The sequence below is a fragment of the Streptomyces specialis genome (assembly GCF_001493375.1).
GTDB lineage: Bacteria > Actinomycetota > Actinomycetes > Streptomycetales > Streptomycetaceae > Streptomyces > Streptomyces specialis.
On sequence record NZ_LN929895.1, the window covers coordinates 221,587 to 266,679 of the forward strand.

38 protein-coding genes, 2 tRNA genes and 3 pseudogenes (1 of these 43 only partly in view) are annotated in these 45,093 nt (G+C 71.2%); 22 read left to right on the plus strand and 21 right to left on the minus strand.

Annotated elements, in window-relative coordinates:
* Positions 1 to 1,277, plus strand: the 3' portion of a protein-coding gene (locus BN2279_RS15790; protein ID WP_079032194.1) for an MFS transporter. 73 nt of this gene lie to the left of the window's left edge; 1,277 of the gene's 1,350 nt are visible here — the last part of the coding sequence; the start codon falls outside the window, past its left edge; its stop codon occupies positions 1,275 to 1,277.
* A gap of 51 nt (positions 1,278 to 1,328) precedes the next feature.
* On the opposite strand, the gene BN2279_RS15795 is transcribed toward BN2279_RS15790, so the two are convergent.
* Positions 1,329 to 2,822: a CCA tRNA nucleotidyltransferase gene (locus BN2279_RS15795; protein ID WP_059010085.1), complete on the minus strand. Its 1,494-nt coding sequence runs from the start codon at positions 2,820 to 2,822 to the stop codon at positions 1,329 to 1,331.
* Positions 2,823 to 2,948: 126 nt separating this feature from the next.
* On the opposite strand from BN2279_RS15795, the gene BN2279_RS15800 reads away from it, so the two are divergent.
* From BN2279_RS15800 to trxA, 7 genes and pseudogenes are all read left to right on the plus strand, one after another.
* On the plus strand, positions 2,949 to 5,300 hold the full coding sequence (locus tag BN2279_RS15800; RefSeq protein ID WP_234347883.1) for a DUF6049 family protein: 2,352 nt from the start codon (positions 2,949 to 2,951) through the stop codon (positions 5,298 to 5,300).
* Between the two features lie 51 nt (positions 5,301 to 5,351).
* Positions 5,352 to 7,524 (plus strand): annotated as a pseudogene (murJ, locus tag BN2279_RS15805) (murein biosynthesis integral membrane protein MurJ).
* A 174-nt stretch (positions 7,525 to 7,698) separates the two neighbouring features.
* Positions 7,699 to 9,411: a protein kinase family protein gene (locus BN2279_RS15810; RefSeq protein WP_059010087.1), complete on the plus strand. Its 1,713-nt coding sequence runs from the start codon at positions 7,699 to 7,701 to the stop codon at positions 9,409 to 9,411.
* Between the two features lie 47 nt (positions 9,412 to 9,458).
* Positions 9,459 to 10,148, plus strand: coding sequence for an RNA polymerase sigma factor SigM (gene sigM, locus BN2279_RS15815; RefSeq protein ID WP_059010089.1), 690 nt, complete (start codon positions 9,459 to 9,461; stop codon positions 10,146 to 10,148).
* Complete coding sequence (locus BN2279_RS15820) at positions 10,145 to 10,987, plus strand: anti-sigma factor (protein ID WP_059010090.1); 843 nt, start codon at positions 10,145 to 10,147, stop codon at positions 10,985 to 10,987. Before sigM ends, BN2279_RS15820 begins: the two co-directional genes overlap by 4 nt.
* Before the next feature lie 99 nt (positions 10,988 to 11,086).
* Complete coding sequence (gene trxB, locus BN2279_RS15825; protein ID WP_059010093.1) at positions 11,087 to 12,055, plus strand: thioredoxin-disulfide reductase; 969 nt, start codon at positions 11,087 to 11,089, stop codon at positions 12,053 to 12,055.
* A 79-nt stretch (positions 12,056 to 12,134) separates the two neighbouring features.
* Positions 12,135 to 12,464 carry a thioredoxin gene (gene trxA / locus BN2279_RS15830; RefSeq protein ID WP_059010095.1) on the plus strand — a complete coding sequence of 110 codons (330 nt, stop codon included), beginning with the start codon at positions 12,135 to 12,137 and terminating at the stop codon, positions 12,462 to 12,464.
* 100 nt (positions 12,465 to 12,564) lie between these two features.
* On the opposite strand, the gene BN2279_RS15835 is transcribed toward trxA, so the two are convergent.
* The 9 genes from BN2279_RS15835 to rpmH form a co-directional block, all read right to left on the minus strand.
* Positions 12,565 to 13,182, minus strand: coding sequence for a GNAT family N-acetyltransferase (locus tag BN2279_RS15835; RefSeq protein ID WP_059010097.1), 618 nt, complete (start codon positions 13,180 to 13,182; stop codon positions 12,565 to 12,567).
* Between the two features lie 43 nt (positions 13,183 to 13,225).
* Positions 13,226 to 14,371, minus strand: coding sequence for a ParB/RepB/Spo0J family partition protein (locus BN2279_RS15840; protein ID WP_059010100.1), 1,146 nt, complete (start codon positions 14,369 to 14,371; stop codon positions 13,226 to 13,228).
* Positions 14,368 to 15,435: a ParA family protein gene (locus BN2279_RS15845; protein ID WP_079032197.1), complete on the minus strand. Its 1,068-nt coding sequence runs from the start codon at positions 15,433 to 15,435 to the stop codon at positions 14,368 to 14,370. Before BN2279_RS15845 ends, BN2279_RS15840 begins: the two co-directional genes overlap by 4 nt.
* Before the next feature lie 324 nt (positions 15,436 to 15,759).
* A complete protein-coding gene (rsmG, locus tag BN2279_RS15850; protein ID WP_234347992.1) occupies positions 15,760 to 16,455 on the minus strand; it encodes a 16S rRNA (guanine(527)-N(7))-methyltransferase RsmG in 696 nt (231 codons plus the stop codon).
* A gap of 32 nt (positions 16,456 to 16,487) precedes the next feature.
* A complete protein-coding gene (locus BN2279_RS15855) occupies positions 16,488 to 17,000 on the minus strand; it encodes a Jag family protein (protein ID WP_059010102.1) in 513 nt (170 codons plus the stop codon).
* Between the two features lie 26 nt (positions 17,001 to 17,026).
* On the minus strand, positions 17,027 to 18,046 hold the full coding sequence (yidC, locus tag BN2279_RS15860; protein ID WP_059010887.1) for a membrane protein insertase YidC: 1,020 nt from the start codon (positions 18,044 to 18,046) through the stop codon (positions 17,027 to 17,029).
* 12 nt (positions 18,047 to 18,058) lie between these two features.
* Positions 18,059 to 18,373 (minus strand): membrane protein insertion efficiency factor YidD, encoded by a 315-nt coding sequence (gene yidD, locus BN2279_RS15865; protein ID WP_059010103.1) that lies wholly within the window; start codon positions 18,371 to 18,373, stop codon positions 18,059 to 18,061.
* Positions 18,370 to 18,738, minus strand: coding sequence for a ribonuclease P protein component (gene rnpA, locus BN2279_RS15870; RefSeq protein WP_059010104.1), 369 nt, complete (start codon positions 18,736 to 18,738; stop codon positions 18,370 to 18,372). Before rnpA ends, yidD begins: the two co-directional genes overlap by 4 nt.
* Before the next feature lie 22 nt (positions 18,739 to 18,760).
* Positions 18,761 to 18,898 (minus strand): 50S ribosomal protein L34, encoded by a 138-nt coding sequence (gene rpmH / locus BN2279_RS15875; protein WP_059010105.1) that lies wholly within the window; start codon positions 18,896 to 18,898, stop codon positions 18,761 to 18,763.
* 366 nt (positions 18,899 to 19,264) lie between these two features.
* Here rpmH and dnaA point away from each other — a divergent pair.
* The 11 genes and pseudogenes from dnaA to BN2279_RS29940 all read left to right on the plus strand — a co-directional run bounded on the left by dnaA (position 19,265) and on the right by BN2279_RS29940 (position 32,286).
* Positions 19,265 to 20,968: pseudogene (gene dnaA / locus BN2279_RS31505) on the plus strand (chromosomal replication initiator protein DnaA).
* Positions 20,969 to 21,841: 873 nt separating this feature from the next.
* A complete protein-coding gene (gene dnaN, locus BN2279_RS15885) occupies positions 21,842 to 22,972 on the plus strand; it encodes a DNA polymerase III subunit beta (protein ID WP_059010107.1) in 1,131 nt (376 codons plus the stop codon).
* A gap of 82 nt (positions 22,973 to 23,054) precedes the next feature.
* Complete coding sequence (gene gnd / locus BN2279_RS15890) at positions 23,055 to 23,939, plus strand: phosphogluconate dehydrogenase (NAD(+)-dependent, decarboxylating) (protein WP_059010109.1); 885 nt, start codon at positions 23,055 to 23,057, stop codon at positions 23,937 to 23,939.
* 88 nt (positions 23,940 to 24,027) lie between these two features.
* Entirely contained in the window at positions 24,028 to 25,179 is a 1,152-nt protein-coding gene (recF, locus tag BN2279_RS15895) for a DNA replication/repair protein RecF (RefSeq protein WP_059010111.1), read from the plus strand.
* Entirely contained in the window at positions 25,172 to 25,384 is a 213-nt protein-coding gene (locus BN2279_RS27785) for a hypothetical protein (RefSeq protein WP_407702254.1), read from the plus strand. The genes recF and BN2279_RS27785 overlap by 8 nt, the downstream gene beginning before the upstream one ends.
* A 101-nt stretch (positions 25,385 to 25,485) precedes the next feature.
* Positions 25,486 to 26,074: pseudogene (locus BN2279_RS30665) on the plus strand (DUF721 domain-containing protein).
* 273 nt (positions 26,075 to 26,347) lie between these two features.
* A complete protein-coding gene (gyrB, locus tag BN2279_RS15905) occupies positions 26,348 to 28,405 on the plus strand; it encodes a DNA topoisomerase (ATP-hydrolyzing) subunit B (RefSeq protein ID WP_059010113.1) in 2,058 nt (685 codons plus the stop codon).
* Positions 28,406 to 28,486: 81 nt separating this feature from the next.
* The gene (gene gyrA / locus BN2279_RS15910; protein ID WP_059010115.1) at positions 28,487 to 31,102 is read left to right on the plus strand and encodes a DNA gyrase subunit A; all 2,616 of its coding nucleotides are present in this window, start codon (positions 28,487 to 28,489) and stop codon (positions 31,100 to 31,102) included.
* 140 nt (positions 31,103 to 31,242) lie between these two features.
* Positions 31,243 to 31,797, plus strand: coding sequence for a DUF3566 domain-containing protein (locus tag BN2279_RS15915; protein WP_059010117.1), 555 nt, complete (start codon positions 31,243 to 31,245; stop codon positions 31,795 to 31,797).
* Positions 31,798 to 31,866: 69 nt separating this feature from the next.
* Positions 31,867 to 31,940 (plus strand) — tRNA-Ile (locus tag BN2279_RS15920).
* A 208-nt stretch (positions 31,941 to 32,148) separates the two neighbouring features.
* Positions 32,149 to 32,286, plus strand: a complete 138-nt coding sequence (locus tag BN2279_RS29940; RefSeq protein ID WP_199827751.1) for a DLW-39 family protein — start codon at positions 32,149 to 32,151, stop codon at positions 32,284 to 32,286.
* Between the two features lie 137 nt (positions 32,287 to 32,423).
* On the opposite strand, the gene BN2279_RS15925 is transcribed toward BN2279_RS29940, so the two are convergent.
* The gene (locus tag BN2279_RS15925) at positions 32,424 to 32,984 is read right to left on the minus strand and encodes a helix-turn-helix domain-containing protein (RefSeq protein ID WP_059010119.1); all 561 of its coding nucleotides are present in this window, start codon (positions 32,982 to 32,984) and stop codon (positions 32,424 to 32,426) included.
* 145 nt (positions 32,985 to 33,129) lie between these two features.
* Between BN2279_RS15925 and BN2279_RS15930 the strand changes: the two genes are divergently transcribed.
* Positions 33,130 to 33,202, plus strand: a tRNA-Ala gene (locus BN2279_RS15930).
* 23 nt (positions 33,203 to 33,225) lie between these two features.
* Here BN2279_RS15930 and BN2279_RS15935 read toward each other — a convergent pair.
* From BN2279_RS15935 to BN2279_RS15950, 5 genes are all read right to left on the minus strand, one after another.
* Positions 33,226 to 34,017, minus strand: a complete 792-nt coding sequence (locus BN2279_RS15935) for a class E sortase (protein WP_059010121.1) — start codon at positions 34,015 to 34,017, stop codon at positions 33,226 to 33,228.
* Positions 34,001 to 35,290 (minus strand): class E sortase, encoded by a 1,290-nt coding sequence (locus BN2279_RS15940; RefSeq protein WP_234347896.1) that lies wholly within the window; start codon positions 35,288 to 35,290, stop codon positions 34,001 to 34,003. The genes BN2279_RS15935 and BN2279_RS15940 overlap by 17 nt, the downstream gene beginning before the upstream one ends.
* Positions 35,287 to 35,925, minus strand: coding sequence for an aminodeoxychorismate/anthranilate synthase component II (locus BN2279_RS15945; RefSeq protein WP_059010123.1), 639 nt, complete (start codon positions 35,923 to 35,925; stop codon positions 35,287 to 35,289). The genes BN2279_RS15940 and BN2279_RS15945 overlap by 4 nt, the downstream gene beginning before the upstream one ends.
* Positions 35,922 to 36,098 (minus strand): hypothetical protein, encoded by a 177-nt coding sequence (locus BN2279_RS29945; RefSeq protein WP_199827734.1) that lies wholly within the window; start codon positions 36,096 to 36,098, stop codon positions 35,922 to 35,924. Before BN2279_RS29945 ends, BN2279_RS15945 begins: the two co-directional genes overlap by 4 nt.
* Before the next feature lie 85 nt (positions 36,099 to 36,183).
* Entirely contained in the window at positions 36,184 to 36,945 is a 762-nt protein-coding gene (locus BN2279_RS15950) for a DUF881 domain-containing protein (RefSeq protein ID WP_059010124.1), read from the minus strand.
* A gap of 110 nt (positions 36,946 to 37,055) precedes the next feature.
* Between BN2279_RS15950 and crgA the strand changes: the two genes are divergently transcribed.
* Positions 37,056 to 37,319 carry a cell division protein CrgA gene (crgA, locus tag BN2279_RS15955; protein ID WP_059010125.1) on the plus strand — a complete coding sequence of 88 codons (264 nt, stop codon included), beginning with the start codon at positions 37,056 to 37,058 and terminating at the stop codon, positions 37,317 to 37,319.
* 268 nt (positions 37,320 to 37,587) lie between these two features.
* Here crgA and BN2279_RS15960 read toward each other — a convergent pair whose 3' ends face one another.
* Both BN2279_RS15960 and BN2279_RS15965 read right to left on the minus strand, forming a co-directional pair.
* Complete coding sequence (locus BN2279_RS15960) at positions 37,588 to 38,469, minus strand: rhomboid family intramembrane serine protease (RefSeq protein ID WP_059010126.1); 882 nt, start codon at positions 38,467 to 38,469, stop codon at positions 37,588 to 37,590.
* Between the two features lie 70 nt (positions 38,470 to 38,539).
* Positions 38,540 to 39,073: a peptidylprolyl isomerase gene (locus BN2279_RS15965; RefSeq protein ID WP_059010128.1), complete on the minus strand. Its 534-nt coding sequence runs from the start codon at positions 39,071 to 39,073 to the stop codon at positions 38,540 to 38,542.
* Between the two features lie 205 nt (positions 39,074 to 39,278).
* Here BN2279_RS15965 and BN2279_RS15970 point away from each other — a divergent pair, with 205 nt between their 5' ends.
* Entirely contained in the window at positions 39,279 to 39,752 is a 474-nt protein-coding gene (locus BN2279_RS15970) for a DUF5324 family protein (protein ID WP_059010129.1), read from the plus strand.
* A gap of 46 nt (positions 39,753 to 39,798) precedes the next feature.
* Here the strand turns inward: BN2279_RS15970 and pknB are convergent, their stop codons facing one another.
* The 3 genes from pknB to BN2279_RS15985 all read right to left on the minus strand — a co-directional run bounded on the left by pknB (position 39,799) and on the right by BN2279_RS15985 (position 44,940).
* Complete coding sequence (gene pknB / locus BN2279_RS15975; protein ID WP_059010131.1) at positions 39,799 to 41,829, minus strand: Stk1 family PASTA domain-containing Ser/Thr kinase; 2,031 nt, start codon at positions 41,827 to 41,829, stop codon at positions 39,799 to 39,801.
* 232 nt (positions 41,830 to 42,061) lie between these two features.
* Positions 42,062 to 43,534, minus strand: coding sequence for a penicillin-binding transpeptidase domain-containing protein (locus BN2279_RS15980; RefSeq protein WP_059010136.1), 1,473 nt, complete (start codon positions 43,532 to 43,534; stop codon positions 42,062 to 42,064).
* Positions 43,531 to 44,940, minus strand: coding sequence for an FtsW/RodA/SpoVE family cell cycle protein (locus BN2279_RS15985; protein ID WP_059010139.1), 1,410 nt, complete (start codon positions 44,938 to 44,940; stop codon positions 43,531 to 43,533). Before BN2279_RS15985 ends, BN2279_RS15980 begins: the two co-directional genes overlap by 4 nt.
* Positions 44,941 to 45,093 lie beyond the last annotated feature (153 nt).

Sequence of the window (45,093 nt, forward strand, 5' to 3'; positions counted from 1 at the left end):
CCCTGCTGCGCCTCCCCGGTTTCCGGCACCTGCTGACCGTCCGGCTGCTGTCCCAGTTCGCCGACGGCGTCTTCCAGGTCGGGCTCGCCGCCTATGTGGTCTTCTCTCCCGAGCAACAGACCAGCGCGGCGGACATCGCCGCCGCGATGGCCGTTCTGCTCCTGCCGTACTCCCTCCTCGGCCCCTTCGCCGGGGTCCTGCTGGACCGCTGGCAGCGACGCCAAGTGCTGTTCCACGGCAACCTCATCCGGAGCGTGCTGGCGGCCGGCACCTGCGCGCTGGTGCTCTCCGGGGTGCCCGACTGGCTCTTCTACCTCTCCGCGCTGTCGGTCACCGCGGTCAACCGGTTCATCCTGTCCGGGCTCTCCGCCGGACTCCCCCACGTCGTGGACACCGAGCGGCTCGTCGTCGCCAACTCGCTCTCCCCCACGGCCGGCACGCTCGCCGCCACGGTCGGCGGCGGCATGGCCTTCGCGGTGCAGATGCTCGCCCGGAGCGAGGGCGTCGAGAACGCGCTGGCACTGCTGCTCGCCGCCGCCGTCTACGCCGCGGCGGGCCTGGCGGCGCTCCGCATGGCGCCCGGACGGCTCGGGCCGGACGAGGGCAGGCCACCGGAACGTCTGGGCGCCGCGCTCGCGGACACCGTGCGCGGACTGGCCGCCGGACTCCGGCACCTGGGCACACGGCCGGTGGCGGCCTGGACGCTGGGCGCGCCCGGCCTGATGCGCTTCTGCTACGGAGCGCTGCTGGTGACCGTGCTGATGCTCTGCCGCTACGCCTGGTCGGACAGTGGGAACGGCGGGGACAGCGAACCCGGCGGGGACGGGGACGGGGGGCTGGCCTGGCTGGGCGTGGCGATCGGCGTCTCCGGGGCCGGGTTCTTCCTCGCCGCGCTCCTCACCCCCTGGGCGGTGAGACGGCTGGGCCGTCTCGGCTGGTTCACCGCCTGCGCCGGGCTCGCGGCCGTGCTGGTACCGGCCTTGGGGCTGCCGTTCCGGCCGGTGCCCGGCATGCTCGCGGCGTTCGTGCTCGGGCTCGTCTCCCAGGGCGCGAAGATCGTGACCGACACGGTGGTGCAGTCGTCGGTGGAGGACACGTTCCGCGGCCGGGTGTTCTCCCTCTACGACATGATCTTCAACATCGCCTTCGTCGGCGCGGCCGGACTGTCCGCCCTGATGCTGCCACCGGACGGCCGTTCCGCCGCGCTGCTGCTGACCGTCTCCGCCCTCTACGCGGCCACCGCCGTCCTGACCTCCCGGCTGCACCGTTTCACGTGAAACGGACGAGTCGGACGGGCAGGACGGCAGCAGGGGGCAGGGGTCGCGTGATCAGGCCGGGGACTGGGCGGCCCACCACTCCTTGAGCGCGGTGATCGCGCCGTCCCGGCCCATCGGGCCGTTCTCCAGGCGGAGCTCCAGCAGGTGGCGGTAGGCGCTGCCGATCTCCGGACCCGGGCCGATGCCCAGGATCTCCATGATCTCGTTGCCATTGAGATCCGGCCGGATGGCGTCCAGCTCCTCCTGCTCCTTGAGCTGCTCGATCCGCTTCTCCAGGCTGTCGTACGCCTGCGAGAGGGCCAGCGCCTTCCGCTTGTTCCGGGTGGTGCAGTCCGAGCGGGTCAGCTTGTGCAGCCGGTCGAGCAGGGGGCCGGCGTCGCGCACGTAACGGCGCACCGCCGAGTCGGTCCACTCGCCCGTGCCGTAGCCGTGGAACCGCAGGTGCAGTTCGACGAGCCGGGCGACGTCCTTGATCATCTCGTTGGGGTACTTGAGCTTGGTCATGCGCTGCTTGACCATCTTGGCGCCCACCACCTCGTGGTGGTGGAACGAGACCCGGCCGTCCTTCTCGAAGCGCCGCGTCCTGGGCTTGCCGATGTCGTGCAGCAGGGCCGCCAGCCGCAGCACCAGGTCACGCTCCGGGCCCTCCAGGGCGATCGCCTGCTCCAGCACGGTCAGGCTGTGCTCGTAGACGTCCTTGTGCCGGTGGTGCTCGTCGCGCTCCAGGCGCAGCGCGGGCACCTCCGGCAGCACCCGTTCCGCCAGACCCGATTCCACGAGCAGCGTGAGGCCCTTGCGCGGGTGGTCGGCGAGAACGAGCTTGTTCAGCTCGTCCCGGACCCGCTCGGCGGAGACGATGTCGATCCGCTCGGCCATGTCCGTCATCGCGGCCCGCACGGGCTCGGCGACCGTGAAGTCGAGCTGGGCGGCGACCCGGGCCGCGCGCAGCATGCGCAACGGGTCGTCGGAGAACGACTCCTCGGGGGTGCCGGGCGTGCGCAGCACCCGCTCGGCGAGGTCGGTGAGCCCGTGGTGCGGGTCGATGAACTCCTTCTGCGGCAGGGCGACGGCCATGGCGTTGACCGTGAAGTCCCGCCGCAGCAGGTCCTCCTCCAGGGAGTCGCCGTAGGCCACCTCGGGCTTGCGGGAGGCCCGGTCGTAGTGCTCCGACCGGTAGGTGGTGATCTCCAGCAGGTAGTCCTTGTGGCCGCCGTCCACCGCCTCCGCCGGGGCGGTCTTCCGGCAGCCGACCGTGCCGAACGCGATCCCGACCTCCCAGACGGCGTCCGCCCACGGCCGCACGATGCGCAGGACGTCCTCGGGCCGCGCGTCGGTGGTGAAGTCCAGGTCGTTGCCCAGCCGCCCCAGCAGCGCGTCCCGGACCGAGCCGCCGACCAGGGCCAGGGAGAACCCGGCCCGCTGGAACCGGGCGGCGAGGTCGTCGGCGATGGGGGAGACCCGCAGCAGCTCGCTCACGGCCCGCCGCTGCACCTGGCCGAGGCCGGCCGCCTGGCGGGGCTCAGTGTCATTCCTGTCGTTCGGCACAACAGCACAGCGTACGGGGCGGCGCCGCCCCCGAGTGCCCCCGGTGCTCCCGTCCACGGCACTCCGACATGCCGATCATCGTTACCATGAGGGCGGGTTGTTGACTCCAGGGAACGGGGCTGGCGCGTGGCGGTGGCGGGCGGACGAAGGCGCGGCGGCCGGCGGCTGGCCTCACTGCTGGCCGCGGTGATCGCCGTTCCCCTGCTGACCGGTCTGGCGCCCGTGCCGGCGGCGAGTGCCGCCGCGCCCGCCGCGGAGGCCGCCACCGGTGACCGGACGGCGACCGTCTCCATCACCGATCTCGAACCGGCCGTGCCCGGCGAGGACGACACCCTCTCCATCCGCGGCACCATCACCAACGAGGGTGACTCCCCGATCGTCGGCAGTTCGGTCGCCGCCCGGCAGGCCGTCCCGCTGCGCAGCCGCGCGGCCATCGACGCGGCGGTGGACCGCACCGGCTTCGACCTCGGAGCCGACGGCCAGATAGTGCGAGGCCACGGTCAGGACATCGGGACGATCCAGCCCGGCATGTCGGCCACGTTCTCCCTCACCGTCCCGGTCTCCGCGCTGGCCCTCGGCGAATCCGGTGTCTACCAGCTCGGCGTCGGGCTGACCGGCCGGACGGAGGCCGAGAGCTGGGGGGACCAGGTCCTGGGCCTGGGCCGGACCGTGCTGCCCTGGCAGCCGGACGCCGGGGTGGACGCCCCGCAGACCCGGCTCACCGTGCTGTGGCCGCTGATCTCCACCACCCACCTCACCTCCCAGACGGACGGGGACGAGGAGCAGACCCCCGCCTTCCGCAACGACGACCTGCTCCACGAGATCTCCCCCGGCGGCCGGCTCCACCAGCTCGTCTCCCTTGGCGCCGACCTGCCCGTCACCTGGGTCATCGACCCCGACCTCCTCGCCTCCGTGGACGCCATGCGCGAGGACTACCTCGTCGAGACGGACGACGGTCTGGTCCCGGGCGACGGCCAGGACGAGGCCCTGGCCTGGCTGTCGATGCTCAAGCAGGCCGTGGAGGACGACGAGGTCATCGCCCTCCCGTTCGGGGACCCCGACATCGCCTCCCTCGCCCACCAGGGCCTGGACGTGCACGGCGCCCTCTCCCAGTTCGCCACCGCGAGCGCGACCGCGGGCCCCACCGTGGAGACCGTTCTCGTGGACTCGGAGCCCAGCACCGACTTCGCGTGGCCGGTGGACGGCGCCATCGACCCCTCCATCGTGTCGGTCGCCACCTCGGCGGGCGCCACCCACGTCATCACCCGCAGCGACAGCCTCCGCCCGGGCGAGGGCCTGTCGTACACCCCGACCGCCGCCCGCCCGCTCGGCGGCGGCACCACGGCGATCGTCGCGGACGCCGGGCTCTCGACCCTCTTCGAGGGCGACATGACCAGCACCGGCTCCGTCGCGCTGGCGCGGCAGCAGCTTCTGGCGCAGACACTCGCGATCACCCTGGAGGAGCCCGCCAACGAACGCAGCGTCGTCCTCGCCCCGCAGCGGATGCCCACCGCCGCCCAGGCGCAGGCGCTGGCCTCCGCCGTCCAGGGCCTCCAGGACGACGCCGGCTGGGTCGCCTTCGCCGACATGTCCGAGGCCGCCGCGGCCGAGCCCGACCCGGCGGCGAACCACCAGGTGCCGTCCGCCGAGGCGTACCCGGCGGACCTGCGCGAGCAGGAGCTGTCCACCAGCATCTTCCAGTCGATGCGCGAAACGCAGCGGACCCTGGAGGACTTCCTGGTCATCCTCACCATCCCGGACCGGGTCGAGATCCCCTTCGGCAACGCCATCAGGCGCGAGATGTCCACCTCCTGGCGCGGCGACGGCGAGGCGGCCGAGGAGTACGGCAACGCCGTCCAGGAGGGCCTGGTCGCGCTCACCGAGCGCGTCCACCTCATCCCGAAGTCCGACATCACCCTGTCCGGCCGCAGCGCCACCATCCCGGTCACCGTCCAGAACGACCTCGTCCAGGACGTGCAGAACCTGGAGCTGCGCCTGACCTCCCACCGCCAGCTCGGCCTGGAGGTCAGCGGCACGCAGGAGGTGCGGATCGAGGGCGGCCACAGCCAGTCGTTCAAGTTTTCCGCCACGGCCCGCGCCAACGGCGTCATGCCGCTGTCGGCCCGCCTCTTCACCTCGGAGAAGGAGGCGTACGGCGAGGAGATCTCGTTCGAGGCCGAGGTCACCGAGATCACCCCGCAGGTGATGATGGTCATCGCGGGCGGCATCCTGCTGATGGTCCTGGCGGGCATCCGGATGTTCAGCCAGCGCAAGCGCGCGGCGCGCAGGGCCGCGGCGGCGGACAGCGGTGGCGGGACCGCCGACGTGGAAGCCGCCGACGCTCAGTCCGCCGACACCGGGACGGCCGGGGTGAGCGCCACCGGAGCCGGCCCGGACCCGGGCGAGAGCGGCACCGACACCGGTGCGGACGTCGGCGGCACCCCGCCCGGGAGTGAGAGGCTGGACCCCAACGAGTGAGCCGCCAGCCGGAGGGTCACCGCCGGTCCGGGAATTCGAGGTGGGGTAGCGATGCAAGCGCCGTATGACCGTGAACACGGCCAGGCGCCGGGTGGTGGAGATCCGTCCGGCTGGCCGGAGGACCAGCAGGGCCACCCCGAGCAGCCCCCCGCTTACGAACCGCCGGCCTACGAACCGCCCGTGTACGACCCGCGCGGCTCCTACGACCCGTCGGTCTACCAGCCGCAGCAGCCGGCCCACGACCCGTACCTCGCGGACACCTACCGGCACGACCCCTACGCCGCGCACGATCCCCTGAGCGGGCCCCCGCTGCCGCAGGAGGGAGCGGGCGAGGGCTACTACGACCGGTCCACGCCGTACCACCAGCAGCAGCCCCCGGCCGCCGGATACGCGCCCGATCCGCGGCAGTGGTACCCCGCGCCCCCCGCCGGGCCCGAGGGCGGCCTCTTTTACACATCTCCGAGCCCCCGAGCCAGGCAGAAAACTCGTATGCCTCCGGTCCTCTTCGCCGAAACGGCGATGTGTATAGGAGCCAGCCAGATGGGTATAGGAGCCAGCCTCGGCACCGCCCGCCCCGAAGAAGGGCGGCAAGGTCGGCGGACTGCTGCGCTCCAGCGCCATCATGGCCGCCGGCACCCTCGTCTCCCGCGTCACCGGCTTCTTCCGGCAGCTCGTCCTCGTCGCCGCCCTCGGCGCGGCGGTCCTCGGCGACACCTACACCGTCGCCTGGTCCCTGCCGGCCATGATCTACATCCTCACCATCGGCGGCGGACTGAACTCCGTCTTCGTCCCCCAGCTCGTCCGCGCCATGCAGAACGACGAGGACGGCGGCGACGCCTACGCCAACCGGCTCCTCACCCTCGTCATGGTCGTGCTCGCCGGCCTGGTGATCGTCGCGGTGCTCGCCGCACCGCTGCTGATCCGCATGATGTCCGCCTCCATCGCGGGCAACCCGCCCGCCAACGACATCGCCGTCACCTTCGCGCGGTACTTCCTGCCGACCATCTTCTTCATGGGCGTCCACGTGGTGCTCGGGCAGATCCTCAACGCCCGCGACCGCTTCGGCCCGATGATGTGGACGCCGGTCCTCAACAACATCGTGGTGATCTTCACCCTCGGAATGTTCCTGTGGGTCTACGGGACCCAGCGCACCTCGGGCATGAGCGTCACCACCATCACCCCCGAGGGCGTCCGCCTCCTGGGCGTGGGCACGCTCCTCGGCCTCGTCGTCCAGGCGCTGGCGATGTTCCCGTACCTCCGCGCCGCCGGATTCCGCTTCCGCCTCCGCTTCGACTGGCGCGGCCACGGTCTGGGCAAGGCCGCCACGATGGCCAAGTGGAGCGTGCTGTTCGTCCTCGCCAACCAGGCCGGGCTCGTCGTCGTCACCCAGATCGCCACCTGGGCCGGCGAGAACGCCGAACGCGACGGCTACGAGGGCACCGGCTTCATCGCCTACAACAGCGCCCTGCTCATCTGGCAGATGCCGCAGGCCATCATCACCGTGTCGGTCATGGCGGCGCTGCTGCCCCGCCTCTCCCGCTCCGCCGCCGACGGCGACACCGCCGCCGTGCGCGACGACCTCTCCCAGGGGCTGCGCACCTCCGCCGTGGCGATCGTCCCCACCGCCTTCGCCTTCCTCGCCCTCGGCGTGCCGATGTGCACCCTGCTCTTCGGCTCGGCGGGCGAGGAGGGAGCACGCTCCTTCGGCTACATCCTGATGGCGTTCGGCCTGGGCCTGATCCCCTTCTCCGCCCAGTACGTCGTGCTGCGCGCCTTCTACGCCTACGAGGACACCCGGACGCCGTTCTACAACACGGTCATCGTCTCCGCCGCCTGGATCGTGCTGTCCGTGCTCGGCTTCCTCGTCCTGCCGGACCGGTGGGTCGTCGCCGGCATCGCTCTCGGGTACGGCATCGCGTACGCGCTGGGCGTCTCCGTCGCCTGGCGCCGCCTGCGCCGCCGGATGGGGACCGACCTGGACGGCGCCCGCGTGGTGCGCACCTACATCCGGCTCATCGGGGCCAGCATCCCGGCCGCTCTCCTGGGCGGCGCGGCGGGCTTCGCCGTGCTCGGCGCGGTCGGCGAGGGCCTCCTGGGCTCCCTGGCGGCGCTGAGCGCCGGTGGCGTCATCCTGCTGGGCGTGTTCTTCGTCGCCGCGCGCCGGATGCGCGTCGAGGAGCTCAACGCCCTGGTGGGCATGGTCCGCGCCCGTCTGGGGCGCTGAGCACCGCTTCCGCCGCCGGATCGCCGCCCGCCGAGCCGGCGTACGCAACCCCGGCGCCACGCGCCGTACAACCTGCGGCCGTACTCACATGTCGTGCAGGGTGACGGAGTACCGGCACAATGAATCTGGCAGGGTCAGCATCCGGCAGCCGAGATCGGGGAGGCGGGAACGACGGTGGCGGAACGGAGCACGGCGACGAGCTCACCGCAGCGTCCAGCGAGCGCCCAGCACGCCACGGACTCTGACGACACCCAGGCGGCCGGTCCGGTGGCCCGGGCCGCCACGGCCGGGGGTTCCACCCCGTCCGCCGACGACTCCGCCGACTCCGCTGACATCGAGGACGCCCCCGTGCCACCCGAACTGCACAGCGGCCACCGCCTCGCCAAGCGGTACCGGCTGGAGGAGTGCATCACCCGTTTGGACGGCTTCAGCAGTTGGCGTGCCGTCGACGAGAAGCTGCGCCGCGCCGTCGGGGTCCACCTGCTGCCCGCCGGACACGAGCGCGCCGAGGCCGTGCTCTCCGCCGCCCGCTCCGCCGCCCTCGTCGGCGATCTCCGTTTCGTGCAGGTCCTCGACGCCGCCGAGGAGAACGGCCTCGTCCACGTCATCCACGAGTGGCTCCCGGACGCCGTGCCGCTCAGCACCGTGCTCCAGACCGGCCCCCTCGACGCCTTCGAGGTCTGCGCCCTGGCCACCCAGGTCTCCCAGGCGATGGCCGCGGCCCACCGCAAGGACCTCGCGCACCTGCGGCTGACCCCGGGCACGGTCCTGCGCACCGGCCCCGGCCAGTTCCGCATCCGCGGCCTCGCGGTCGACGCCGCGCTGCGCGGCATCACCTCGCGGGAACCGCGCCGCGCCGACACCGAGGCGATCGGCGCCCTGCTGTACGCCGCCCTGACCCAGCGCTGGCCCTACGGCGACGGCGCGTACGGCCTGCGCGGCGTGGCGGGCCTCGGCAAGGGCTCCCGCGACCCGCTGGCCACCCCGGAGCAGGTCCGGGCCGGTGTGCACCGAGGGCTCTCCGAGCTCGCGATGCGTGCCCTGGACAACAACGGCGCCACCGCGGCCAGCCATGAGCCGCCCTTCACCACGCCCGAGGAGCTCAGCGCGGCGCTGACCGTCCTGCCCCGCATCCCGCCGCCGGACCCCACGCCGACGCATCTGGTGGGGTACCAGCACACCACCTACCAGCGCGGCACGCTGGCGGCCCACGGCGTCGCCGCCCGTCCCGTCACCGCGGCGCCCGCCGCGGCGGCGGTCCCCACCCTGCCGGGCCGCACGGGGGCCGCCCTGAAGTGGGGCGTCTCCGCCCTCCTCATCGCCGCTCTCGGTCTGGGGAGCTGGCAGCTCGCCGACGCCCTGCTGAAGGGCGACGCGCCCGCCGAGGCGGCGCCGGTCGCCCCGCCCGTCTCCGCGGGGCGGGAGGAGCCGCCGATCCCGGAGCTGGTGAGCATCGAGAGCGTCACCGAGTTCGACCCGTACGCCAGCGGCACCGGGGGACAGGACCCGGAGTCCACGCCCCACATCATCGACGGCGATCCCGAGACCTACTGGCAGACGAAGAACTACTTCGGCCCGTCGTTCGCCAACCTCAAGCCGGGCCTCGGCCTCATCCTCGACCTGGGCGAACCGCGGGAGATCTCCTCCCTCACCGTCGACGCCGTCGGCTCCACCACCGTGGAGTTCCGCGCCGCCCCGGGAGCCGAGACCGCCCCCTCCACCATCGACGGTTTCGCCGCCCTCGACGAGGCCACCGGCGACTCGCTCACGCTGAGCGCGGAGTCCCCGGTCGAGACCCGGTTCGTCCTGGTCTGGCTCACCGAGCTGCCGCAGGGGCCCGACGGCAACTACCGTGGCCGCATCACGAACGTGGCCGTCGCCGAGTAGCCGGAACACAGGTCCCGGTGGTGCATCAGGAAGGGGGAGGGTCCGCCATGGGCAGACGCCTGCCTCACGAGCCCGCCGTCGCCGGAGACCAGGAGCTTCTGGACCGGCACGTCGCGGGCGACCCGGACGCCTTCGCGGAGCTGGTCCGCCGCCACCGCGACCGGCTCTGGGCCGTGGCGCTGCGCACCCTCGGAGACCGCGAGGAGGCCGCGGACGCCCTCCAGGACGCCCTCGTCTCCGCCTACCGGGCCGCCCACACCTTCCGCGGCCAGTCGGCTGTCACGACCTGGCTGCACCGCATCACCGTCAACGCGTGCCTGGACCGCGCCCGCAAGGCCAGGACCCGGCGCACCTCCCCCATGCCGGAGCCGGAGCGGCTGGAGACCCTGCTGGAGCCCCATGAGTCCGCGGAGGTTCCCGCCGAACGCCAGGACCTGCGGCGCGAGCTGAGTCTCGCCCTCGCCCAGCTCCCGGCCGAGCAGCGCGCCGCCCTGGTCCTCGTCGATCTCCAGGGGTACCCCGTGGCCGAGGCCGCCCGCATCCTGGAGATCCCGATCGGCACGGTCAAGAGCCGCTGTGCCCGCGCGCGGACGCGTCTCCTGCCCCTCCTGCGCCATCTGCACCCCCGGGCGACCGAGGAGGCGGCGGAAAGGAACCAGCCGACGGGCGCGTCCGTCCCACCCCCGAGGGACCAGGGCGAGAGCCGGACCGTGCGGGGAGGAGGGGCGTCCTCATGAACAGCGTCCACCCCGAGCCCGCCGAGATCGCGGCGCTCGACGAGGACCTGCTTTCCCCCGCCGACACGGCGCGGTTGCGCGCCCACCTCACCGAGTGCGCCCTCTGCGCGGAGGTCAGGACCGACCTGGCCGTCCTCCGCGACGAGCTCGCCGCCCTCCCCGACCCGGGCCCCCTCCCGGACGACATCGCCCTCCGCATCGACACGGCTCTCGCCGCAGAAGCCGCTGCCGAGGCCGCTGCCGAAGGCGTTTCACGTGAAACCAACGGAGCACGTGAAACCAACGGAGCACGTGAAACACAGGCGGCGCGTGACACGCGAGGAGGCTGGAGGCTGCGGTGGGCGCTGACGGCCGTGGGAGCCGTGGTCGGGCTGGGGCTCGGTGCCGTGGTGCTGCAATCGGTCGACAGCGGCGGGGGAGCGCACTCGGACGAGAACGTGACCGAGGCGCTCGTCGAGGACTCCGACACGGAACGCACCGCCGCCGGGGTCGAGGCGGAGGTGCGGGAGCTGCTCGCACGGACCGAGGGCTCCCCCGAACTCACCGCCGAGTCGACCGAAGAGGGCCAGCCACCGCCGGAGAGCGACCGGCTCCCGGAGACCATGGATCTGGCCGCGCCCGAAGTGCCGTCGTGCGTGCGGGCGGCGATCGGCCGTCAGGAGGCGCCCCTCGCCGCCGAGGAGGAGGACTACGAGGGCGTCGACACCTATCTCGTGGTGTTCCCGCACGCGGTGGATCCGAGGCGGGTGGACGCCTATGTCGTCACCGCGGCCTGCGTCACCGCCCCGTCCGCGGACTCCGGGGAGATCCTCCTCCAGGAGAGCTACCCCCGCGACTGACCGGAGGCGCGGCAGCGGGAATGTCTGGGACCCTAGGATCCGTTATTGGACTACGGACCCCGCCGGGGTCGCGGCCGACCCGAGACAAGGAAGACTCCCGTGAGCGACGTCCGCAACGTGATCATCATCGGCTCCGGACCTGCGGGCTATACCGCCGCGCTGTACACGGCACGCGCCTCGCTCAGCCCCCTCGTCTTCGAGGGCTCGGTCACCGCGGGCGGTGCGCTGATGAACACCACCGAGGTCGAGAACTTCCCCGGCTTCAAGGACGGGATCATGGGCCCGGACCTGATGGACAACATGCGGGCTCAGGCCGAACGCTTCGGCGCCGAGCTGGTCGCCGATGATGTCGTCTCGGTCGACCTGAGCGGCGAGATCAAGCTGGTCACCGACGGCGCGGGCACGGTGCACCGGGCGAAGGCCGTCATCGTGACGACGGGCTCGCAGCACCGCAAGCTCGGCCTGCCGAACGAGGACGAGCTCTCCGGCCGCGGAGTGTCCTACTGCGCCACGTGCGACGGTTTCTTCTTCCGCGAGCAGGAGATCGCGGTGATCGGTGGCGGTGACACCGCGATGGAGGAGGCCACCTTCCTCAGCCGCTTCGCCAGCACCGTCCACGTCATCCACCGCCGGGACACGCTGCGCGCCTCCGCCGCCATGCAGGAGCGGGCCTTCGCCGACCCGAAGATCAAGTTCGTCTGGGAGAGCGAGGTGGCGGAGATCCACGGCACCGACGGCAAGCTGTCGGGTCTCACCCTGCGCAACACCAGGACCGGCGAGACCTCGGCTCTTCCCGTGACGGGCCTCTTCGTGGCCATCGGACACGACCCCCGGGTGGAGCTGTTCGCGGGGCAGCTCGATCTGGACGCCGAGGGGTACCTGAGTGTCCATGCCCCCACCACGCGGACCAACATCCCGGGTGTCTTCGCCGCCGGCGATGTCGTTGACCACACGTACCGCCAGGCGATCACCGCGGCCGGCACCGGATGTGCCGCGGCGCTGGACGCCGAACGGTACCTCGCCGCCCTGGCCGACACCGAGTCGATCACCTCGGACCTCCAGGTCTGATCGCCGGGCTCTGCCACTTCACCCCACCCGTAGGACCCCGTAAGGCCCTGTCAGGCCCCGTAAGAGAAGGAGAAGCACCATGGCTGGTGCCACCGTGAACGCCACTGACGCCGACTTCGAGGAGAAGGTCCTCCAGAGCGACAAGCCGGTGCTGGTCGACTTCTGGGCCGAGTGGTGCGGTCCCTGCCGCCAGGTCGCCCCGGCCCTGGAAGCCATCGCCGCCGAGCACGCCGAGAAGCTCACCGTCGTCAAGCTGAACATCGACGAGAACCCGGTGACGGCCGCCAAGTACGGCATCCTCTCCATCCCGACCATGAACGTCTACCAGGGCGGCGACGTCGTCAAGACGATCGTCGGCGCCAAGCCGAAGGCCGCCATCGAGCGGGACCTGAGCGACTTCATCGGCTGAACCGCGCCCCTTGGTCCGGCCGCCTTGGTCCGGGCACGGAAATGACGGAGGCCGGTGGCGTTTCACGTGAAACGCCACCGGCCTCCGTCATTCCTGCGTCTCAGGAGCGCCGCAGAGCGGGGATGGGCTTGGGGCCGCCGAGCAGCCGGTCGAGCGCCAGCTCCATATCGGTCCGCCACGACACGGCCCGGCGCAGTTCGAGCCGGAGGCGGGGATACACCGGATGCGGGCGGGTGACCTCGAAACCGACCGCCCGCAGATGGTCGGCGGGCAGCAGGCACCTCGGCTGCGGCGAGCGCGCGTCGCCGAACGCCTCGATCGCCCGGACCCCACGGCCGATCAGATCCTTCGCCATGGCCTGCATCATGGTCCGGCCCAGCCCCTGCCGCTGGAACTCCGGGGCGATCCAGCCCGTCATCAACTGCACGGCATCGGCCGCGACGGGGCTCGTGGGGAAGGCGTCGGAACGCGGCACATAGGCGGGCGGCGCGTAGAGAACGAACCCCACGGGGCTGCCGTCCACATAGGCCACCCGCCCGCAGGTGCCCCACTCCGAGAGCAGCGACGAGATCCAGGATTCCTTCTCCGAGGCCGACTCACCGTCCCGCTCCGCTCTCTCCCCGCTGACCGGATCCAGTTCCCAGAAGACGCAGGCACGGCAGCGGGACGGCAGATCCGAGAGGTTGCCCAGCGTGAGCGGAACAAGCCGACGCCCCATGGAACCCATCGTATCCATGGGGCGTCGGCCACGACCGGGCACTTCAGTCGCTCTCGTCCTCGTCGGTCTCCCGTTCCGGCCGGTGCTGATCGAGCACCGGACCCTCACCAGGCGCCAACTGGCCGAGGATGCGCTCCAGATCCTCTATCGAGGCGAACTCGACGACGATCTTTCCCTTCTTCTGCCCCAGATCGACCTTCACCCGGGTCTCGAACCGGTCGGAGAGCCGGTGGGCGAGATTGTCCAGGGCCGGTGAGATCCGCCGCCCCGCCCGTGGCCCCCGGCCCCGTGCGACGTTCGTCCTCGGGTCCGAGCCCTGGAGGGTGACGATCTCCTCGACCGCCCTCACCGAAAGCCCCTCGGCCACGATCCGGGTCGCCAGCCGGTCCTGCTCCGCCGGATCGTCCACCGAGAGCAGTGCCCGCGCGTGCCCCGCCGACAGGACGCCCGCGGCCACCCGGCGCTGGACCGCCGGCGACAGCCGGAGCAGGCGGAGCGTGTTCGACACCTGGGGCCGGGAGCGGCCGATGCGCTCGGCCAGCTCGTCGTGGGTGCACTTGAAGTCCCGCAGCAACTGGTCGTAGGCGGCGGCCTCCTCCAGCGGGTTCAACTGCGCCCGGTGCAGGTTCTCCAGGAGCGCGTCGAGGAGCATCTTGTCGTCGTCGGTGGCCCGGACAATCGCCGGAATGGCGTCGAGCCCGGCCTCCCGGCACGCCCGCCAGCGCCGCTCGCCCATGATCAGCTCGTAGCGGTCCTGGCTCAACTGCCGCACCACGACCGGCTGGAGCAGGCCGACCTCTCTGATGGAGGTCACCAGCTCCGCCAGCGCGTCCTCGTCGAAGACCTCGCGCGGCTGCCTCGGGTTGGGGGTGATGGCGTCCAGGGGCAGCTCCGCGAAGTGCGCCCCGGCGACCTCGCCCCCTGCCCCGGCCGGGGCGCCGGCGGGCTCCGGCGTTTCACGTGAAACGCCGTTCGCCGCGCCGTTCGCCGCGCCGTTCTCCGCGCCGTTCTCCGCCGAGGGCGGGGCCGTGGGGATCAGGACGGCTCGGTCGGGTGCCAGCACCGGCACCGCCGCGGGCGATACGGCACCCGGATCGATCGCGGAGACCGCGTGCTCGTCCAGCCCTGTCGGTGCGGGCGGGATCAGCGCACCGAGCCCTCGGCCGAGTCCTCTCCGTCGTTCGGTCACGACGCCCCCTTCAGCGGGTTGTGCTGTCCTTGCCGTGTCGCGTCCTGCTTGGCACCACGCAACGCGATCTCCCGCGCCGCTTCCAGGTAGGAGAGAGATCCGCTGGAGCCCGGGTCATAGGTGAGGACCGTCTGCCCGTAGCTGGGCGCCTCCGAAATCCGCACCGAGCGAGGGATGTTGGTCCGCAGCACCTCTTCGCCGAAGTGGCTCCTGACCTCGTCCGCCACCTGCGAGGCGAGACGGGTCCTGCCGTCGTACATCGTCAGCAGGATGGTCGAGACATGGAGCTGGGGGTTGAGGTGACCCCGCACCAGCTCCACATTCCGCAGGAGCTGGCCCAGACCCTCCAGCGCGTAGTACTCGCACTGGATGGGGATGACCACCTCGGCACCGGCGACCATCGCATTCACGGTGAGGAGCCCGAGGGAGGGCGGGCAGTCGATGAAGATGTAGTCCAGCGGCTGCTCGTAGGAGCTGATGGCCCGCAGCAGCCGGCTCTCCCGGGCCACGACCGACACCAGCTCGATCTCCGCGCCGGCCAGGTCGATCGTCGCCGGGGCGCAGAAAAGCCCCTCGACATCGCGGACCGGCTGGACCACCTCGGCGAGGGGCTTGCTCTCCACCAACACGTCGTAGATGGAGGGCACATCGGCGTGATGGTCGATCCCCAGGGCAGTCGAGGCGTTGCCCTGCGGGTCCAGGTCGATCACCAGCACCCGCGCCCCGTGCAGGGCCAGCGACGCGGCCAGATTGACCGTGGTGGTGGTCTTCCCGACGCCGCCCTTCTGGTTGGCGACGATCATGATCCGGGTCTGCTCCGGCCGGGGAAGGCTCCCGCCCGACCGGTACATGGCCTCGACCGCCTGCTGGGCCGCCCGACCGGGTGACTCCCCCACGGGCGGCGGGGCGACGGGAGCGATGTCGACCGCACCCCCCGGAGCGTCCGTTGGCTCGGACCGAGGGCCGGGGACCGGATCGGCCGTCGACCCGGCGATGTTGGCTTCGGACCGCAATGGTTCACTCTCCTCGACACGTGCAGCCTTGGTGGATTCAAAGACTGCCATGTCCTGGGGGTCGCGAACCAGCGAAGGCCAGGTACTTGTGGATGAGGGGTCGTCTGTGGATACCGGCGCCCCCCCTTTGGGTGTTCTACGGGAAGGTTTCCGGTCGCGCGGCTCTGCGGCGGCGCGCCCACGGCTGATGATTCCCTGAAGCAGCGAGCGGCGTTTCACGTGAAACACGATGCCCACGGGCCCGGCGCACGGCCGGGACGACACTCCGCATCAGGGATATATTCGGCTCTATTGCCGTCGCAATCGGACGAATCCCCGCGTCCCACACGGATGTCACGGCGTGGGAGGCAGGGATTCGTCCGAAGGAAAGGTCCGTCAGTGGGAGCGGCGGGCGCCGCGCCGGGCCGCCTTGGCCCGCTTGGCCGCGAACCGGACACCGCCGGGGCTCTCCCCGACCTCCACCCGCACCAGCGTGGACGGGGGATCCACCAGCCCGGCCCCCACCTGGAGCACCGAACTCCTCACGACGCCGAGCTTGCCCAGCGCACCGCGGGCGTTCTTCAGCTCCTCCGCGGCGGTGTCCCCCTTGATGGCCAGCATCTCCCCGTACGGCCGCAGCAGTGGCACTCCCCAGCCGGCCAGCCGGTCCAGGGGAGCGACCGCGCGCGCGGTCACCACATGCACCGGAGTCAGGGTGCTCAGCACCTCTTCGGCCCGGCCGCGCACCACGGTCACCTGATCCAGCCCCAGAAGCTCCACGACCTCCTGGAGGAAATTGGTGCGGCGCAGCAGCGGCTCCAGCAGCGTGATCCGCAGGTCCGGCCGGACCAGGGCCAGCGGAATCCCCGGCAGCCCGGCTCCGGAGCCCACGTCGCACACGGTCACGTCCTCCGGCACGGCCTCGGAGAGGACAGCGCAGTTCAGCAGGTGCCGCTCCCACAGGCGCGGCACCTCACGCGGCCCGATGAGCCCGCGCCGCACCCCGGTCTCCGCGAGGAGTTCCGCGTACCGGACGGCGTCGGACAGCCGGTCCCCGAAGATCTCCAGTGCCGCCGGGGGTGGCTCGGGCAGCCCGGGCTCGGCCGGGCCCGCCGACGCCGCGCTCACGGCAGGACGACGACGCAGCGCTGCGGCTCCTCGCCCTCCGACTCGCTGCGGAGACCGGCGGCGGCCACCGCGTCGTGCACGACCTTGCGCTCGAACGGCGTCATCGGCTTGAGCTTCACCGGCTCGCCCGACGCCTTCACCTCCTGCGCGGTCTGCGCGCCCAGGGCGGTGAGCTTCTCGCGCTTCCGGGCCCGGTGCCCGGCGATGTCCAGCATCAGCCGGCTGCGCTCGCCCGTCTCCCGGTGCACGGCCAGACGGGTCAGCTCCTGAAGCGCCTCCAGGACCTCCCCGTCCCGGCCGACCAGCTTCTGGAGGTCGCGCGAGGGGCCGTCGGCGACGATCGACACCGCCGCCCGATCGCCCTCCACATCCATGTCGATATCGCCGTCGAGGTCCGCGATGTCGAGGAGCCCCTCAAGGTAGTCGGCCGCGATGTCGCCCTCCTGCTCCAGGCGGGTCAGGACATCGGTGTCCTCGGTGGCGGCGGCGGGTGAGGTGGTGTCCGTCACGGGTGGGGCTCCTTCTGAAGCTCTCTCTACTTCTTGGTCTTCGCGGACGGCTTGCCGGGCTTCCCCGGCGGGGTCTTCTTGGCCGGCTGCTTCTTGGCCTGCTGCCCCTGGACCGGGCCGCCCTGGCGCTGCGACTTGGACTGCCGCTTCGGCTGCGTGCGGACGGAACGGGCGGCCTCGGCGGCCTTCGCGGCCTCCGTCTCGGCGGGCTCTTCCTTGAGCTTGCCCTTCTTCCGCAGCCGCTCCTGCCGCTGCTGGTAGGCGACGCTGCCCGGGGTGGGGTTGCGGTTGATCACGAAGAGCTGCTGGCCCATCGACCACACGTTGGTGGTCAGCCAGTAGATCAGCACGCCGACCGGGAAGTTGATGCCGAAGATCGCGAACATCAGCGGGAAGACGTACATCAGCATCTTCTGCTGGTTCATGAACGGCGTCTTGACCGACAGGTCGACGTTCTTCGTCATGAGCTGGCGCTGGGTGAAGAACTGCGACGCCGACATCAGCACGATCATGATGATCGTGACCGTCCGGACCTCGGTCAGCGTGGCGCCCAGCTGCGCGACCTTCTCCGCGCCGTCCATGAACCGGGTGGCGATGGGCGCCCCGAAGATCGTCGCCTGCCGGGCGCTGATCACCTGGTCCTGGGTGAGGACACCGACCTTCTCGTCGTTGGCGATGTGGCTCAGCACCTGGAACAGGGCGAGGAAGAACGGCGACTGGGCGAGGATCGGGAGGCAGCTCGAGAGCGGGTTGGTGCCCGTCTCCCGGTACAGCTTCATCATTTCCTCGGACTGACGCTGCCGGTCGTTCTTGTACCGCTCCTGGATCTTCTTCATCCGCGGTTGCAGCGCCTGGAGGTTCCGCGTCGCCTTGATCTGCTTCACGAAGAGCGGGATCAGCGCGATCCGGATCACGATCACGAGGGAGACGATCGACAGACCCCAGGCCCAGCCGCTGTCCTCGGCGAAGACGAGGCTGTAGAAGCGGTGGAACAGGACGATGATCTGGGTGACTACCCAGTAAAGGGGACTGAGGATCGAGTTGATCGTGTCCACGGATCAGGCTCCTTGGGCATTGTTGGGGGCACCCCCGGGCGAGGCGTGGGACAGGACGCGGGGCCGCAGACGGTCGCGCAGCCGCCGGTGCCACACCGGGCGCTTCCGGGCGGGGACGTGATCGACCCCGCCGGGCGACCAGGGGTTGCAGCGCAGGATGCGCCAGGCCGTGAGCGCGGTCCCCTTGACGGCACCGTGCCGGTGGACGGCGGTGTACCCGTAGTGGGAGCACGACGGGTAATAGCGGCAGACCGGGCCGAGCAGCGGACTGATCGTCCACTGATACAGCTTGATCAGCAGCAGCAGTGGGTACTTCATCTCCGTACCCCTCCCAGCAACCGCTCCAGCGCGGTGTCGAGCTCCCGGGCGAGCTGAGCGTAGGCGGCGTCGCCCGCACCCGGCAGGGCCCGCACGACCACCAGGCTACCGGCGGGCAGCCCGGCCAGCCGGTCCCGCATCAGGTGCCGCAGGCGCCGCTGGACGCGATTGCGGACCACCGCGTTGCCCACGGCTTTGCTCACGACGAAACCCGCACGCGGCGGAGAGACAGGCTCTCCCACCGGGTGCGGGTCCGTACCATCGCTCAGATGGACGACGAGGTGCGGGCGTCCGGCCCTGCGCCCTCGGCGCATCGCGGTCGCGAAGTCCTCGCGCCGCCTCAGCCGGTTCTCGGAGGGCAGCACCGCATGGACCTGGTCGACGCGATCAGGCCGACAGGCGGGCGCGGCCCTTGCTGCGACGGGTGGCGATGATGGCGCGGCCGGCCCGCGTCCGCATCCGCAGCCGGAAGCCGTGGGTCTTGGCCCGGCGCCGGTTGTTCGGCTGGAAAGTGCGCTTGCTCACTCGGGGGCTCCAGAGATCTTCAGTGCCCGGCACCGAACGTGTACCGGGCAGGGTGTGGACCGCCGACGGCTGCCACCGTTCGCCCACGAGGAGCCTGTAGCGCCCGAAGGCAGGCGGCAGCAGCCGTCGAAGACTCGACCTCGCCACGGTACGCGCGAGCCCTCCCACGGGTCAAACTCGCGGGGCACCCCTTTGTACACACCCTGTGGACAATGACTTGATGTGCGTACGCCGCGCTGACTACCGTTGCTGAACTCGGGATCCTTTCCCTACCGATCCGCCCTCACACACCCGGGCGAACGCAGGCGCCAGCACCATCCTCCCCGCAGGCGGGAGGCCCCCCAGACGAGTGAGAGAGCGTGTTTCGTGGCTGACCTTCCCGCAGACCTCTCCGCGGTCTGGCCACGTGCTCTGACCTCCATGCTCGCCGACGGCCAGCGTCTGGAGGCGAAGGACCACCGCTGGCTGGAGGACTGCCAGCCGCTCGCGCTGGTCTCCGGAACGGCCCTGCTCGGCGTCTCGAACGAGTACGCGAAGAGCGTGCTGGAGGGGCGGCTCGCCCCCCTGATCAGCGACACGCTCAGCCGCGAGTGCGGCCAGCCCGTCCGGCTGGCGATCACCGTCACCGCACCGCCGCCCGACCCCCAGGACCAGCACGCCCAGAACCGGCACGCCCAGCACCCGCACCCACAGGACCAGCACCCGCAGGACCCGCACACCCGGGACCAGCACCCGCAGGACCGGCACGGGCAGCCTCACCTGCCGCAGCAGCGGCCCCGGCAGCGGGGCCGGGCGCCCGGAGCCGCGGACGCCGCCGCCCCCGCCGCGCCAGGTCGTACCGGCCCGGCCCGACCCCCCGGCGCGTGCCCCGCGTCGGTCGGTGCCGCCCGCTCCTCCGCGCTGTGGGGCGGTGCATGGCGGGCGCGTGTCGGCTAGGCTGGGTGTATGAACGCTGCGTGGTGACCCAGCACCTAATCTCGTCGGCAGCGTCAGAGGTGTATAGGAGACAGGGAGACAGCGTCGGGGCCCCCCGAGCCGACCGCGCGGCTGAACCCGAAGTACCTCTTCGACACCTTCGTCATCGGCGCGTCCAACCGCTTCGCGCACGCCGCCGCGGTGGCGGTCGCCGAGGCCCCGGCCAAGGCGTACAACCCGCTGTTCATCTACGGGGAGTCCGGCCTCGGCAAGACGCACCTGCTGCACGCGATCGGCCACTACGCCCGCAGCCTCTACCCCGGCACCCGGGTGCGGTACGTGAGCTCCGAGGAGTTCACCAACGAGTTCATCAACTCCATCCGGGACGGCAAGGCCGACGCCTTCCGCAAGCGCTACCGCGACATGGACATCCTGCTCGTCGACGACATCCAGTTCCTGGCGAGCAAGGAGTCGACGCAGGAGGAGTTCTTCCACACCTTCAACACCCTGCACAACGCCAACAAGCAGATCGTGCTCTCCTCCGACCGGCCCCCCAAGCAGCTCATCACGCTGGAGGACCGGCTGCGCAACCGCTTCGAGTGGGGGCTGATCACCGACGTCCAGCCGCCGGAGCTGGAGACCCGCATCGCGATCCTCCGCAAGAAGGCGGTGCAGGAGCAGCTCAACGCCCCGCCGGAGGTGCTGGAGTTCATCGCCTCGCGCATCTCGCGGAACATCCGTGAGCTGGAGGGCGCGCTCATCCGCGTCACGGCCTTCGCCAGCCTCAACCGGCAGCCGGTCGACCTCGGCCTGACCGAGATCGTGCTCAAGGACCTCATCCCCGGCGGCGAGAACGCCACCCCGGACATCACCGCGGACGCCATCACCTCGGCCGTCGCCGACTACTTCGGCCTCACCGTCGAGGACCTCGCCGGCTCCTCGCGCAGCCGCATCCTGGTCACCGCCCGGCAGATCGCCATGTATCTGTGCAGGGAGCTCACCGACCTCTCGCTGCCCAAGATCGGCCAGCACTTCGGCGGCCGGGACCACACCACCGTCATGCACGCCGACCGGAAGATCCGCGCGCTGATGGCGGAGCGCCGCTCCATCTACAACCAGGTCACCGAGCTGACCAACCGCATCAAGAACGGCTGACCCACCCGCCGTTCCGGGCGCTCCCACACCTCCCCGGCCTCTCCCCGGCCTCTCTCCGGCCTCTCTGTGGCCCTTCTCCGGCCCTTCCTCGACCCTTCTCCGGCCCCTCTTCGACCGCGGCGCCCCCGGGACACCCCGGGGGCGCTGTTCGATTACCGGCAGGACACGGCCCGTTCTCCACAGATCTGCCAGGTTTCTCTCGTCCACACCCTGTGGGAACGGGAAGTTGTCCAGAACTCCTTCCACAGGTCACCGCCGGATCGGATGATCGCGCAGGTCACCTGCCTGTGGAAGTGTGGAAGACGCTCATCCACAGACTGTGGACACCGCCCGGGCCCCACCGCCGCCCCGGAGCGTTGTCCACTGCCCGCCCACAGGGAAAGGGCAGTTGTGCACAGTCAATCCACAGAGTTATCCACTGTTCGGCAACGCAACGCGCGGTCTCACCGGGTCGAGTGAAACAGGTCACACGGCGGCCCGCCGAAGCCTGTTGAGAACCCGTCCGGATCTGGGGACAGAGCTGTCGATAACTCGGGGCCGCCTGGGGACGAGCTGTGCACAACGGAGCGGCATCCACAGGCACCCCTGGTTCATCCACCGCCCCACCCACAGGGCCTGTGCACAAAAAACCGCCGCTGAGCTGGGAAGACGGGGTTATCCACCGTATCCACAGGGCCTACTACTACGACTACGGTTATAAGCCGCGAGACTCGTTTCGAAGTGGGGGCTGTGCACAACCGGGCCCTGGCTCGGTCTACCCAGCGCGAGTCGATTTGACTCGCCTGAGCACCTACTGTCAGTGCCGTGGGTCAGACTGGTGGCCCGTAAGACGCCAGCAGGGCGAGCGGCCAGCGACAGCGGGAGGCGGCTGAAGTGAAGATCCGGGTGGAACGCGATGTGCTCGCGGAGGCGGTGGCATGGGCCGCGCGCAGCCTGCCGGCCCGACCCCCGGTGCCGGTGCTCGCGGGCCTGCTGCTGAAGGCCGAGGATGGTTCGCTGAGCCTCTCCGGCTTCGACTACGAGGTGTCGGCGCGCGTCTCGGTCGAGGTGGACGTCGAGGAGGGCGGCACGGTCCTGGTGTCCGGCCGCCTGCTGGCCGACATCTGCCGCGCCCTGCCGAACCGGCCGGTGGAGATCTCCTCCGACGGCGTGCGGGTCACCGTGGTCTGCGGCTCCTCGCGGTTCACACTCCACACCCTGCCTGTGGAGGAGTACCCGGCGCTGCCCCAGATGCCGGTCGCGACGGGCACGGTCTCGGCCGAGGTGTTCGCCTCCGCCGTGGGCCAGGTGGCCATCGCCGCCGGCCGTGACGACACGCTGCCGGTGCTCACCGGCGTCCGGATCGAGATCGAGGGCGACCGCGTGACCCTGGCCTCCACCGACCGGTACCGGTTCGCGGTGCGGGAGTTCCTGTGGAAGCCGGAGGCGGCCGACGTCTCGGCGGTGGCCCTGGTCCCGGCCAAGACGCTGCTGGACACGGCGAAGTCGCTCAGCGGCGGCGACACGGTCTCGCTGGCGCTGGCGGGCGCGGGCGCCGGCGAGGGCCTGATCGGCTTCGAGGGCGCGGGGCGGCGCACGACGACCCGGCTGCTGGAGGGCGACCTCCCGAAGTACCGGACGCTGTTCCCGACCGAGTTCGCCTCGGTCGCGGTGCTGGAGACCGGGCCGTTCGTCGAGGCGGTCAAGCGCGTGGCGCTGGTGGCCGAGCGGAACACCCCCGTCAGGCTCAGCTTCGAGCAGGGCGTGCTGACCCTGGAGGCCGGGTCGAGCGACGACGCACAGGCTGTGGAAAGGGTGGACGCGCGGCTGGAGGGCGAGGACATCTCGATCGCCTTCAACCCGGCGTTCCTGCTGGAGGGCCTGAGCGCGATCGACTCGCCGGTGGCCCAGCTCTCGTTCACCACCTCCACCAAGCCGGCGCTGCTGAGCGGCCGGCCGGCGATCGACGCCGAGGCGGACGAGGCGTACAAGTACCTGATGATGCCGGTCCGGCTGTCCGGCTGAGGCGGCACCGGTCTCCGCGGGTGCGTATGGCGGTGCGGGCGTAGGCTCGGCTTCAGGTCATATCGCAGCGAAGGAGTCCCTGATGGAGCTCGGTCTCGTCGGCCTCGGCAAGATGGGCGGGAACATGCGGGAACGCATCCGCCAGGCCGGCCATACCGTTGTCGGGTTCGCGCCGCACACGGCGGGCGCGGACGTCGGCAGCCTCAAGGACATGGTGGACGCGCTCGCCGCCCCCCGCCTCGTCTGGCTGATGGTGCCGGCCGGCGCCGCGACCCAGTCGGTGATCGACGAGCTGAAGGGGCTGCTGTCCCCCGGTGACGTCGTCGTCGACGGGGGAAACTCGCGGTGGACGGACGACGCCCGCCACGCGGAGGAACTGGCGGCCGTGGGCGTCGGTTTCGTGGACTGCGGCGTCTCCGGCGGCGTATGGGGCCTGGAGAACGGCTACGCGCTGATGTACGGCGGCGAGCCGGAGCACGTGGCGCGGGCGCAGCCGGTGTTCGACGCGCTGAAGCCGGCGGGCGAGGCCGGCGCGGTGCACGCGGGCAAGGTCGGCGCGGGCCACTTCGCGAAGATGGTCCACAACGGCATCGAGTACGCGATGATGCAGGCTTTCGCCGAGGGCTGGGAGTTGCTGGAGTCGGCGGACGTGGTCACCGACGTCCGGGAGGTGTTCCGGTCCTGGCAGGAGGGCACGGTGATCAAGTCCTGGCTGCTGGACCTGGCGGTCCGCGCGCTGGAGCAGGACGAGCACCTGGACCAACTGCGGGGCTACGCGGCGGACTCGGGCGAGGGCCGCTGGACGGTGGAGGCCGCGATCGACCACGCGGTGCCGCTGCCGGCGATCACCGCTTCGCTGTTCGCGCGGTTCGCGTCCCGGCAGGAGGACTCGCCGCAGATGAAGATGGTCGCCGCCCTGCGGAACCAGTTCGGCGGGCACGCGGTCGAGGGCCCGAAGGGCACGTGACGATCCGTAGCGGCGGCGGTCGCGCACAACTCGGAGCACAAGCGGTGAACGCGCGAACCGGCGCGGGAACGGGGGAGGTCGGCCTTCGGTGCACGTGACGCATCTGTCGCTCGCCGACTTCCGTTCGTACGTCACCGCCGAGGTGGAACTCGGCCCCGGCGTCTCGTCGTTCATCGGGCCCAACGGCCAGGGGAAGACGAATCTGGTGGAGGCGGTGGGGTATCTGGCGACGCTGGGCAGCCACCGGGTCTCCTCGGACGCCCCACTGGTCCGCATGGGTGCCGATCGCGCGGTGATCAGGGCGGCGGTGGTCGAGGGGGAGCGCCGTCAGCTCGTGGAGATCGAGCTGAACCCGGGCCGCGCCAACCGCGCCCGGCTGAACCGCTCGACGCAGGTCCGCCCGCGCGATCTGCTGGGCGTGGTACGGACGGTGCTGTTCGCCCCGGAGGACCTTGAGCTGGTGAAGGGCGACCCCGGCGAGCGGCGGCGGTTCCTCGACGAGCTGGTCACGGCGCGGGTGCCGCGGCTGGCGGGCGTGCGGGCGGACTACGAACGGGTGCTGAAGCAGCGCAACTCGCTGCTGAAGTCGGTGGCGATGGCCCGGCGGCACGGCGGCCGGGGCGCGGATCTGTCGACGCTGGACGTGTGGGACCAGCATCTGGCGCGTTCCGGCGCGGAGTTGCTGGCGCAGCGGCTGGCGCTGGTGGCGGCGCTGCGCCCGCTGGCGGACAAGGCGTACGAGCGGGTGGCGCCGGGCGGCGGGCCGGTGGGCCTGGAGTACCGGGGCTCGGCGGCGGAGGCGGCCGGTGAGGACCCGGCCCTGCCGGCGGGCCCGGCGTCCCGGGAGGAGCTGGCCGCGCTGCTGCTGGCGGCGCTGGCCGAGGTGCGGCCCCGCGAGATCGAGCGCGGAGTGACGCTGGTGGGCCCGCACCGGGACGATCTGGTGTTGCGGCTGGGGCCGTTGCCGGCGAAGGGGTACGCGAGCCACGGGGAGTCGTGGTCGCTGGCGCTGGCGTTGCGGCTGGCGTCGTACGACCTGCTGAAGGAGGAGGGGCCTGAGCCGGTGCTGGTGCTGGACGACGTGTTCGCGGAGCTGGACGCGCGGCGCCGGGAGCGGCTGGCGGAGTCGGTGGCCGGCGGGGAACAGGTCCTGGTGACGGCGGCGGTGCCGGAGGACGTGCCCTCGGCGCTGACCGGGACGCGGTTCGCGGTGGCGGACGGAGGGGTCGAGCGTGAGTGAGGCGTTCCCCCAGCCGCCCGGACCCCAGCCGCCCGGATCTCAGCCGTCCGGACCGGAGCCGTCCGGGGTGGACCTGGCGCGGGTCGCGCTGCGGGCGGCGAAGGAGCAGGCGCGGGCGCGCGGCGCGATGGCGCAGCAGCGGCGGCAGGCGCGGTGGGGCGGCGGTCTGCGGTCGCGACGCCGCCGCCCGCGACGTGCCGGCTGAGGGTAGGTGCGCCGACAGCGTTTGTGTCAANACCGGATCGGCGGGATCCACGACTTCCTGAGTACCTTCACCGACCACATCCCGGACGGTGCGCCGGGCCAGTGGCCCGCGCACGTGGCCGGTCATCCGCCGGGCGCGACGCTGACGTTCGTCGTCCTCGACCGGATCGGGCTGGCGGGGGGCGGCTGGGCGACGGCGTTCTGCGTCACGGCCGCCGCCGGCGTGGCGGCGGCCGTGCTGATCACGGTGCGGGCGCTGGCCGGGGAGGAACGGGCGCGCCGCGCCGCGCCGTTCATGGTGGTGGCGCCCGCCGCGGTGTGGCTGGGGGTGTCGGCGGACGCCTGGTTCACGGCGGTGGAGCGGCTGTCGGAGGAGCGCGGCTGGGAGATGCCGCTGGCGGTGGGCGGCGTGCTGGGCCGCTGGCCCGAGCTGGTCGGCCCGGAAGTGGCGCAGCACTGCGCGCCGACGGGGTACGACGAGGAGTCGCGGGTGCTGACCGTGCGCTGCGACTCGACGGCGTGGGCGACGCAGCTCCGGCTGCTGACGCCGCAGTTGCTGGGCCGGCTGAACGCGGATCTGGGCCGGGGCACGGTGCGGTCGATCAAGGTGGCGGGACCGGCCTCGCCGGTGCGGGGAGCGGGACCACTGCGCGCCCCGGGCAGCCGCGGCCCGGGCGATACGTACGGCTGACACCGCCCTTAGCACAGGTCGGCGGGCCCGGTGATGGTGATGCCGGTCACGTTCGCAGAGGTTGACAGGCGGAAGCGCTGAGCGCCCCTGTGAGCGGATCAGAGGCCCAGTCCGTATATAGGGAGTCACCGGATGCCAGTTCAGGGCGGCACATGCGGACTCAGACCCCGGCAAGCCGCCATTGTGCTTTGCGTTACCGGTAGACTGAAGTGACCCGCCCCGTTGCGGACACTGTCGAACGACACAGCCGCTCCCGTATGCCGGAGTTGGCTCGTGCTGTGCCAGAAAGGGCGCTTCGTGGCCGATTCCGGCGATGCCAACAAGAACACTCCCCGCCCCGCCGTGCCCGCGGACGGAGCCTCGTCGTACGACGCCAGCGCGATCACGGTGCTGGAAGGTCTCGACGCGGTCCGCAAGCGGCCGGGCATGTACATCGGCTCGACCGGTGAACGTGGCCTGCACCACCTCGTCTACGAGGTGGTGGACAACTCGGTGGACGAGGCGCTGGCGGGTCACGCGGACAGCATCGACGTGACGCTGCTCGCGGACGGCGGCGTCAGGGTCGTGGACAACGGCCGCGGTATCCCGGTGGGCGTGGTCCCGTCGGAGGGCAAGCCGGCGGTCGAGGTCGTGCTCACGGTGCTGCACGCGGGCGGCAAGTTCGGCGGCGGCGGGTACACGGTCTCCGGCGGTCTGCACGGCGTGGGCGTCTCGGTGGTCAACGCGCTGTCGCGGCGGCTGGCCGTCGAGGTCCGCTGCGACGGGTACCGGTGGACGCAGGACTACCGGCTGGGGGTGCCGACGGCGCCGCTGGCGCGGAACGAGGAGACCAGCGCGACCGGCACGACGGTCACGTTCTGGGCGGACGGCGACATCTTCGAGACAACGGACTACTCGTTCGAGACACTGTCGCGGCGTTTCCAGGAGATGGCGTTCCTGAACAAGGGGCTGACCATCTCGCTCACGGACGAGCGGGAGGCGGCGAAGCAGACGTCGGGCGCCGACACCGCGACGGCCGACGAGGACGACAAGCCGCGCACCGTGACGTACCACTACGAGGGCGGCATCTCGGACTTCGTGCGCCACCTCAACTCCCGCAAGGGCGAGCCGGTGCACGCCTCGGTGATCGAGATCGAGGGCGAGGACCCCGAGCGCAGGATCTCCGTGGAGATCGCGATGCAGTGGAACACCCAGTACACCGAGGGCGTCTACAGCTTCGCCAACACGATCCACACGCACGAGGGCGGCACCCACGAGGAGGGCTTCCGCACCGCGCTGACCTTCCTGGCGAACAAGTACGCGCGTGAGAAGAAGCTGCTGCGCGACAAGGACGACAACCTCACGGGCGAGGACATCCGCGAGGGTCTGACGGCGATCATCTCGATCAAGCTCAGCGAGCCGCAGTTCGAGGGCCAGACCAAGACCAAGCTCGGCAACACCGAGGCGAAGGCGTTCGTCCAGAAGATCGTCAACGAGCACTTCGCCGACTGGCTCGACCGGAACCCGACCGAGGGCGCCGACATCATCCGCAAGAGCATCCAGGCGGCCACGGCCCGCGTCGCCGCCCGCAAGGCGCGCGACCTGACCCGCCGCAAGGGGCTGCTGGAGACGGCGTCCCTGCCGGGCAAGCTCAGCGACTGCCAGTCCAACGACGCGACGAAGAGCGAGATCTTCATCGTCGAGGGCGACTCGGCCGGCGGCTCCGCCAAGTCCGGCCGCGACCCGCAGTACCAGGCGATTCTGCCCATCCGCGGCAAGATCCTCAACGTGGAGAAGGCCCGCATCGACAAGGTGCTCCAGAACACCGAGGTCCAGGCGCTGATCTCGGCCTTCGGCACGGGCATCCACGAGGACTTCGACATCTCCAGGCTCCGCTACCACAAGATCATCCTCATGGCCGACGCGGACGTCGACGGCCAGCACATCAACACGCTGCTGCTGACCCTGCTCTTCCGTTTCATGCGCCCCCTGGTCGAGGCCGGGCACGTCTTCCTCTCCCAGCCCCCGCTGTACAAGATCAAGTGGGGCCGCGACGAGTTCGAGTACGCGTACTCGGACCGCGAGCGCGACAGCCTGATCCGGCTCGGCCGCGAGCGCGGCAAGCGCATCAGGGAGGACTCGATCCAGCGCTTCAAGGGCCTGGGCGAGATGAACGCCGAGGAGCTGCGGGTGACCACCATGGACCGGGCGCACCGGGTGCTGCGCCAGGTCACGCTGGACGACGCCGCCGCCGCGGACGACCTGTTCTCGATCCTGATGGGCGAGGACGTCGAGGCCAGGCGGTCGTTCATCCAGCGGAACGCCAAGGACGTCCGCTTCCTGGACATCTAGGCAGCCCGGATCGTCCCGGCAGCCTGGACATCCCAGGCCCGGTCACCCCCCCAGCGGCTCGAAAGGAATCCGACGCAACTCATGGCCGACGACAACTCCACCACTCCGCCCGAGGACGGGGAGCCCCTGCTGAACTCGTCGGGCGCCCTGCGCATCGAGCCGGTGACGCTCGAGACGGAGATGCAGCGCTCCTATCTCGACTACGCGATGAGCGTCATCGTCTCCCGCGCGCTGCCGGACGTGCGCGACGGGCTCAAGCCGGTGCACCGGCGCGTGCTGTACGCCATGTACGACGGCGGGTACCGCCCGGAGCGCGGGTACTACAAGTGCGCCCGCGTCGTCGGCGACGTGATGGGGACGTACCACCCGCACGGCGACACCTCGATCTACGACGCCCTGGTCCGCCTGGCGCAGCCGTGGGCGATGCGCATGCCGCTGGTCGACTCCAACGGCAACTTCGGCTCGCCCGGCAACGACCCGGCCGCCGCGATGCGGTACACCGAGTGCCGGATGGCGCCGCTGGCCATGGAGATGCTCCGGGACATCGACGAGGAGACCGTCGACTTCCAGGACAACTACGACGGCCGCAACCAGGAGCCGACGGTCCTGCCGTCCCGCATCCCCAACCTGCTGATCAACGGCTCGGCCGGGATCGCGGTCGGCATGGCGACCAACATCCCGCCGCACAACCTGCGCGAGGTCGCGGCCGGCGCGCTGTGGTTCCTGGAGCACCCGGAGGCGGGCGCCGAGGAGCTGCTGGACGCGCTCGTCGAGCGGATCAAGGGCCCGGACTTCCCGACCGGCGCGCTGATCGTGGGCCGCGGCGGCATCGAGGAGGCGTACCGCACCGGCCGCGGCTCCATCACGATGCGCGCGGTGGTGGAGGTCGAGGAGATCCAGGGCCGCCAGTGCCTGGTGGTCACCGAGCTGCCGTACCAGGTCAACCCCGACAACCTCGCGCAGAAGATCGCCGAGCTGGTCAAGGACGGCCGGGTCAGCGGCATCGCGGACGTCCGCGACGAGACGTCGTCGCGGACCGGGCAGCGGCTGGTCATCGTCCTGAAGCGGGACGCGGTCGCCAAGGTCGTGCTGAACAACCTGTACAAGCACACCGACCTCCAGACCAACTTCGGCGCGAACATGCTGGCCCTGGTCGACGGGGTCCCGCGCACCTTGTCGCTGGACGCGTTCATCCGCAACTGGGTGGCGCACCAGATCGACGTCATCGTCCGCCGCACCCGGTACCGGCTGCGGAAGGCCGAGGAGCGCGCCCACATCCTGCGCGGCCTGCTCAAGGCGCTGGACGCGATCGACGAGGTCATCGCGCTGATCCGGCGCAGCGCGACGGTCGAGGTGGCGCGCGGCGGCCTGATGGAGCTGCTGACGATCGACGAGATCCAGGCCAACGCGATCCTGGAGATGCAGTTGCGCCGCCTCGCCGCGCTGGAGCGGCAGAAGATCGTCGCGGAGCACGACGAACTCCAGCAGAAGATCGACGAGTACACCGCCATCCTGGCCTCCCCGGAGCGGCAGCGCGCCATCATCGGCGAGGAGCTGACGGCGATCGTCGACAAGTTCGGCGAGGACCGGCGCACGGCGCTGATCCCCTTCGAGGGCGACATGTCCATCGAGGACCTGATCGCCGAGGAGGACATCGTCGTCACGATCACCCGTGGCGGCTATGTGAAGCGCACGAAGACCGACGACTACCGTGCCCAGAAGCGCGGCGGGAAGGGCGTGCGCGGCACGAAGCTGCGCGAGGACGACATCGTCGACCACTTCTTCGTCTCCACCACGCACCACTGGCTGCTGTTCTTCACCAACAAGGGCCGCGTCTACCGGGCCAAGGCGTACGAGCTGCCCGATGCCGGCCGCGAGGCGCGCGGGCAGCACGTGGCGAACCTGCTGGCGTTCCAGCCGGACGAGCGGATCGCGGAGATCCTGGCCATCCGGGACTACGAGGCGGCGCCGTACCTGGTGCTGGCCACGAAGTCGGGTCTGGTGAAGAAGACCGCGCTGAAGGATTACGACTCCCCGCGTTCGGGCGGCGTCATCGCCATCAACCTCCGCGAGATGGAGGACGGCCGCGACGACGAGCTGATCGGCGCCGAGCTGGTCTCGCCCGACGACGATCTGCTGCTCATCAGCAGGAAGGCGCAGTCGATCCGGTTCACGGCGACGGACGACGCGCTGCGGCCGATGGGCCGGGCCACGTCGGGTGTGAAGGGCATGAGCTTCCGCGAGGGCGACGAGCTGCTGTCGATGAACGTCGTCCGGGCCGGTACCTTCGTGTTCACCGCCACCGACGGCGGATACGCCAAGCGGACGCCGGTCGACGAGTACCGTGTCCAGGGACGCGGCGGCCTGGGCATCAAGGCGGCCAAGATCGTGGAGGACCGCGGCTCTCTGGTGGGCGCGCTGGTGGTCGAGGACACTGATGAGATCCTCGCCATCACGCTCGGCGGCGGGGTCATCCGGACCCGCGTCAACGAAGTCAGGGAGACCGGCCGTGACACCATGGGCGTCCAGTTGATCAACTTGGGGAAGCGGGACGCCGTGGTCGGCATCGCCCGCAACGCCGAGGCCGGCCGCGAGGCCGAGGAAGTCACCGAGGAAGGCGCCGGGGACGGCGAGGCTCCCGACGCCGAAGCCGGGGCCGCGGAAGGGGCCGGGTCGGTCCCGGTCGATGAGGAGTAAGGCGTGAGCGGAACCAGGGGCGCCCCTCCGGGCGGCGGTACGGCGAACGACGGGCAGCCCCTGGCGCCGGTCCCGGCGGCCCGGGGGGCGTCCGTCCCCGGGGCCAAGTCCCAGCAGCGACGACTCGTGGGGGGGCCACGATGAGCAGTGCACGACCCGCGGACTCCTACGCGCGGGGCCAGGGGGACCCGTCGGCGCGGGACTCGCAGCACTACCACCCCCCGCAGGCGTACCCGGCGCCGCCCGGGGGCTCCCCGGGCGTGGGGCAGCAGCAGGCGCAGCAGGCCGTGCGCCGCCCCCGCACCGACGCCCGCACGGTGCCGCGCACCCGGCAGGCGCGGCTGCGGGTGGCGAAGGCCGACCCGTGGTCGGTGATGAAGGTCAGCTTCCTGCTGTCGATCGCCCTCGGCGTCTGTACGGTCGTCGCCGTCGCCGTCCTGTGGATGGTGATGGACTCGATGGGCGTCTTCTCCACGATCGGCGAGACGATCAGCGAGGCCACCGAGACGGACACCGACAGCGGGTTCGACCTCCAGGGGTTCCTGTCGCTGCCCAGGGTCCTGATCTTCACCACGGTGATCGCGATCATCGACGTGGTGCTGGCGACGGCCCTGGCGACGCTGGGGGCCTTCATGTACAACCTGTCGGCCGGCTTCGTCGGGGGCGTCGAGGTGACGCTGGCGGAGGACGAGTAGGGCCGGTCCCGCCGCCCGCTCACCGATTTTGGTGGCGGGGTGTTGATGCGCTAGCCTTTCCGTGCACGCGGGGCTATAGCTCAGATGGTTAGAGCGCATCCCTGATAAGGATGAGGCCACAGGTTCAAGTCCTGTTAGCCCCACGCTCGCGGCTCGGTCCGGCTGAAGATCCTTCGGTCGGACCGAGCTGTTTGTGTCGGAGTCGTGTGCCGCGGCCGTTGGGTATCATCGGGCGCCAGATGGCCTGATCATGGCGCGACCATCACGTTCCGAGGGCGTTTCAGCACGTCACGGCATGCCGAAGTACGTTGACGCACGTAGATGCACGTTGAAGAAGGACGAGGAACCACGGTGAAGAAGCTCCTGCTGCTCTCCCTGGTCGCGGTCGGCGGCCTGTTCGTTTACCAGCAGCTCGTGTCGAACAAGGCCGAGCAGGACCTGTGGACGGAGGCGACCGACTCCGTTCCCGGTGGTCCCGCCGGGAGCTGACGCGGCGAATCCTCCGCGATGCGACGCGGGGCCGTCACCTTGTGACGCCCCGCCCTTTTTGTATACGTCTGTAGGTGTGCGTCTGCGAACACGAGCGGTGCACGACGCCGTCGTCGTGCACCGCGGCGCCGCGCCGGTCAGCCCTGGTGGTTCTCGTAGTGCTCGACGGCCTCGCGGGTCCGGGCGACGCCGTAGACGCGGAGGAACTCGGCCAGTTCGGGGTGGCTGTCGGACAGCAGCCGCGACGCGCTCTGGATCTCGGTGGCGTCCGAGACCGAACGCAGCAGCGCCTGGATCTCGCGGACCACACGCTTGGTGGGGTTGGCCGGGACGCCGATCGAACCGGACCTGGTCGCGGTGGAGTTCGGGCTCAGCACATTGCCCCCGGATGTGCGGCGGATCTCGTCCATGGCGGCGGTCGCCTCCGCCGCGCTGATCCGGCCGGCCCTGACCTCGGCGGCGAGATCCTGGAGGGAACGCACCCGCTGGACGACGGCCGGGTTGCCGATCTTGGCCCGCTGACCGCTCATGAGCTGCGACAACATCGGCGCCGACAGGCCCAGGACGACCGCGAGCCGGGCCTGGTTGAGCCCCAGATCGGCGATGAGGCGGCGGAAGAGCGTCCCCAGAGGCTCTCCGTACCAGGTCGTCTGCTGCTCTCTCGCCTTTTCCGTGGACTCCTGTTGTGCTGCGTCCATCGTCTCTCCCCTGTTCTCCCCTGATCGCTTCACGTGAGCGAAGTTGCGCGTCATCCTACGGAGGGAGCGGTGCCCGGGGCGATACCCGGTCGGAATCCGGCGACAAGATTGGGTAACCTTGGACGTGGCCCTGCTCAGGGGCTGCGGGGCCTTAGCTCAGTTGGTAGAGCGCCGTCTTTGCATGGCGGATGTCAGGAGTTCGACTCTCCTAGGCTCCACCCGTCGCGGGATCAGTCCGCCGTCACTCCGTCTCCCGGAGTTCCTCGGGAGGCGTCCGCATCTCGTCCACATCCTCGGTGCGGACCAACTCGCCCCAGACCACGTAGCGGTGGCGCGAGGTGTAGAGCGGGGTGCAGGTCGTCAGCGTGATGTAGCGGCCGGCCTCGGTGGCGCCGGACTCCTCGGGGATGGGCGCGAGGACCTCGGTGTTGTACTTCGAGGTCTCCGGGAGGATCGCCGAAGTCCGGTAGACGTACCAGGTGTTCTCGGTCTCGAAGACGATCGGGTCGCCCACGTCGATCTTGTCGATGTCGTGGAACTTGGCGCCGTGGCCGTCCCGGTGGGCGGCCAGCGAGAAGTTGCCCTCCTCGTCCCACGGCATCGCCGACGCGACCGGGTCCTCGTAGTACCCGGCGACGCCGCCGTTGAGCACGTCGAGGCCGGTGCCGGGCTTCACCAGGATGTCGTCGCCGGTCATCGCCGGTACGTGCAGGAAGCCGATGCCGTCCTGGGGGTCGTACGCGGGCGGCGGCGTGGTGTCGTCGCCGTCGTCGTCGGGGGCCGCCTCCCAGTGCTCGCGAACGGCGCTGCTGTCCCGTTTCGCCTCCTGGTTGGCCACGACGTTGGTCCACCACAGCGAGTAGGCGACGAAGAGGCCGAGCACGACGCCGCCGGTGATGAGGAGTTCGCCGAAGACGCTGACGGCGGTCGCCATCCGGCGGCGCCACGGGCTCGGGCGGCGGCGCGAGGGGGCGGTCCGGGTCTTCCCGGCCGACTCCTCCGCCGGGGTCTCCGCTTCAGTTGACGAGGGCATCCGGCTTCCCTTCGCTCCGCGGGCGTTCCTCAGTCATCTGACCCCACACGATCATGCGGTAGGTGGAGGTGAACTCCGGCGTGCAGGTGGTGAGGGTGATGTAGCGGCCTGGTTCGGTGAACCCGCCCTGGTCCGGGACGGGATCGAGGACGGCGATGTTGGACGGCGAGGTCGAGTCGAGCCGGCTGGTCATCTCGTAGGTGTAGTAGGTGTCCCGGGTCTCCACGACGATCGGGTCGCCCGGCTCCAGACGGTTGATGTAACGGAACGGCTCGCCATGGGTGTTGCGGTGGCCGGCCAGGCCGAAGTTGCCCTCCTCGTCCCACGGCATGGCCGTGGGGAGGCGGTCCTCCTCCGTGTAGTGCCCGACCATGCCGTTGTCGAGGACCTCCGCGGGATCGACGGACTCCGCGATGGGGACGCGGACGTCGAGGGTGGGGAGGTAGAGGATCGCGAAGCCCTCGCCGGGCGTGAACGCGCCCGGGTCGCGGTCGTCCTCCCCCGGCTCGGCGTTCTCCCACTGCTCCTGGAGGCTGTCGGCCTCGTTGTTCGCGTGTGCCCTGGCCTCGACGTTGGTCCACCAGAGCTGGTAGACGACGAAGAGGAGCAGCAGCACGCCGGTGGTGATGAACAGCTCGCCGATCACGTTGCTGATCGCGGTGCCGGTCTGCTTGGCGGCCTTGGCCGCCGCCTTCGCCGCCTTGCGCCGGGCGGCGCGGCCACCGGTCAGCGGCGGCTCCTCGGCGGGCGCCGCCGGTGCCGCCGCGCCGGCCTTGCGGCGCGCGGCGCGACCGCCACCCGGCCCGGTGGGCCCGGTGGACCCGGCGGATGTCGAGGGTGGCGCGGACGCGGCCCTGCGCCGCGCGGCACGGCCGCCGTCGGGCGGAACGGAGGCCGCCGTTCCACCCGGGGCCCTGGCGGCCCTGCGGCGGGCCGCCCGACCGCCCTCGGGGCCGCTCTCGCCGTCGATCGAGGGCAGCGCGGCCGTCCGCTCCGCCGCGCTCTCCCGAGGGCCCTGGGCGGCCCTCCGGCGGGCGGCACGGCCGCCGTCGGGCGGAGCGGAGGCTCCGGTTCCGCCGGGGGCCTGGGCGGCCCTGCGGCGGGCCGCTCGCCCGCCGTCCGCGGGGGCGGGGAACCGGTCCGGGCGGCGCAGACCGATCGTCTCCGGGTCGGCGGGCGCCGGGGGGCCGGGAAGCGGATCCGTCAACGGGTCCTGGAGTCCTTCGACCGCCGCTCGGTAGGCGTCGTCGTCCGACCCCCATCCCGTGGTCACGCCGGGCGCCCCACGACGGGGGCGAGTCCGTGCGAACGGCCGACCGCGCCCGCGTCGCCGCAGACCGTCAGCCAGTTCGCCAGCATCCGGTGGCCGCCCCGGGTGAGCACCGACTCGGGGTGGAACTGCACGCCCTCCACCGGGAGTTCACGGTGGCGCAGACCCATGACGACGTCCCCGGCGCGGGCCGTCACCTCCAGCTCGGCGGGCAGGGTCGCCTCGTCGGCGGCCAGCGAGTGGTAGCGGGTCACGGTCAGCGGGGTGGGCAGCCCGTCGAAGACGCCCGTGCCGGTGTGGCGCACCTCCGAGGTCTTGCCGTGCAGCAGCTCGGGGGCCCGGCCGACGACGCCGCCGTAGGCCACCGCCATCGCCTGCATGCCGAGGCAGACGCCGAAGACGGGCGTGCGGGTGGCGGCGCAGTGGTGGACCATGGCGACGCTCACCCCGGCCTGCTCGGGGGTGCCGGGGCCGGGGGAGATCAGCACGCCGTCGAAGCCGCCCGCGCCCACCCGGTCGGGGGTGACCGCGTCGTTCCGCACGACCTCGCACTCCGCGCCGAGCTGGTAGAGGTACTGGACGAGGTTGTAGACGAAGCTGTCGTAGTTGTCGACGACCAGGATGCGCGCGGGGCTCACTGTCCGGTCTCCTGTCCCTCGTCCACGGTCACGTCGTTGAAGGGCAACAGCGGCTCGGCCCAGGGGAAGACATACTCGAACAGCAGGTAGACCGCGCCCAGGGCGAGCAGCAGTGAGATCAGCGCGCGCACCAGCACGTTGCCCGGCAGATGCCGCCAGATCCAGCCGTACATGGCTTCGCGTTCCCCTCCTCGGTACGTCCCGCGCGTGACGGCGCGTGGTCCAAGCGTACGACGAGGGGGACGGAGTGATGTGTGCTCATTCGGCGGGCCGTGCCTGGCGGAGCGCGATGCCCCCCTCGTAGCCGGGCAGTGTGGCCTCGGCGTGCTGCTCGACGCGCCAGCCGAGCCCGTACGCCTCGACGTACTGGCGATAGTCGCGGATCGCGGGGGAGGCGTCCAGGGCGGCGCGGAGACGGCCGGGGTCGCCGACGGCGGTGACCGTGTAGGGCGGGGAGTACAGCCGGCCCTGGAGGATCAGGGTGTTGCCGACGCAGCGCACCGCGCTGGTGGAGATCAGCCGCTGGTCCATGACGCGGACGCCCTCGGCGCCGCCGGCCCACAGGGCGTTGACGACGGCCTGGAGGTCCTGCTGGTGGATGACGAGGTCGTTGGGGGACGGCTCGGGGACGTCGGGGACGAGGGCGCCGGCGTCCGGCGGGGCGTCGGTGAGGGTCACGGTCAGGCCGGGGCCGGTGAGTTCGGTGAGGCCCGCGGCCTGTTCGAGCCCGGCGAGGCGGCGGCGTTCGTCGGCGGCGCCCGGGTCGTCGGTGCCGTCGGGGCCGGTGCTCCCGGCGAGGGCGTCCAGGTCGTCGCGGAGCGCGGCGTTGCCGGACTCCAGGGCCTCGATCTGCCGGGCGCGCTCCCGGACGAGGTCGGACATCTGGAGCAGGGAGTCGTCGGTGCGGATGTTGTTGCCCCGGGCCACGTGGAAGCTGAGCCAGAAGATCAGGCCCGCCAGCGCGAAGACGGCGACGCTGCCCAGCCGCCTGAGCCGCGGGCGCGGACGGGAGCCGATCACCGTGACCCTGCTCTCCTTAATCGGGCGGGGAACCACTACGCTAACGGACGATCCCACAGCTCCGCGCTGACCGGCGCGATCAGACAGCGCGATCGACAGGAGAGCCACTCGTGCCGAAGTCCCGGATCCGGAAGAAGAAGGCCGACACCTACGCGCCGCCCGAGAAGCGGACGCCCACGAAGATCGACATGGGCGGTGGTCGCCGCTGGGTGGCGCCGCTGATGCTGGCGCTGTTCGTGATCGGCCTGGCCTGGATCGTGGTGTTCTACATGACGCAGGGCGACCTCCCGGTGGAGTCCCTGGGGAACTGGAACATCGTGGTCGGCTTCGGCTTCATCGCGCTGGGGTTCGTGGTCTCCACGCAGTGGAAGTGACCGCCCCGGGCGGTACGGCGAGTTATCCACAGCTCGCCGGAACATCACAAGATCTGTGGATAACTGAGTGAACACGGGAACGCCCGTCCGAGCCGCGCGGGCCACCGTACCCCTGTTCGCCTGCGGAAACGCGGGTCGGCGCAGGTCAGAGGCGGCCTCGACGCCCCGCACCGGGATCGCCACCGCCTGTGGATGACTGTGGATAACTTTCCGCCCGAGGGCATGCGTCCCGGCCGGGCACCCATGCCCCCCGGCCGGGCCGGCCCGGTCAGGCCAGGAGCTGCGCGGTCCTGATCGCGCAGGCGACGACGAGGGCGGCGACCACCACCGCGCACGTCCCGGCCTGGACGAGGACCCGCCGCCGGCGCGGCGCGGCGACCATGCCGTAGGCGATCGCGGCTCCCGCGACCAGGCCGCCGATGTGGGCCTGCCACGCGATGTTCGACCAGGCGAAGGTGATCACCAGGTTGATCGCCAGCAGGATCGCGATCGGCTGCATGTCGGCCCGCATCCGGCGCATCAGCACGGCGGTGGCGCCGAAGAGCCCGAAGATCGCGCCCGAGGCGCCCAGCGAGAGCTGGAGCCGGTCGGCGAGCAGGTAGAACAGCGTGCTGCCGGCCAGCGCCGAGATCAGGTACACCGCGAGATAGCGGACGCGGCCCAGCGCGGTTTCCAGGGGCGGGCCGAGGAACCACAGACCCAGCATGTTGAACGCGATGTGCCAGAGCTGCTCGTGGAGGAAGGCCGCGGTCAGCAGCCGGTACCACTCGCCGTCCGCGACGCCGATCCGTTCGCCCGTGAAGGGATCGCCCGCGTACCCCAGCATGCCGAAGTCGGTGACGAGACGGTCGCCCGCGACCAGGACGGCCACGAAGACCGCGAGGTTGAGCCCGATGAGGATCTTGGTGACCAGCCGGGAGTCCTCGGCGACGGCGCCGCCGGCCAGCGTGCGGGGGCGGGCGGCGCGGGCCGCGGGAGCACCGCCCCGGACGCAGTCCGGGCACTGGTAGCCCACCGGCGCGGCGATCATGCAGGAGGGGCAGATGGGCCGGTCGCAGCGGGCGCACCGGATGCCGGTCTCCCGGTCGGGGTGCCGGTAGCAACGCGCCAGACCGTGCCGCGACCGCGGCGTACCGTGCTGCTCCGCCATGACGTCCCTTCCGCGGCCACCTCCGGCCCCCTGATCCTACGGACAGGGGGCCGGAATGGTTCCGGCCGGGTCAGCCCTCGCGGCGGTCGATGACGACCGACTCGATCACCACGTCCTGCACCGGGCGGTCGGTGCGGCCGTCGGTCGCGGTGGTGGCGATGGCGTCCACCACCTGCTGGCCGGCGGGGGAGGCGACCTCGCCGAAGATGGTGTGCTTGCCGGTCAGCCACGTGGTGGGCGCGACGGTGATGAAGAACTGCGACCCGTTCGTGCCGGGACCCGCGTTGGCCATGGCCAGCAGGTAGGGGCGGTTGAAGGACAGGTCGGGGTGGATCTCGTCCCCGAACTTGTAGCCGGGGCCGCCGGTGCCGTTGCCCAGGGGGTCGCCGCCCTGGATCATGAAGCCGCTGATCACCCGGTGGAAGACCGTGCCGTCGTACAGCTTCTCCGTGGACTTCACGCCGGTTGCCGGGTTGACCCACTCACGGGTGCCCTCGGCGAGTTCGACAAAGTTCTTGACCGTCTTCGGCGCGTGGTTCGGGAAGAGCCGGACCTCGATGTCGCCGCGGTTGGTCTTCAGGGTGGCGTAGAGCTGCTCAGCCACGATCTACCTTCCGTCTACGTCAGTGACGGTCCCCGATCCTGCCATGCGCACGCGACACGCCGCCCCGCCGGATGCTCGTTCCGCGCGCCGCGTCGCGGCCCACCCGGCATGATTTGCGCATGAATTCCGCATGATTTCCCCAAGGCTGGACAACACGACAAGGCAGTGGGAAAACGCCACCAAGGAGCACAAGGAGGAGCAATCCATGAGCCACAACGGGAAGTCGGGGGTGCGACAGGCCGCGGACGTGGTCACCCCGTACGCCGTGACGGCGAAGGACAGCGCGGTGCAGGCGGCCCAGCAGGCGGGGGCGTACCTGGCCCCGAAGGCCCGTCAGGCGGCGTTGCAGACCCGCGTCACGTACGCCGCGCAGGTCGCCCCGCGGGTGGAGAAGGCGATCGCCGCGGCCGTCCCGGTGAAGGACGAGGCCGCGGCCAGGTCCCAGGCGGCGCTGTCGGCGCTGCGCGGCGAGCTGAGCCCCCGTGAGCTGCGGGCGGCCGTCCGGCGCGGCCGGCGCCGGGCGCGGGCCGGACGGTTCGTCCGGCGCACCGCGCTGCTCGGCCTGGTGGCGGGCGGCGGGTACGTCGCCTGGAAGTGGTGGAGCGGCCAGACCAACCCGGACTGGCTGGTGGAGCCCTCCCCCGCCACCGAGGAGCCGGAGGAGGGCACCCTCGGCTGACGCGCCGGGGCGTCGCCAAGACGCCGATGTGGCGGGCGAGCGGCGGTCAGTCGCCGAAGAAGTCGCCGAAGCCGCCCTCGCCGCCGTCGTTGTTCCCATTGCCGTTCTCTTCCCCGTTGCCACCGTCCGTACCGCCGTCCTGGCCGCCGTCCACGGCGCCCGGGTCGTAGGTGTAGAGCGTGACGGTGGCGGCGGGGTCGGCTTCCTCGCCGCCGTTCGGTGTGGTGTACATCACCATGGCGGTGGCGGTGTCCGGGCCCTCGACCGCGATGGCGGTGAACCCGGCCTGCTGGAGCGCCGCCCTGGCATCGGCCAGGGACTGGCCGCCCACGTTCGGCACCTGGGCCGTGGCGGGCTCGGTGGCCGACGGGATCGCCACGTAGAGCGTGATCACCTCGTTGGGCTGGATCTCGGAGCCGGCGCGCGGGTTCTGGCTGATCACGGTGTTCTCTTCGCGCGAGTCGTCGATCTGGTCCTGGCGGGGGACGACGAATCCGGCCTGCTCCAGCTCCTGCTTCGCGGAGTCGAAGTCGTCCCCGACCACGTCCGGCACCTCGACGCCGGCGATCTCGGCGGCGACGGTGAGCGTGATCTCGGTGCCGGTCTCGGCCTCCTCGCCGCCGTTCGGGTCCTGGTCCAGGACCGTGCCCGGGTCCTCCGCGTCGGTCTCCTCGTCCTCCCGCTTGACCTGGAAGCCCAACTCCTCCAGCTCGGCCTCGGCGTCCTCGTAGTCCTGCCCGGTCACGTCGGGGATCTCGACGGTCTCGGGGCCCTCGGACACGATGACGGTGACGGTGGAGCCGCGGTCGGCCTCGGTGCCGGCCTCGGGGTCGGTGGCGCAGACGGTGCCCTCGTCGGTCTCGCAGGGGCGGGCATCGCCCTCGACCGGCTCGAACCCGGCGTTCTCCAGCTCCCGCATCGCCTCGTCCGGCGACTGGCCGACGACGTCGGGGACGGTCAGGCCGCCCTCCGGGGGGTCGGGGGCGAACAGCGCCCGGCCGATGAAGATCGCGCCGATCAGCACGAGGATGCCGGCGAGCACCAGCAGGATGGTGGAGGTGTTCCGGTTGCGCTGGCGGCGGTCGGCCCGGCCGCCGTAGTCGTCGTACCCGTACCCGTCGGGGTCGCCGACCGGCGGGATCATCTGGGTGGCCGGGTCGGCGGCGCGCAGGGCCGTGGTGGGGCGGTCGTCGTAGCCGTAGGGGACGGCGCCCATCGCGGCCGTGGCGCCGACCGGGCGGCCGTCGAGCGCCGCCTCGATGTCGGCGCGCATCTCGTCGGCCGACTGGTACCGGTAGTCCGGGTCCTTCACCAGCGCCTTCAGCACGATGGCGTCGGTGTCCGGGGTGATTTCGGGGTCGTAGACGCTGGGCGGCTGCGGCTCCTCGCGGACGTGCTGGTAGGCGACGGCGACCGGGGAGTCGCCGATGAACGGCGGCCGGACGGTCAGCAGCTCGTAGAGCAGGCAGCCCGTGGAGTACAGGTCGGAGCGGGCGTCGACGGCCTCGCCCTTGGCCTGCTCGGGGGAGAGGTACTGCGCGGTGCCGATCACGGCCGCGGTCTGCGTCATCGTCATGCCGGACTCACCCATGGCGCGGGCGATGCCGAAGTCCATCACCTTGACCTGGCCGGTGCGGGTGAGCATGACGTTGGCGGGCTTGATGTCGCGGTGGACGATGCCGTTGCGGTGGCTGTACTCCAGGGCCTGGAGGATGCCGATGCACATCTCCAGGGACCGCTCCGGCAGCAGCTTGCGGCCGGAGTGGAGCAGCTCGCGGAGCGTGGAGCCGTCGACGTACTCCATCACGATGTACGGGATGGAGATGCCGTCCACGTAGTCCTCGCCGGTGTCGTAGACGGCGACGATCGCGGGGTGGTTCAGCGAGGCCGCGGACTGCGCCTCGCGGCGGAAGCGGGCCTGGAACGTGGGGTCGCGGGCGAGGTCGGCACGGAGCGTCTTGACGGCGACGGTGCGGCCCAGACGCGTGTCGTGGGCGAGGTAGACCTCGGCCATGCCCCCGCGGCCGAGCACCTGGCCCAGTTCGTACCGCCCGCCGAGGCGACGCGGCTCTTCCATGATTCCAGCCCTCTCCGTTTGGTCCCGGGTCGTACCCCCTGGTCGGCCCTCGGGGCCAGGGACGCAGGCCCTGGCTTACGGTACCCGGCGGGGAAGGACCCACCGGACGGCGGATGGCGGCCGATATCCAACCGGTATCGCCGGTACGGCCCCGACCGGCCGGAAGACCGGTCGGGGTGTATGACGTGTGTTCCTCGGTATCCGTTGCGCCACGCCGGTCACATGGCGGAGATCACCCGGCGTTCTCGCCCTCCAGCACGGCCTCGATGACGTCGATGGCGATCGGGGCGGCCAGGCCGCTGCCGGAGATCTGGTCGCGCTCGTCGGAGCCGTCCTCGACGACGACGGCCACGGCGACGGGCGAGCCCTCGTCGGTCATGGCGTAGGAGATGAACCAGGCGTAGGGCAGCTCCTCGTTGTTCTCGCCGTGCTGGGCGGTGCCGGTCTTGCCGCCGATCGTGGCGCCCTCGACGGAGCTGGTGTCGATGCTGCTCTCCTCGACCATGTACTCCATGGCGTCCTGGAGCTGCTGCGCGGTGTCCGCGGACATCGGGCGGCTCATCTCGTCCGGCTCGTGCTGCTCGACCACGTTGAGGTTCGGGGCGACGAGCTGGTCGACCATGTATGGCTGCATGAGCGAGCCGTCGTTGGCGACGGCGGCGGCGACCATGGCCATCTGGAGCGGGGTGGCCCGGTTGGACGCCTGGCCGATGCCGGCCTGGGCGTTCTGCGGCCGGTTGTCCTCGGGGTAGGAGCTGGCGGTGGCCCGGACCGGGACGAACAGCTCCTCGTTGTAGCCGTACTGCTCGGCCGCCTCGATCATCGTCTCGTTGCCGAGGTCGTTGCTCAGGCCGGCGAAGACGCTGTTGCAGGACCAGCGGATGGCCTCGCGGATGGAGGCGTCCTCGCAGACCCCGGCGATCTGGTTGGGCAGCTCGACGTCGTTCGTGTCCGGCAGGATGTACGGATCGGGGTAGTCGAGGTTCTCGTTGACGTCGTCCACCAGGCCGTTCTCCAGGGCGGCGGCGGCGGTGACGATCTTGAACGTGGAGCCGGGCGGGTAGGTCTCGCGCAGCGCCCGGTTGAGCATGGGGTCGTCCGGGTTGTTCTCCGGCTGGAGCGCGTCCCAGGCGTCGCTGTCGTCCCCGCTGCCGCCGGCGAAGGTGGAGGGGTCGTAGGACGGGGTGGAGACCAGGGCGAGGATCTCGCCGGTGCGCGGGTCGAGGGCGACGACGGCGCCCTTGTTGTCGCCCAGGCCCTCGAAGGCGGCGCGCTGGGCCTCGGCGTCGAGGGTGGTCACCACGTTCCCGCCGCGCTGGTCCTCGCCGGTGAGCATGTCGATGGTGCGGTTGAAGAACAGCCGGTCGTCGTCGCCGGTGAGGATCGAGTCGTAGACGCCTTCGAGGAAGGTGGTGCCGTACACCTGCGAGGCGTACCCGGTGACCGGGGCCCACATCTCGCCGTCGGTCCAGGTCCGCTTGTAGGCGAAGTCGCTGCCCTCGGTCTCGACGGAGCCGGTGATGGGCTCGCCGTCCACGATGATGTCGCCGCGCGGGTGGGCGTAGCGCTCGATGGTGACCCGGCGGTTGTCCTCGTGGTTCTGGAGGTCGTCGGCCTGGACGAACTGGACCCAGTTGACCCGGACCAGCAGGGCCAGGATGAGGAGGCCGCAGAAGACGGCCACCCGTCGCATCGGTTTGTTCATGTCGTCCGGACCACCTGAGTCTGTTCTGCGTCGAGGGAGGGCGCCGGCGCCGGCGCGGGCCGCCGGGCGGTGTCGCTGATCCGCAGGAGGAGGGCGACGAGCGCCCAGTTGGCGATGACCGAGGAGCCGCCCTGGGCCAGGAACGGCATGGTCATGCCGGTGAGGGGGATCAGGCCGGTGACACCGCCGGCGACGACGAAGACCTGGATGGCGAAGATCCCGGAGAGGCCGACCGCCAGGAGCTTGCCGAACGGGTCGCGGGCGGCCAGCGCGGTGCGCATGCCGCGCTCGATGAGCAGGGCGTAGAGCAGGATGACGGCCATCAGACCGGTCAGGCCGAGCTCCTCGCCGACGGTGGCGAGGATGTAGTCGCTCTTGGTGGCGATGCCGCCGATGAGCCGGGAGTACCCCTGGCCGAGGCCGGAGCCGAAGAGGCCGCCGGAGCCGAAGGCGAACATGGCCTGGGCGGTCTCGGTGACCTGGCCGCTGCCGGGCGGGTCGTTCTCCAGTGGGTTCAGCCAGTTGTGGACGCGCAGGCCGACGTGGGAGTTGGTGTTCGCGACGAAGACCGCGCCGCTGGCCGACAGCAGCAGGCCGAAGATGATCCAGCTCGTGCGCTCGGTGGCCACGTAGAGCATGACCACGAAGATCCCGAAGAACAGCAGCGAGGTGCCGAGGTCGGTCTCGAAGACGAGGATCATCAGGCTGATCGCCCAGATGACGAGGATCGGTCCCATGTCCCGGCCGCGCGGCAGGTAGACGCCCATGACGCGGCGGCTGGCGAGGGCGAGGGCGTCGCGCTTGACCATCAGGTAGCCGGCGAAGAAGACGGCGATGATGATCTTGGCGAACTCGCCGGGCTGGAGGGAGCCGACGCCGGGGATGGAGATCCAGATGCGGGCGCCGTTGATCTCCTCGCCGACGATGATCGGGGAGGCGAGCAGGATCAGCGCGACGACCATCGAGATGTAGGTGTAGCGCTGGAGGATGCGGTGGTCCTTGAGGAAGATCAGCACCGCGAGGAAGAGCGCGACGCCGACGGTGGACCAGATGAGCTGGTCGGGCGCCATCGGGCCGCCGAGGGAGTCGGTGGTGATGCCGGGCTCCTGGTCCAGGCGCCAGATGAGGACCAGGCCGAGGCCGTTGAGCAGGGTCGCGATGGGCAGCATCAGCGGGTCGGCGTAGGGCGCGTACCGGCGGACGACGAGGTGCGCGACGCCGGCGAGCAGGCCGAGGCCCAGGCCGTAGCCGAGCATGCCGGCCGGGAGCGTCTCCTCCTTCGCCAGGCCGACGTTGGCGTAGGCGAGGACCGGGATCAGCACGGCGAAGACGAGCATCGCCAGCTCGGTGTTCCGGCGGCTCGGGAGACCGCCGGTGGAGACGGTGGTGTTGCTGGTCTGGCTCATTGCCTTCCGGCCTTCGGGAGTCAGCAGTCCCGGGCGAGCTCGCGCTGGCGCCCGGACATGGACCTGCCTCTTATACACAGCTGACGCTGCCGACGAAGAGGATCGTGTAGACCTAGTTGGACGACAGCGTCATCAAAACACACGCAAGGACAT

Bases quoted from the DNA above. Each gene is read 5' to 3' on its own strand.
- sigM (WP_059010089.1), top strand. From the start codon at position 9,459: ATGGGCAGACGCCTGCCTCACGAGCCCGCCGTCGCCGGAGACCAGGAG.
- BN2279_RS15820 (WP_059010090.1), top strand. From the start codon at position 10,145: ATGAACAGCGTCCACCCCGAGCCCGCCGAGATCGCGGCGCTCGACGAG.
- trxA (WP_059010095.1), top strand. From the start codon at position 12,135: ATGGCTGGTGCCACCGTGAACGCCACTGACGCCGACTTCGAGGAGAAG.
- BN2279_RS15835 (WP_059010097.1), bottom strand. From the start codon at position 13,182: ATGGGGCGTCGGCTTGTTCCGCTCACGCTGGGCAACCTCTCGGATCTG.
- BN2279_RS15845 (WP_079032197.1), bottom strand. From the start codon at position 15,435: ATGGCAGTCTTTGAATCCACCAAGGCTGCACGTGTCGAGGAGAGTGAA.
- yidD (WP_059010103.1), bottom strand. From the start codon at position 18,373: ATGAAGTACCCACTGCTGCTGCTGATCAAGCTGTATCAGTGGACGATC.
- gnd (WP_059010109.1), top strand. From the start codon at position 23,055: ATGGAGCTCGGTCTCGTCGGCCTCGGCAAGATGGGCGGGAACATGCGG.
- gyrA (WP_059010115.1), top strand. From the start codon at position 28,487: ATGGCCGACGACAACTCCACCACTCCGCCCGAGGACGGGGAGCCCCTG.
- BN2279_RS15915 (WP_059010117.1), top strand. From the start codon at position 31,243: ATGAGCAGTGCACGACCCGCGGACTCCTACGCGCGGGGCCAGGGGGAC.
- BN2279_RS15925 (WP_059010119.1), bottom strand. From the start codon at position 32,984: ATGGACGCAGCACAACAGGAGTCCACGGAAAAGGCGAGAGAGCAGCAG.
- BN2279_RS15935 (WP_059010121.1), bottom strand. From the start codon at position 34,017: ATGCCCTCGTCAACTGAAGCGGAGACCCCGGCGGAGGAGTCGGCCGGG.
- BN2279_RS29945 (WP_199827734.1), bottom strand. From the start codon at position 36,098: ATGTACGGCTGGATCTGGCGGCATCTGCCGGGCAACGTGCTGGTGCGC.
- BN2279_RS15960 (WP_059010126.1), bottom strand. From the start codon at position 38,469: ATGGCGGAGCAGCACGGTACGCCGCGGTCGCGGCACGGTCTGGCGCGT.
- BN2279_RS15970 (WP_059010129.1), top strand. From the start codon at position 39,279: ATGAGCCACAACGGGAAGTCGGGGGTGCGACAGGCCGCGGACGTGGTC.
- pknB (WP_059010131.1), bottom strand. From the start codon at position 41,829: ATGGAAGAGCCGCGTCGCCTCGGCGGGCGGTACGAACTGGGCCAGGTG.
- BN2279_RS15980 (WP_059010136.1), bottom strand. From the start codon at position 43,534: ATGAACAAACCGATGCGACGGGTGGCCGTCTTCTGCGGCCTCCTCATC.
- BN2279_RS15985 (WP_059010139.1), bottom strand. From the start codon at position 44,940: ATGAGCCAGACCAGCAACACCACCGTCTCCACCGGCGGTCTCCCGAGC.